Here is a 57,671-nt window from a genome sequence, read left to right as displayed (position 1 = left end):
ATAAACGCGGTCATGTTCATCGTCATTTTTTGGCTGGTGATGCCTCTGCACGTACCTATGAACTTCTAGATGATGGGCACCACAAAGAAGTTCTTATGGATGCACCAACTATGCAAATAGCACAAAACACAGATCTTCCTTACATAACAATGGCACGTCTTGCAAAAGATATTCATCAATTTGTTGGGATTAATCAGCTCATTTTAGACAATGGATTTTCTGCTCCTCATATTTTTGTTACAGACTTTGAAAAAGGTCTTGTCATTTTAGAAGATTTTGGACGTGAAGGACTTTTAGATCAAACGGGCAATCCTATTGAAGAGCGTTATATTGCCTGTAGTCAATTGCTGGCTGCTTTCCACCAAAAATCATGGTCTTCAGAGAAGCAATTTACAACTTTTTTGCTTAAAATTCCCTCCTATGATTGCCAGGCACTGCAAGCAGAACTTTCTTTGTTACTGGATTGGTATTTGCCTTTTCAAACACAAAAAAGCTTGGAGCAAGAACAACGTAAAGCCTTTTTTGCTTGTTGGCAGCCCTATCTTGATAGTCTCGTTCAAGGAGAAAATACCTTTGTTATGCGTGATTATCATTCTCCCAACATTCTTTGGCGAAAAGATAAAGAAGGAACAGAGCGCATTGGTCTTCTTGACTTTCAAGACGGTTTAAAAGGTCCTACAGCCTATGACCTTGTTTCCTTAGCACAAGATGCACGCTTATTTATCTCACCAAAACTTGAAGAAAAAATTCTCGATGCCTATTGCCATGCACGTCATAAAGCACCACGACCTTTTGATGAAGATGCGTTGCGTAAACTCTATGCATTTGCAGGCGCTCAACGGATTTCAAAAATTTTAGGGATTTTTGTAAGACTCTCTCAGCGTGATGGAAAATCATCTTACCTTAAACACCTCCCCCATCTGCAGGATTATCTTGCCCGTAATCTCGCACACCCTATTCTGGCACCTTTACGAAATTTTTATCAAGAAATAGGACTCCTTTAGGCGGCCTCGTTACCATGTTGTTTTTTGCTTTCTTGATGACATCGTGAAGTTCTGATTGTAACCAACGTGATAAGAGGAACCAATCTTTAAAGACTTTAGTACCGCCCTATCAGCAATGCCCCGCTGAAATGTTGCAACATATTAATTTATAATGATAATTCATTGTTATTCACCTTGAATCACAACCTCGAATACTGTTAAGATTCTTTCTAAAACTTACTTAGATTGAATTAATTTTGTTCTCTTGGCTTTACACTATCAGCGGAATTGGCATAAGGGTAAAATTAGTGAGGAAAGAAGGAAAAATGCCTCTCATGAACCGCCTTCATGCAAGGATTATCGCAACAGGATGAGCTCGTAAATATACCATAAGCTGGTAAAGTGAATGATGGCGCCGGCTTATACGGATTCCTTTCGATAGTTATTCCAGTGAAAACTTTCATAGTATTTATAGATGAATTCTTCATTTATAGCGAATTCTTGGAGCGATCCACTCTTTACATAATTTTTCTCGCTTAGTATGGACTGATTATTCTTTAATATACAAATGATCTGATCATATTAATCAACAAACTTCCGTGTTCAATACCCCTTTAAGACGTTACGAGGGCTGTATTCAATATAAATATAAAATATTCTCCTATCTAGTGACTTCTTTCACAAGATAGGGCGGTTTTCTTTTTCGCATTTTTAATGAACTACAATTTCAATTTGAAAAAATAGTCTGGAGATTTCTTTTGCTTCTTTTCTTGTACGAAAGGCAGTAAGCCGCCTTTGAGATGAATTAAAACAGAACAGGTTTCAGTTCTTATTTCCACTGCTCTTGTCCCCTTTTTTTGGCTGAACATATGATATGATTGATTTCCGGTTCTGTTATGACGAGTTTTCTCATAGCCATGAATATTATTCTTAGTTTGCTTGATTGGTTTCAAAGAGGAATGTGTAAAATTCATCGATTATGCTGATTTTTTCCTCTGTGATTGATTGAGAATGGATATTGGTTTTCTTTTCTGTATTACGGGTATTCCTAAAAGGTTTATCAGATAAAGGATCCTCTCCCTTTTCATAGTCACGGGAAACTTTAAGCTGTTCCTATCAACATTTCCTCAATGGTTACACTTCCACTTTTCAAAGCAGAAGACATACCACGAAGTGTTGCCATAGGATCAACCGTGAAATCTTCAAAGTCTTCAATAACGAGAGTTTGATCAATTTGTTCAGACTTCATGCCAAAAGCGGCGAGCACTTTATAAAGCCTTCTCACGATTTGCACTAAGTGTGCTTATATCACAAGTTATTGTGCTTGTACTCTTCCATAGGCTTTACACCAATATGTTTTAGGCACATTTGCAAGCATTGCATTTCTCTAGTAATGGAACAAGTCACATTGTCCGTTACAATGATCATATTATCCATTAAGATTTAACCCTTCTTAATTAGAAATTCAACGACACACGCAGGTGATTTAGACAGAACTTATTTTTAAATCACGAATCATTTTTATTCGCAAATAATATGATATGCAAAAAGTGTTTTCCAATACTATGCAGCGTATTGATTTATAATGAGTATTTATCGTTATGACCTTGAGTCATAACCCCGGATATCCGTAAGATTCTCTCATTTCAAACCACTTTATCTTGAATCAATTGTGTTCACTTGGCTTTACGCTATCAGCAGAATTTGTGTGAGAAATAAAAATTATAAAAAATGTCTCTCGTGAACCGCCTTTATGCAAGGGCTATCGCAACATCATGAGTTGGTCAACATACCACAAGCTGGTAAAGTGAGTGACGGCGCTAGCTTGTACCTTTATACTGGATAAACGACACGGTCAATGCTCTCTTTATTCTCTTTCATAAATTCTCATATGCTTTGTAAAGCTTAATAGTTTTTAGAATTTTCTCTCTTAACCTACTGAGATTAAAGAAGTGGTTGGATTAAATAATAAAGCATCGCTTTTGTCAAATTGTATCAGAAAATTGCTTTCTCTCTATGACATAATGACTCAAATCGTGTGATATCTTTCAATTTTCGTCTTAAGTGAAAAGACTTGTTTCGCAAATAAAACTTTTTCATTTTTTCCTGCATAAAATTATTTTTCCCTGTATAAAAATTGTATACAGTACAAACAATTCATATAATCAATAAAATAGAATATTTTCCATACACTTCAAATGAGATCATATGCTCCATAACCCACGTGTCTTTTCTATCTCTCCGGGAACTGCTTTTCTACCGTGTTTTGTTGACGCATTGTTCTCAGGTGATCTTATTCGTGACTTTGCGTCTGGTGAAGATATCCAAACAACCCTTGCGGATACTCTCATTTATGTGCCAACACGCCGTGCTGCGCGCGCTCTACGTACAGCCTTTGCTGAAAGAGGTAACAAAAAATCAACCTTCTTGCCCGTTATTCGCCCTTTAGGAGATGTTGATGAAGACAGTTTCTTTTTTTCTGAATACTCTACAAGCACTCTCAATCCACCACTTGGAACAAGTGAACGTCTTCTGCTTTTAACGCGTCTTATTCGTCCTTGGCGTGAAAATTTACCAGCGCATTTACGTGCCATGTTTGGGACAGAAGATATCATTATTCCTGCCCATACAGCTGATGCTATTTGGCTTGCTCAAGACTTAGCACAGTTGATGGATGAAATTGAAACAGAGGCTGCAGATTGGTCAAAACTTAAAGAAATTGCCCCCGATACAATCGCCGAATGGTGGCAAATCACACTTAGTTTTCTTACCATTGTCACACAAAGCTGGCCACAAATCTTACAAGAAAGACAAAGAAGCAATCCTGCGGAATGGCGCAATCAAGCACTCAAAATACACACTGAAATTTTACACCGCACACAACCCAATAAACCTATTATTGCAGCTGGTGTATCAGGTTCCATTCCCGCAGTTTCTCACCTCTTAAAGGTCATTGCGACCCTTCCCAAAGGCGCTGTTATCCTTCCAGGTCTTGATCTTCATATGGATGAAGAGCAATGGGAAGCATTAGACACAATAAAGCAAGAAAAAACGACTTATGATTCTTTCGATCATACCGCTAATGTTTTTAGTCATCCTCAATACCATTTAAAAAAGCTTCTTTCTCTCATGAAATGTCACCGCATGCATGTGCGTGAAATTGGCCAACAAAGTGCAACAAAGAAAAAACGGGCAGCTCTTTTATCAGAAGCACTCAGACCAGCGTCTACAACAGACAGGTGGACAGAAATTCTCCGTGATGATTATGAAAATCTTTGTGCAGATTGGTCATTCATTGAAGCTGTAAATGAGCGCGAAGAGGCTTTCACCATCGCTGTTGCTTTACGCAATGCTATTGAAGAACCTCAAAAAACTGCCGCTCTTATTACAAATGACCGTAATTTAGCACGCCGTGTTTGCGCTGAACTCCAACGTTTTGGAATTGAAGCAAATGATTCAGGCGGACTGCCCCTTGCACAAACACTTCCTGCAACCCTTTTACGGCTTATTCTAGAAAATATCTTGCAACCTCATGATCCAATAGCTTTTCTTTCCCTTCTCAAGCATCCCCTCACAACACTCAAACAAAGCCGTCATCATTTACGAAAAATGGCAGAAAATTTTGAGCTTTTTGTTCTCCGAGAAAACACGGGGCGTGTGAATCTTTGCGAATGTGACCAATTTCTTGAAAAATGGATGAAAACACGCGAACAAAATTCTGACAACAGTTCCTTTGATCAACAAAAGAGTGAAGAAGCACATCTGCTCTGTCAGCTTTTGGTAAAAGCTATTGAGCCTTTAACAGCTCTCATGAAACAAGAAAAAGAATGCACCATCAATGAAGCTGTGGCGGCAACAGTTGAAGTTTTTGAAAATTTTGGGCGTGATGAAAACAATTCTCTTGCCCATCTTTATCAAGATGAAGCAGGAAAAGCTCTCTTAACTTTTTTACGTGAATTGATGATTGATCAATCAGGACTTACATTTCATCTTCGCGAATGGCCTGCTATGTTTTTAGCTCTCATAGCAACCCGTTCCGTTTCCCCCCCGCCTGGAGGACATCCACGTTTATTCATTTGGGGGACTTTGGAATCTCGCCTGCAAACAGTTGATACCGTCGTTATTGGTGGTCTTAATGAAGGATCATGGCCTATTACAACACGCAATGATGCCTTTTTATCGCGACCAATGAAAATGATGCTCAAACTTGAGCCGCCTGAACAGCGTATTGGTCTTTCTGCCCATGATTTTCAATGGGCCATGGGAATGAATAAAGTGGTGATGAGTCGAGCACTGCGGGTTAATCACGTCCCTTCACTTCCTTCACGCTGGTTACTTCGTCTAGAGACAGTTATAGGAAAACAGGTTTGGAAACAAATCCGTACACGAGGTGAAGTATTCCTTCATTGGGCAAAAATGCTTGATAGTACAGATATGACTGCCCCTGCACCCCGCCCTTGCCCTGTTCCGCCTCTTAAAATGCGTCCACGTCATTTTTCAGTTACTGAAATAGCCACGTTGCGGCATGATCCTTATGCTATTTATGCAAAAAAAATCCTGCGTCTCAAACCGCTCAAGCCCCTCATTCGTGAGCCTAATACTGCTGAACGTGGAACACTGTACCATGCTATTCTTGCTGCTTTTTGTACACAAGTCAAAAATCCAAATGCTGCAAATGCATTAAATGTTCTCTTAAATCTTGGACGTCAAGAATTTGATAAATGCAATCTCCCTGCCGATATCGAAAAAATCTGGTGGAACAATTTTGAAAATTTTGCTCCATTTTTTATCCAATGGGAGCAAAGTTTAAGCTCTCGAGAACGATATCCAGAAGTTGTATCACAAAAAATACCTATAGGTACGACAGGCGTAACCCTTTCAGGGCGTGCTGATCGGATTGATGTGTTGCCAGAGAAAATGGTTGAAATTCTTGATTTTAAAACCAGTACGCCCCCCTCATCAAAACAAGTTCGTGAATTATTATTCCCACAATTGGCATTGGAGACAGCTTTGCTTATGCAAGGTGCCTTTACAGACTTTCAAGATCTCACGCCCTCAAATTTATTTTACATTGCTCTCAATGGAAAAGGCAAAATCTCTCCCCAATCCATTCTTTTAAAAAAAGGAGAAAAAGAGCACCAAAACGCAATGCATCTTGGTGAAAAAGCATGGAAACATCTTATTGCACTAATGGATCATTATCAAAACCCACAACAAGGCTATCTTTCACACGCCGTCCCTATGAAAAAAGAATATGAAGATGATTATGACCACCTAGCACGTGTGTGGGAGTGGTTCAATAATCTTCACAAAGCAGAACAATCATGACTATTTTTTCTATTCCTGAAGCCGCCCTTGAGGCACAAGCAACAGCAACACATCCAAAAACAAATGTGTGGGTTTCTGCAAATGCAGGATCTGGAAAAACGCATGTTTTAAGCGAACGTGTTATCCGTCTGCTTTTAAATGGTACTCCTCCAGCACGTATTTTATGCCTTACTTATACAAAGGCTGCCGCCGCGGTTATGCAATCGCGAATTTTTCGAACACTTTCCAGTTGGAATGAACTCGATGATGCACAACTTCAAAAAACCTTATCTCAGCTTGAAAAGAAGCCTGTCAATGCACAAAAATTAACCCATGCACGTCGACTCTTCGCTCGTGCTCTTGAAACGCCTGGAGGCTTAAAAATCCAAACTATTCACGCCTTTTGTGAATCTCTCTTGCATCAGTTTATGCTCGAGGCAAACATTGCAGGACATTTCGAACTGATTGATGATATCAGTCGAAAAAAATTACTGCAAGAATCCCGTCGCCAACTTTTGGAGCATAAAGATGCACAATCTGCATTGAAACAACTGTTTAAAGTGATTAGTGAGCACAGTTTTAACCAATTGCTGTATGAAGCCACCGAAAAACAGCATAAACTTTCTGGTTTTTTATCCTCTCTTCAAACAGAAAATGGAGAGCAACAACTGTGTACACTCTTTAATTTAGCACCAAGTGACACAAACCAAAAGCTGCTGGAAAAAATTCAACAAGCGGCTCTTCTTCCCCCTTACGCTTTGACACATTGTCAAATCTACAGCAATGCAAATCTTAAAGAGATGATTAAAAAATTTTCTCTATTAGAAAATACCACTGATGAAACAAAGATTATCAGCATTATTTCCGATATTTATTTCACAGCCAAAGGTGAACCTCGCCGTTTTTCACATCTCTCTCGTAAAAAGTCAGATGAAATTTGGCCTTTTATTCAACAAATGCTTGAAGAAAAACAAAGTCAACTTTCTCTTCTTTTCGAAAAATATCAGTGCTTAAAAATTGCCACACTCAATAAGGCTGCTTTTCAGCTTTGTTCTCTCTATCTTAAAATCTACGCAGATTTAAAAAAAGCAAACGGTCTTTTTGATTTTGATGACCTCATTGAGCGCACACTCCATTTATTACAGCGCCAAGGAGCAAGCCAATGGGTGCATTATAAACTTGATAATGGTCTTGACCATATTTTGCTTGATGAAGCGCAAGATACTAACCCTGAACAGTGGCAAATTATTCAACTTTTGGCACAAGAATTTTTCACCGGATACAGTCAACGTACAAACACACGCACGCTTTTTGCTGTCGGAGATGAAAAGCAGTCTATCTATTCTTTTCAAGGCGCTGCACCAGAAAATTTTGCCGCAAACGGGAAAATCATTCAAAAAAAAGCACAACAAACCAAACAGAAATTTGAAAAAGTACAACTGCATTATTCTTTTCGTTCTACAGCTGATATTCTTAAAAGTGTGGATCTTGTTTTTGAAACCCCAGAAAATTACAAAGGACTTTCAGCAGAAAATATAAAAACTGTCCATGAAGCTATTCGTGTTCATAGTCCAGGTGAGGTTATTGTATGGGATGCCATTTCTAAAGAAACTAATGAATTGCCCGATGACTGGCATGTCACCGTTGATCATTTAGACACACCTGAAACGCGTTTGGCAGAAAAAGTTGCTGAAACCATTGCTAACTGGTTACAGAAAGGAGAAAAACTTCCAGCAAAAGAACGCTTGATGCGTGCCAGTGATATTATGATCTTGGTTCGTAAGCGTGATCAATTTGTCTTTGCGCTTTCTCGTGCGCTTAAACAACGTCATATTCCTGTCGCTGGTGCCGACCGTTTACAGCTCATCAACCATATGAGCATCCGTGATCTCATGGCACTTGCACGTTTTATTTTGCAACCACAAGATGATCTTTCTCTTGCTTGTGTTTTAAAAAGTCCACTTTTCGCACTGACTGAAGAAGAACTTTACCAGCTTGCCGCCCACCGCACTGGCTCGCTTTGGCAAAGTCTTGCTATACATGCACCCTCAAATTCCTCTTTTAAACAAGCTTTTGACAGTTTGAATCATTATCGTGCTTTGGTCGATAAAATACCAGTTTTTGAATTTTATAGCTATATTCTAAATAACGATAAAGGGCGACACAAAATTATAGCGCGCTTAGGATCTGAAGCGAATGATGTGCTTGATGCTTTCATGGATTATACCATCGCTATTCAAAAAACTGGTCTCCCTGGACTCCAAGCCTTTTTGGAAATACTCAGTGCAAGCGAACCAGAAATTAAACGAGAATTCGATCAAAACCACGATGAAATCCGTATTATGACAGTTCATGCTGCTAAAGGATTGGAAGCTGCTGTTGTGTTCCTAGTTGACCCTGGAAGTGCTATTTGGCATTCTAAACATGCTCCACACCTTCTTAAAGTTCCTTTAAACAACACGGGATTGAGTGATCAGCAAGGCTTTATTTGGCATCCCAACGCAGAGTTCAATACAAAAACTTCTGAAAAAGCGCTTTCACACCTCAAAGAACGTGCTGAAGAAGAATACAAACGCCTTCTCTATGTTGGAATGACACGTGCTGAAGATCGATTGTTTATTTGTGGTTATAGCAGCGCGCGAACCTCCTCCCATACATGGTTACAATTGATAAAAAAAGCTCTTGAACCACATATGGTTACTATTCAAGGCCCCGCAGAAGATATTACAGCTTGGCGCTATTGCATCACACCCTCTTCTTCTGCACCAATAGAGCAAGAGATATCGTGTACTGAGCACCAAACACTTCCACCTTTACCGGAGTTTTTCTCCCATAAAGTACCAGCAGAACCAGTCTTACCAAATCCGTTAAGGCCCTCTGTTGCGAGCCTCTCTATTGAAGCTGATAATGAAATTTCCTCTCAAACAAAGCACCTTAGCATTTCGCCTGTTTTGGGAGAACCAAACACCAATAGAGCTTTTTATATCGAATATGGGCATATCGTTCACCGGTTACTACAATATCTCCCCAATTGTCCCCTTCAAAAACGTCGAGATTATGCGCGCCATTATCTTGATAGCAAAGCCTCTCACTGGAATGAAGATCAAAAAGAAAACGCCCTGCGTCATGTTTGGCAAATCTTAGAGCATTCCTACCTTAAACCTCTTTTCTCTGAACACGCCCGTGCTGAAGTCTCTTTGATGGGCATTGTCAAAATTCGTGGAAAAGAACAAGAAGTTTCTGGTCAAATTGACCGTCTCTACATCACACAAAATAGCGTTATTTTTGCTGATTTTAAAACGGGAACACCACCAGAAAAGGAAGAGGCTATTGCACCACGTTATTTGCTGCAAATGGCCCTTTATCGGAAACTGTTGCAAGCTATCCACCCCGACAAAGACATCCAGGCTCTTCTTGCTTACAGCAAAGAAGTCAAAATTTTCAAACTTTCTCCAGAAAAACTCGATACCCTCCTTGATGAAATTGCCTCACAAGCTTAGAAACTTTACGCATCAAAGTTTCTTTTATAATTTATCTTTGCAATGACTTGATATGACTTGCTACCGTACCAATCTATAAAAATGAATATAAAGGATAATTCAATGACATGTATAAAAGTTGATACAAGCAATTTTGAAAGTGAAGTTCTGACTTCTTCCACCCCTGTTATCGTAGATTTTTGGGCAGAATGGTGTGGTCCTTGCAAAATGATTGCTCCGATTTTGGATGAAATTTCAGCAGAAATGCAAAATCAAGTTAAAATTGCCAAAGTTAATATTGATGAAAATCCGGAACTTGCTACCCAATATGGAGTGCGCTCAATTCCTACCTTATTGATGTTTAAAGGTGGAAATGTGGCATCAAATATGGTTGGTGCTGCTTCTAAAGGGCGTATTTCCGACTGGATCAAAGAAGGAATTTGATGAATTTATTGAAAGTGTTTTTTGCTCTCAACGAGTATGATCATTATTTTATTCGTTTTTCTATGAGCCTCCTCTCGTATTCATACCGTTCACGAGAGGTAGGTTTCAACGTTGCAACATTGAGCGCTGGTAAAGTGAGTGAGGGTGCCAGTCTTATACTTTCATAAGCATAAAGATGGAGGTGCTCGATGGCTTTATCCCTATACAATTCACGGACGCCAGCGTAAAATGGGCTTAGGTGCTCTAAGAGATACTTTAAAACAAACCCATGAACATACCAACCCCGCTTATAGCATAAAGACAAGTGAACAAAGTTGACCCAACATAAAAAAGTTTGAAATGAGAAAAACATACAATTTTCGGGGTTGTGTTTCAAGGTGAATAATACTAATTTATCATTATAAATCAATATGCTGCATAATTCAGAAGAAGCGTATTTATGCCTTTCTTAAACAACCTGTACCCGTATGATCATTCCTCTGCAAGAGTGCTGAGAAAATGGTTTTTTGATTTTGGATATGCAGATCTAAAAGGAAAGAATCTTAACTACTTTTGAGATTCTCATTAAAATTTAAAAATGATGAATACTCTTTAGAATTAATATATTATAACAAAGGAGAGGTACTATCCCCTCCTTTTATTTGATTTCTTAAGCACAGTTTCTTGGATAAAAAAATCTGTTTATTCAGAACGTGTTTGATAATCCTTAAAAGCTGTAAATTTTATTTTTGGTGCCCGTTCTGCTTCATAATTCAATGAAAAATGGTTTTCTGCTAAAAAAACTGGGGCACCTTCTAAATCATGAGCAATGGCAGAACGATGATTGATAAGGAATTTTTGAAGCTCATCTTTGCTTTGTGCCGAAATCCAACGACATATATTAAAGCGTGCTGGTTCAAAATCCACCGGTAAGCCATATTCTATCTTTAGTCTTTCTTGGAGAACATCAATTTGCAAAGCACCAATAACACCAATGAGAGAAGGTGAACCATCATCAGGAATAAACAATTGTACAACCCCTTCTTCAGCCATTTGCTGCAAAGCTTCTTTCAATTTTTTAGCTTTCATCGGGTCGCCCAAACAAACACGACGCAAAATTTCCGGTGCAAAATTAGGCACACCCTTAAAAAGAATATCTTCTCCTTCCGTCAAGGTATCACCAATACGCAACGTTCCATGGTTAGGAATCCCTACGATATCACCCGCATAAGCGTGATCAGCAATTTGGCGTGAACGCGCAAAGAAAAATTGTGGTGCCGAAAGTGTCATTGGCTTTCCCGTTCGTACCAACTTTGTTTTCATGCCACGTTCAAGTGTTCCTGAACATACCCGAAAGAATGCAATACGATCACGGTGATTAGGATCCATATTCGCTTGAATTTTAAAAACAAACCCTGTCATTTTTGATTCTGTTGCCATGATATTGCGTTGATCTGTACTCTGATCACGAGGACTTTGACCAAAATCAATAAGTGCGTTAATCAAATCACGAACACCAAAATTTCGTAAGGCAGAACCAAAATAAACCGGTGTCATATGCCCTTCACGGAAAGATTGAAGATCAAAATTTTTGCAAGCACTTCGCGCAAGTTCTAGCCCTTCGATAAAAGATAAACGTTGGTTTTCAGGAAGCAAATTTGCAACCTCATAAGACCCAGAAACCGTCTGTTGCACAACCTCATCATCTTTTTGGCGAAAACGATTATTGTGAAAATCAAATGTTCCAACAAAATCTTTTCCTATACCAATTGGCCAAGTTATTGGTGCGATATCAAGAGCAAGTTTTTCTTCAATTTCATCTAAAAGTTCTATAGGATCGCGTGCCTCACGGTCCATTTTGTTGACAAAAGTCACAATAGGAATATCGCGCATCCGACACACTTCAAATAATTTCAGTGTTCTAGGCTCAATCCCACGTGCACCATCCAGCACCATGATAGCGCTATCAACAGCCGTGAGAGTACGATAGGTATCGTCAGCGAAATCTTCGTGTCCTGGAGTGTCTAACAAATTGAAGATATGATCTTCATATTCAAATGTCATCACCGATGTTACAACTGAAATACCGCGATCCCGCTCAATATTCATCCAGTCGGAACGAGTTTGAATACGATCTTTTTTTGCTTTTACTTCACCAGCAAGCTGAATAGCTCCACCAAAGAGTAGGAGCTTTTCTGTCAGCGTTGTTTTCCCCGCATCTGGGTGAGCGATAATTGCAAATGTGCGACGCCGTTTTACTTCCCTCTCTCTCTTTTCCATTATTCCCCCATAGGCCGCGCAAGCGCTTCAGCAATCAATGCACGCATTTCATTAATTCCATACAACGCAATAAATGATCCCCATCGTGGTCCTCGTTCTTGCCCCAAAAGCACTTCATACAACATTTGGAAAAAGACATTGGAAACACCCGGTCCCCCTTCAGGGCTCTTTTTGCTATGGTCTTGATAACGTTCTACCAAACGTGCCACATCAAGAAGTGCATTTTGAATCACATTTCCATCAACTGTTTCGGATAAACTGGCTAATGTTTCATCAATTTGCACGAGTGTTGTGCGTTCACTGTCATCAGGTGCTCTGAATTTTTTGTTGGGTTTGACAAAAATATCAAAATATTTAATAGCAAATTGCACCAACTGATCAAGTTCAGGGTAAGTTTGCGCATTAACTCCTTCGGCATAGCGAGAAATAAAACCCCAAAGAACCTCTTTATTCTCAGCATTTGAAGCACTTACCAAATTCAATAGAAGGGCAAAAGAGACAGGCAGGTTAACCTGTGGAGGACGACCATTATGGATATGCCATACAGGATTATTAAGCCGCTCTGACCATTTTTGACGACCATATGCTGAAAGATGCGCATAATATTCATCAACAGCTTTTGGAATAACATCGAAATAAAGCCGTTTTGCTGTTTTGGGTTTTGAAAACATATAAAGTCCAAGGCTCTCCGTGGGAGCATATGTTAACCACTCGTCAATGGTTAAACCATTTCCTTTAGACTTAGAAATTTTTTGTCCCTTCTCATCCAAAAAGAGCTCATAATTAAACCCTTCTGGCGGATTGCCCCCAAGAACTCTACAAATTTTAGAAGAAAGATTTGTGGAATCAATCAGATCTTTTCCTGCCATTTCATAATCAACACCAAGCGCTTTCCAACGCATCGCCCAATCTACCTTCCACTGGCATTTCACTTTTCCCCCCGTCACTTCCGTTTCAATGGTTTCTCCAGTTTCAGGCTCAATATAAGTAACGGTGCCCTTTTCAACATTCCGAGCAATCATCGGAACCTGTAATACTTTTCCAGAAAATGGAGAAATCGGTAAAAAAAGTGAATAAGTCGCCCGCCGTTCTTCCCCCAATGTTGGGAGAACGATTGCCATCACCTTATCATAACAGGCAAGAATTTTTAAAAGTGTTTCATTAAAATAACCCGAGCTATAATAATCCGTAGCGCTTGCAAATTCATAATCAAAATCAAAACGGTCAAGAAAACTACGCAGACGTGCATTATTCGCCGCTCCAAAAGAAGGATAAATATCGCCAAAAGGATCTGGTACTCGGCTTAACGGTTGACCAAGATAACTTTCCATTTTTTCGCGATCAGGTACATTATCGGGAACCTTGCGTAAACCATCCATATCATCAGAAAAACAAAGCAATTTTGTTTTAACTTTATTTTCAGTGAGAATATGGAAAGCATGACGCACCATAGTTGTACGTGCGACTTCTCCAAAAGTTCCAATATGCGGTAAACCAGAAGGTCCATAACCCGTTTCAAATATCACAGTCTCTGGATAACCTGTTTTTTCATATCGTTTAATAATTTTACGTGCTTCTTCAAAAGGCCAAATTTTTGATTGAACAGCCGCCTCTTTTAATTCAGACGAAAGGCTAAAAGCATCATACTGATCACGCATCATTATCTTTATCCTAAAAAATTAAACTCTTTAAGTGTATGGTGTATGGTTCTTGAATTTATTCGTCAATAATAGCAAATGAAAAGTACATCAAAAATCTTCTCATCATGCTCTTGCAGTGGCTCATGTTTGCTCTATCCTTTTCTTTGTATTTTGATATCAACGAAGCATCAGTATCATGAACCGTCATTTACTCATTTTGATTATTGCTATTCTCATTGCTCTTATTTTAGGTTTTTCTTACTACACTTATTACACCTATCAGCAAGAGAAAAAATCCATTCGTATCGTACTCAAAGTCTGACAAATAACTTAATTTACCGATAATAAGTTAGAAAAAGTGCAAAACTAAACACTCTTTTATTATGCTGTAAGGGTGGATCGTGTAGAATTATTTATTCGCATTTTGATAAACGTGCTGCTTGTATGTGCAAATGAAGAGCATTTTAATTTAATAAAGCCAGCGGCATCTTTTTGATTATAAACACCTTCATCGTCCTCCAACATTTTGTACTCAGGTTAACATCAAAAGCCATAATAAATAAGTTCTGCATAACGTGGTATTCATTTCTCTTTTAAATGCGCAACCCTTCTATCCAATATAAAAGATTCCATCGTCTTATGAATGATCAAAAGAATGGTTTCTCCTAGTGTTTTATAAATGTCGCATGATTTCATACCGACAAAACCACTTTCCACCAAATCTAACCAAAGCCGATATCGTTATCTTGTCCATAACTATTCAATTGCGAACGTCAATTTTCAGAAAATAAACTCTTCCATTGATTGAAAAGGCGTCACCTTTTTTAAAACCAAGAGTGATTCTGGTTTCTTGATATAAAGCAGATTAAAATACGCATATATATATTTAGAAGCAGAAAATGCGGGATCTTCCAGAATTTTCTCCTCTGATGATGAACACAATAAATTCGCAATCAATAAAAAAAGCCCCTCGTCTTGCTTATCCTTCTCCAGCGAATTTGGTGTTTATGCGCAAAATTTTTCAAATTTGCCCGACGTAAAAAAAACAATCACGCCATGGAAAAATAACTTTAATATCTGGATTAGTGCATAAGTAGAAAACGCAAAACATCCTTGATCATTGCCTTTCCTGTTTCTCTCTAAGCAATTGCCACCTGTCCCTATTTCATTGGCAGTTTCAATAAAGTGCTTTGAAATCAATGAATAGGCAATTAAAATTTCCAAAAGATAGGTCATATCATAGTCAATACATTGATTTATAATAATTATTTGTTTTTCCCTAGCTTAAACCATACCCCGAATACCCGCAAGATTCTCTCATCTCAAACCTCTTTATATTGAATCAATTTTGTTCTCTTGGCTTGTACATCATAAGCGGGATTGACATAGTGGTAAAACGAGAGAAGAAAAGAGGAAAATGCCTTTCATGAACAGCCTTCATGAAAAAGCGTTGCACTCTCATGAGTTGGTAAGTATACTATGAGCTAGTAAATAGAGTAATGATGCCGGCTTATACCTTCATAAACTGCATTCGTTTGAAATATCGGAAGAACAAAATCACACACAAATTCTTCGCATAAATCCTTAATATAGATTTTTAACATCAAACATTTCCGCTTTACCACGCGCAAGTGTTCATTCTTTCCTCTTATCCCAATAAGCCATAAAAGTTATAACTGCTGCACCGAATTCATCTTATAATCATTTAAGAATAATTAATGTATCTAGTCTCCCTGAATAAATCAAAATCATTTTTTAATATTTTGCCACTTTTGCATTTTAGAATTCTACGGAGTTTGTTTTCTTTTAAATTGAGAAAATATGCAAAACTATACAAATAAACTCCTTTTTATCCGCATTTTAGAGACGCAAAAAAAAATGAGAATGGGTAAAGAAGTGTTTTTATGTAAGAGGCATAAAGTGGGACCTCTTTGTACAATAAAAAATTTTAGAAAATTAAAGAGGTTGAAATATCGTTTCTTCCAGAATGGTCTATTTTGATACAATTTTCTACCGCAGCACTCATTTTAGCACTTATTCCAGGACCAGATATCATGTTATCTGTGGGGACTACCATTACACAAGGGAAAAAAGCTGGAATTGTATGTGCTCTGGGAAGTGCAACGGGCTTTGCTCTTCAAGTCACGGCTGTAGCCCTTGGTTTATCCGCACTTATTTTTACCTCACCACGCATTTTTTTTCTTCTCAAAATTGTGGGAGCTTTTTATCTTTTATGGCTCTCTTTGCAAGTTGTGCTTAGACAATCAAAATTTTATCTCAAACAAAACTCTAAACAACTCCAAAACCTTAGACGTAATTACCTCGCTGGTATTGGAATCAACCTTCTCAACCCTAAAGTTATTCTTTTTAATGTTACTTTCTTACCGCAGTTTATTCATGCTCATGATCCTATGGCTACACAAAAACTGCTTATTTTGGGGCTTTCTTATATTCCTATTTCTTTGCCCATTACAGTCTCCACGATCTTTATGGCACATAAACTTACTCAGAGTTTTAAACAAAACCCTTCTTATCTCCGCTTTCTGGATTGGCTTATGGCAAGCATCTTTACAAGTTTTGCTTTACGCCTTCTCATTGCTCAAGATTAAAGTTATTTGTCGCTAGCCCCATGTTCAAGCTGAAAACGTTCAGGTTTTCTCAAACGCTCTGAAGCTGATTTGAGCTGGCCGCATGCAGCTAAAATATCACGCCCACGTGGCATCCGAATAGGTGAAGCATATCCTGCTTGATTAATAACATCAGCAAAACGTTCAATTTGCTCCCAATCAGAACATTGATAATTACTCCCCGGCCATGAATTAAAAGGAATTAAGTTGATCTTGGCCGGTATGCCTTTTAATAACTGAATTAAGCGCTTAGCATCATCCAAACTATCATTTATCTCTCTTAGCATAACATATTCAAATGTAATGCGCCTAGCATTAGAAAGACCAGGATAATTACGACAAGCATCCATTAAACAAGCAAGCGGATATTTTTTATTGATTGGAACCAGCATGTCTCGAAGTGGATCATGTACCGCATGAAGTGAAATTGCCAACATAACACCAATTTCTTCTCCAGTTCGGATAATTCCAGGAACAACCCCACTGGTTGAAAGCGTAATTCGACGTTTTGATACAGAAAGCCCCTCTCCATCAGACGCAATTAATAAAGCCTTTTTCACTGCCTCAAAATTATAAAGCGGTTCTCCCATACCCATCATCACGATATTCGTAACTTTACGCCCTTCAACTGGAACAATGGCCCCATCAGGGGTATTTTTATCAGGAAAATCACCCAAACAATCACGTGCCACTAATAACTGCGCGAGAATTTCCTCTGCTGTAAGATTACGAACAAGGACCTGCGTTCCCGTATGGCAAAAAGAACAGGTTAATGTACACCCTACCTGCGATGAAAGACATAAAGTCCCACGCCCTTCTTCAGGGATATAAACCGTTTCAATTTCAACAGGCCTTCCAGCCCCACGTGCCGGAAAGCGCAAAAGCCATTTACGCGTACCATCTTTTGACATTTGCGCCCCTATAATTTCCGGACGAGCAATAGAAAAATGGCTTTTAAACATTTCTTGCATTGGTTTAGAAATATTTAGCATTTCATCAAAATTTGAAACACCACGAACATAAAGCCAATGCCAAAGCTGACGCACACGCATATGCGTCTGTCGTTCTGGTACACCAACGCTCTTTAAAGCTTGCGCCATTTCATCTTGCGACAAACCAATTAAAGAGAGCTTAGCGCTCTCCTTTGTAACAATTTCCTGTGCTAGACATGAATTAACAGGTCTAAGATCATATGAAAGGGCCATTATTTTCCAATTTACATCGCTATTTTAAAGTTACAGAAACTTTAATGACATTCCTGAGCCGCATTCAACGCAGCCGTTATCCCTCTCAAGGAATAAGTATAGGTCGTATGGGTTCCCCGTTTTGAAATAGCCTTCACTGTCATATCTAGTCCAGAACGCATAGCAGAAACAAACTGCTTTTCTAGCGCTGCTGATGCCAACCAAGCGGACGAATCCTTCGTAAAAAAATCAAAATCCCGACCTCCAATGGTCACAGTAACTCTTGAACCTTCTTTAAATGTATATCCAGCCATAAACTGTGGTTCAAAAGAAATTGGCGAATTAGAACGTTTGGTAACCAAAAAGAAATTATCCCCATGCTTAACTGTGATTGGAAGTGCCTCCAAGGGTACAGAGAGCACATAGCAAATTGTATTTTGGGGCGACTTGTAAGAGTAGGCTCCCCAAGCTTCAAATTGACTTAAACGGCTCGGCGCTTGCGCACACACTGCTCCGACAGTAACCAGAATCATTACAAATGCAGCAATAAAAGTCTTTTTAGATATCTTCATTGAACTCACTTCTTTAATCTCTAACAAGATGTTTTCATTGTAAAAACTCAACAAAAACACGTCAATTTATGAATTGTAGTTGTTGCAATCCCTTTAAAAAGCAAAATATTTTTGCACAAGTCAAAGCAGATTTTTACGTTTAATTATTACTAAAACATGAACTTTTTATTCAATAATCAGATTAAAAAATAACATTTTAATTTTGTGTGACCAATTGTGTTTTTGTGCCAATTCATCTCTCATAAGATTCAAAAACAAATTACCAACATACGACCATTTTGCTAAGAAATAAACGAAGACTTTTACCGCCAGAAAATTCTTGCAAAATCGTGAAAACACATTCCAAAGGGACATTTCACACCCCTTCGAATATTATTTATAAATTAACCCGTTTAACGCCTCTTGCATTCATAAAAACCATAAAATATCCTACCTTTTCTCAATTATAGTGTGTTAAGGTTTCGTATTCAACACTATCTCAACACACTCTTTCCACAATCTTAAAGTCTTCTGCAGAAAATTATAAAATACTACCGTCAGATTATTTACCATAAAATACAGAATGTACAAATCTTACCCTCATCGCTGTATGTAAATTCGCAAACTTTTATACCGTATATTCTTATCATAAATCTGCCACTTTAAATCGCCAATTTTTGCAGTGCTTTCAAAAATTGAAACCAGCTCTTAACCTTATTTGCTTCATGAGCTTGATAATATTCACTCTCTCTCTTCACCAAAAACCTTTGAAGAATTCAATTTATCAAAATATCAAATGGCTTGCTTTCCACAACAGTTTCTAAGCCTTCTTCTCTCCGATGTTTTCAGAAGAACTCTCCATTGATTCAATCGTGATTGAACAATCTTGTACATGTATAAAAACCCTTTTGCTCAAAACCTAAAAACCGCAACTTCCATTTTGTGCCGTCCAAAATTGTTCTTTAAAATGAACCCTACGCAACAGCTGAAATTTAAACAAAGGGTATTTTTAAACTGTTAACCTTTTTCACCAACTTACATAAAAGAGATGATACCCTTTACCTTTAAATCTTCAAAGCACCTTAACTTACGAAAAACTTAGTTTATGGATAAGCAATCTAAAATAATGGAAAATTCACACAAAAAAGTAACAAAAACGAGAAGCTGTTTCTTTCCCCTCTTCTTTGAAGCAAAGCTTTCTTAAAAAAGCTTCATTCAAAGCCACATAAAGAAATCACTCATTCTCAATTCATGAAATGTAGATTATACTATTTTCCAACCGATTGTATACTCTTCACGAACAGCACCTCACGCAATCTTTTTAAGCTGCATTTGATTCTGAATTTTGAATCAATAAAACGTAAAGTGCATGAGCATCATACGTATTGCGTAATTTTTGAACAACATCAGCATGACGCAAAACACGCGCAATTTGTGACAAAGCTTTTAAGTGATCTGCGCCAGCATTTTCAGGTGCTAAAAGAAGAAAAACAAGATCTATCGGCTCATCATCAAGAGCTTCAAAATCAACAGGGTTTTCAAGACGTGCAAATATACCAACGATCCGGTTAATATCTGGCAGCTTTCCATGAGGAATCGCAATGCCACCACCCAAACCAGTTGAACCTAGTTTTTCACGCTGCAAAACAATATCAAAAATGACCTCCTCATTAAGACCTGTTAATTTGGCTGCCTTCTCAGCCAAAACTTGTAAAACCTGTTTTTTCGAATTCGCCTTAAGAGCCGGAATAATTGTTTCCGGTGCAATTAACTCACTCAAGTTCATACTTCAATTTTCCTTTTGCACGCTCTAATGCCCACAAACAAACCCGTAAATCATATGGATGCCTAAAAAAGCCCATTGTTTTCTCGCATCATAGCATGTGACTTTACTTTTCAATTTACAAAATCTAATAGCTTGGCTCACCCAATATTACTATCAGCGCAACAATACATAGTACTCAGCTCCTAATTAGCAGTATGAGAAAATAAGGAAATGTCGCTATACATAAAATTAATTTTCCTCGTGATACAAGCAAAGACCATTACTCATAAATTTATTGATCTTTTCATCGCAAAAATGAGCATACAATTCTTCATCAGCCCCACCTCTTCCTTTTTTGAAAACTCACTTTTATAAAATATAAAGTAAAATGGCATTTTATTTTGGCAATTATTGTGCAACTTGAGCGCTGCTCTATTTACAACGATCTCAAAGACTCTTAAATCATTTAATGATATTCTAAAAAGATTTGCAGATCTGATTTGATATCTGTAGCTATGTTCCTAAATGCGCAATGCAAATCAACACGACACTACAAATTATTTGACAACTGTACACATATACCCCATGGTGCTAGCATAAAAACATTTAAAAAAGCATCATCAACATATTTTTTTATCCAACAGAGAAAAGTATTTTTACTACATATATATCTTACAACAATGCACGTGTTTATCCACGGCTCTTCATTTATCATTCATTATAAAGTTAATCCAGTGATATCTTTTCACGATACAATTAAAAATAAACTAAACAGACAAAACTGTAGAATCAGTGCATCTTGATGAGGACTTTTTTCCACCACTCATAAAGAATTGAGTTTAAGAATACCGTTAGAAAAGAAATGAGAAATCTCTCAATAATAACACGCTAAACACAACCGCTCGAGAAAGTCTTCCTAAATAACTCACGGTAAAAACATACCTCCCTCTTTTCCCCAAGCAGTCCTACATTTCCCTCCTTATTTTACACGATCTAACAACATCATGATAGTTTTATCATCTCATAGGATAACTATTGTGCCTTATTATGTCGTAAAAATGCTTATAAGATAATAGCTTAAAGTTTTACCCATCCGTATTTGACTGTCTAAATCTGTAGAAAGAGCCTTTGTACTCACCATATTGATCTCTTGAAACTGAAATGAGAATTCACAGACGTTTTAAAGTCAAAGAGAAAATTGATTTCCCAGATAAATTCTGCGCACATCAGCATTATTGATAATATCATTGGGTCCACCATGAACTAACACTTGCCCAGCATGAATAATGTAGGCACGGTCAACAAGACCCAACGTCTCACGCACATTATGATCTGTTATCAACACACCTATTCCACGCCTGGTTAAATGACGAATAAGCTGTTGAATGTCAAAAATAGCAATAGGATCAATTCCTGCAAATGGTTCATCAAGTAACATAAAATGGGGGCGAGAAGCTAAAGCACGTGCAATTTCAAGGCGTCGGCGCTCTCCTCCAGACAAGGAAAGAGCAGACATTTTTCGTAAATGATCAATTTTAAATTCATGTAAAAGAGCATTTAATTCTTCACGCCGCTTAACATGATCTTTTTCAACCACTTCTAACACAGCTTTAATATTATCTTCTACGGAAAGACCACGAAAAATAGAAGTTTCTTGGGGGAGATACCCAATACCTAAACGCGCACGTCGATACATCGGAAGATGCGTGATATCAAACCCATCAATTTTAATGGATCCTCCATCGGATTTTATAAGACCCGTAACCATATAAAAACAAGTTGTTTTACCCGCACCATTGGGACCTAAAATGCCAACAGCCTCTCCAGTACGAATACCAAAAGAAACATCTTTAACAACTTGTCTTCCACGATAGATCTTAACCAAATGGCTCGCAATTAAAGTTCCCTTTAAGCGCTCCCTTAAAGATTCCATTGCAAGATCATGTTTGTTCGTCTGCTTTTTTCTTTTGATTCCAAACATGAAATCTTAATTGCCACTCTTTTGACTTTGGTTAAAAATAATAGAAACACGCCCCTTTTTTTCAGGTGTTTTACAACCTTCTAGAAAAGCATTTCCACTCTTCATATCTGCCGTCAATTTGCACCCTGTTGCCACATTATCACCATCAGTTAAAACCACATTTTTCCCCGTCAAATGCATTATTTTTGACTTTCCATCAAAAACACCCTTATCACCCGTAGCGGTTTGTGTGAAAAATTTTATATAAACTTTTCCTAAAGCTTCCATTCTCTTAAAACCTGCAGAGCCAAACAAAGCCGAGGATTGTATCTTCACATCTTTCTGACTCTTATCAGATACTTTATGCGTCTTATCATAATAAACAACTAACTTTGCCGTTCGCAAAAGACGTTCACCTTGAATCACTGAAACATCACCATTAAAGAGTGCTATCCCTTCTTTGTCACGTATTTCTAAAGAGTTTGCATAAAATTCAACTGGTTTTTTATCATTTGAGAGATTAATCCCAAAGTGAGCAACTTCAGCATATCCAGAAACTGTTACAACCTCCAGCATTACCATACTCAAAGCTAAAGCAATACTCACCCATTTTTTGTATAACTCTCTCAGCTTCATCTTATCACTCTCAATTCTTCTGTTTACATAATACACATGCTTCTCTTCATAAATGTCTCTCAAAATTTGTATTGATATGCTCTCATTTTTTATCAAAAATTAAATGCACACCACCATGAAAGTACATATTTTGCCCTTTTTCTCGAATTTGCAAAGCATTTGCTGAAAGACGCAAACCTGCACGCTGAATGTTGACACGTTGATTTGTATCTAACTGCCCTTCAGATAAATTAATATTTGCTGCTATAAATTGTACAATCGTTCCATCATTTATGGTAATCGTGAATGGCTCGTTCAACTGCAAACAACTACTCATATTATCGTAAATTCCTTCTTGTGCATCAAGAAAAACTCGTTTTCGTTTGCCTATAAATGCCTCGGCTGTAATGTTTTGCAACCCAATCACTCCAGAACGTATATGATCCTGAAATGCCTTTTCTGCTTTAAACCAATAGGGCTCATGAGAACGCGTATAACCTTCTAATTTTGGATTGAGCATCGTCAATTTCATGATCTCCCTCTCTTCATTTTCACTCAATGTTGTAGGGTTAGAAGCAGTGGGAACAAAGAAAAATGTAAACCAGCAAAAAACAAGCGCTATCACCAGTGCTACAAGAGGCAAAAAGAACTTTAATACACTAATGTAACGTGAATGACGGGAGGCTTTTTTAAAAATATCACCAAAAGATGATTTTACTGAAAAAAGTTCATAACGATTATGTATGACCATGCTATCCTAATCTCTTAAATATGCAGCATTTTTTCTTTGTATAACCCTTATAAAAAATATTTTCAAATTTTGTTTCTTGCAATTTATCTTTTCTTGGTTTGATTTTACTCTTATATTTATATATGTAATATGCAATACGTAATGTACACAGAGAGAATTTTTTTGTGTGAAAGTGAGGTTATTTTGGTTAAATCAGAGCTTGTACAAATTATTGCTCGTCATAACCCACATCTTATTCAACGCGATGTGGAAAATATTGTGAATGCTATTTTTGAAGAAATCTCAACAGCGCTTGCTAACGGTAATCGTGTTGAATTGCGTGGTTTTGGAGCTTTTTCTGTTAAAAGCCGCTCAGCCCGTAATGGTCGCAACCCACGAACAGGTGAAGCAGTTGCCATTGAAGAAAAATGGATTCCTTTTTTCAAAACGGGCAAAGATCTGCGTGATAGGCTTAATCAGTGAGTACCGACATTATGGTAATAAAACATGTCCTTTTAGTGATTATTGCGATAATTCTTACAGTATTTTTGGTTGTTTTTATCATAGCTAACCATCAAATGGTTACATTAACGCTCAATCCCTTTGGGATAAGCTCTAAAAATTTTACTTATAATGCTCCTTTTTTTATATGGCTCTTCATTTTTTTAGGTTTTGGGGTTTTATTAGGAAACTTAACCAATTGGTTTGCGTATTATAAGTGCAAAAAAACTCTAAAAAAAAGCAAAGATGAACTCGAAAAATTAAAAATGTCGATTACAAATATGGTTGAGTAATGTTCTAAAGCTTTTTTCTCGTGGCACTCATGGCAAAACCAAAAGTACCCTTTCTCTTTTTTTCTATACATGCTTTAATTGACTTTAAATCTTTGCACTTTTACGAGAAACTCAAAAAACTTGACGTCCATTTTTAAAGTACCTGTATCGTGAAAAGAAACATGCCTGCACAATACTTTCAACCTCATCATAATGATAGATATCCGCAGGAGCAGGTGCCTCTTATTTTGGAAACAGGTGCCAGCGCGAATTATGCTCTCATTGATTCTGGTAATGGAAAAAAACTAGAACGTTATGGTGCTTACCGCATTATCCGTCCTGAAGGTCAAGCATTATGGAAGCCAACTCTCTCAAAAAAACAATGGACTGATGTTGACGCTATTTTCACCGGCAACCTTGATGAAGAAGGTGTTGGTCGCTGGTATTTTCCCAAAAAACCACTTCATGAAACATGGCCACTTTCTTGGAATGGATTGTCTTTTCTAGGACGTTTTACTTCCTTTCGTCATGTGGGTGTTTTTCCTGAACAAGATGCCCATTGGCGTTTTATGGAAGAACAAATTGTTAAAGCTGCACAACCAGTCAAATTGCTCAATCTTTTTGGCTATACAGGCATTGCTTCTTTGATTGGTGCACGTGCCGGCGCAAATGTGACACATGTTGATGCTTCTAAAAAAGCTATCGCTTGGGCAAAAACCAATCAAGAAAGAGCAAGACTACCAAACCACTCTATTCGCTGGATTTGCGATGATGCTGTAAAATTTGTTGAGCGTGAACTTCGTCGTAACAAAAAATATGATATAATTCTTCTTGATCCTCCTGCCTATGGACGTGGACCTCATGGTGAAGTTTGGCAATTATTCGATCACTTACCAGCTATAATCACAAACTGTCGCAAACTTCTCTCTGATAAACCTCTTTCCATTGTACTTACAGCCTATTCTATTCGCGCTTCCTTCTACGCACTTCACGCCTTAATGCATGATGAATTAGTTAATCTTGGTGGCACTATTGAATCAGGAGAACTGATCTTGCGTGAAGAAGCTGCTGGACGTGCCCTTTCTACTTCGCTTTTTAGCCGTTGGACTGCTTGAATATGTGTATAACTAAAATCGGTAGAGTTAAAGAAATCACCTCTCTTAGTAATCCCATTATAAAAGATCTGAGAGCACTTAGCCAAAAGAAAAACCGCAATAGAGAAGGTATCTTTATGGCAGAAGGACTGAAATTGGTGATCGATGCTCTTAATCTCGGATGGACAATACAAACACTTATCTTTTCCAAAAGCCAAATTGGTAACACCACGATTGAAAATACTGCTGCACGCACTGTAGCCAATGGCGGTTTTGTCATTAAAGCTTCGCAAAAGGTCATGGAAGCCATTACCCGCCGTGATAATCCACAAACAGTTGTTGGTATTTTTAAACAACAATGGCAATCACTTGAAACAATACAAGGGCAGGTCGAAGATGTTTATATCGCACTTGACCGAGTGCGTGATCCTGGAAATCTTGGTACCATTATTCGCACTGCTGATGCCGTGGGCGCCAAGGGCGTGATTTTGATCGGTGAGACAACAGACCCTTTCTCACCTGAAACAGTACGTGCAACAATGGGATCAATTTTTTCTATCCCTCTTTACCACTGTGATGAAAGTGCCTTTTTAAACTGGTCTGCAAACTTTAAAAGCATGATCGTTGGTACACATCTCAAAGGATCTACCGATTATCGTACAATTGATTTCAAAAATGGTCCTATTGTGCTTTTAATGGGTAGTGAAAAGCACGGTTTACCAGATATTCTTGCAAATCATTGTGATCACCTCGCACGTATTCCACAAAGTGGACGCGCTGATTCGCTGAATCTGGCAATTGCAACAGCTCTTATGCTTTACGAAATTCGACGCCCTTATTTAACACTTTAAATCACACAAGGATAGAATATGATACGGAAATCGTTGCCTTTTTTTCTTTTTGGTTTGATTTTTACGGTAGGAATTGACCAAGCAGTAAAATACTGGGTTGTACATAGTATCCCCTTGGGAACAGAAAGCCCGTTTCTTCCTTTTCTTTCTCTCTATCATGTGCGCAATTCGGGTATTGCATTTTCGTTTTTTTCTTCCTTTTCTCATTGGGGGCTCATTGCCATTACATTTGTTACTATTGTTTTTCTCTTATGGCTTTGGAAGAGTGTTGAATATAATAGGTTTTTAACGCGCTTTGGTCTCACTCTTATCATTGGCGGAGCAATCGGTAATCTTATTGATCGTATCCGCCTTCATCACGTCACTGATTATATACTCTTTCATATCGATGATATTTTTTACTTTGCTATTTTTAATCTTGCAGATAGTTTTATTACACTTGGTGTTATTGCTATCCTTATTGAAGAATTGCGTCTTTGGATAAAAGGAAAACGTTCCTCCAATCGTACACTCTCTAAATGAGAACCTGTGTACTGCCTGAGATTATTACATTTTATGCGAATTTCTGTAAGGTTAAATAAGCTTTCTATTAAGGTGTATGTATCTTTATAATTTAATATTTGGAGGGGCTTTATCTTACTTTTTGAATAATCACTTTATGAAAAATCCTCTTTTTCATTATTTTCAGCTTTTAAAGCATTAAACCTAGCTCATCTATTTAACAAACGATTTTTTTCACTTTCTTATTTTTTCATTATTGCTTTTTTAACGGCTGCAGTCGTTGTGATAAAATACCTGTGGGCTCTTTATTTATGATTTCACTTTTATAATTTCTTTTTTGTATATTTTTCCTATATGATATTAATATATTGATTTTAAAGACAAAAATTATTTTTTCAGATATACCAGATATTACCGTGTTCTGTTGTGTTTTTTCTTCTTATAGTGAGGCCGTAAAAAACCGTTCAATAACAAATTAAAAGATGAATTAGCGTAGATCTTGAAATTGCTATTTTGAAGTTCAATATCCATACAATACATTGATTTATAATTATAATTTGTCGTCATCGCGCTCGAATCATAACTCCCAATACCCATAAGATTCTCTCATTTTAATCCTCTTTATGTCGAATCAATTTCATTCACTTTGCTTGTACGCCATAAGTGTGATTGGTATGTGGATAAAAATTATAAAAAATACCTCTCATGAACTGCCGTCATGCAAAGGATATCCGTAACACCATGAATTGGTAAATACACCATGAACTAGTAAATAGAGTGATGATGACGGCTTGTACCCTTAGAAGCGTGAAGATGGTAATGCTCAATGGATTTATCGGCATACAATTCACAGACGACGCCGCGAAATGGGCCAAGAACCTCCAAAAGATGTCTCTTTTTAAAATAAACACACAAACAGGCAATGTTCCTTTCATGAATCGTGCATAACGATAGAACTTGGGACTATAATAGTCTGTTCTAACTTACTGTTTCATAAATATAAAAAGTGATTGTTATCAACAGATTTTAATCATTTCCGAAAAACACAAAAAACTTATATTCTCATTTTTGACTTCCCTTGCAAAAAATATCACCCAAAAAACTTCAACATTTTTAATAAAAATAAGCTCTTTTTTACAAATTTCTTACAAATTTGTAAGGTTCCTTCCTCGTAGAACTCTCTTGTAATTTTAAAATAAATCTCCATAATAGAGGGAGGTATGCTGGAATTCCACAAGCAGCGCCTGGGGTTATGTGTATCTCCTGCGTTAAGAGCTTATGCAAGCCGACAAGCGTGACAGGAGAGTTTCTTTTTAACCCTGACATCTGGTGGAACATATGCTAAAGGACTTTATATTATGGCTGATTTCAAAAATTTACGTTCGGCGTCTGTTTCCCATGCCGATGCATCAATTGATCAAGGATTGCGCAGCTATATGCTGGGTGTCTATAATACAATGGCCATTGGTTTGCTTATTACAGCCGTTGCTGCTTACGTAATTTCGTCACTAGCAACGACGACAGATATGAGCCAGGCTGCCGCTCAAATCAATAGCAGTACTTACTTAACTTCATTCGGAGTAACATTTTATACATCGCCGCTTTCATATATTATTATGTTTGCACCACTTGTGGCAGTGCTTTTCCTGAGTTTCAAAATTAGCACATTGAGTACAAGTGCAGCACGGAGCCTCTTTTTTGTTTATGCTGCTCTCGTTGGATTGTCACTCTCTTCAATCGTTTTGCGTTATACGACAGAAAGTGTTGTGCAAACTTTTGTTATTACAGCAGCTTCTTTTGGTGCTCTTTCACTTTATGGTTACACAACAAATCGCGATCTCACAGGGCTAAAATCATTCCTTTTTATCGGTTTGATTGGCTTGTTACTCTCCATGATTGTTAATATCTTTCTTGGATCAAGTGCTCTGCAATTTGCAATCTCTATTATTGGCGTTTTCATATTTGCTGGTTTAACAGCTTATGATACCCAAAATATCAAATTAATGTATTATGAAGGAGATGGTGTTGATACCCAAGGTCGTAAAATTATTATGGGTGCTCTGAATCTTTATCTTGATTTCATTAATATGTTTGTTTTCTTACTGCAATTTCTTGGTTCTAACCGTGATTGATTGCAACATTCATAACTAAATCAAAGAACCTTGTTTTTCGCAAGAAACAAGGTTCTTTTGTTTTGAGTGCCAATATTCCTTATTTATCTTTCTGGCGTATCCACTTCACATAATGACAAAGAACCCTCAAGGATTTCCTCGATTCACTGCATTTATGCAGAAAAGGTTGCATCATCCACTTTTAAAGGCAATTCGCAACCCCTCTTATCATCAATCAGATACCATAAACCATAATCATCATTATGATCTTACTGCTGCTTCTTACAATGTTCATAAATGCGTAGGCGTTGATAAAGCTTTTAATCCTGAGCGGATTATACGTGTTATTACTGAACTGCAAGTTGATATTCTAGCACTTCAAGAAGCAGATAAACGTTTTGGTGAACGTGTTGGCTTGATTGATCTTCAAATGTTACAAAATGAGACAGGTCTGACTCCTATCCCTTTAAATACCATGTCACCTCATGGTCATGGTTGGCATGGAAATGCTCTTTTTTTACGAAAAGGACATATACGCGATACCTTACAAATCACTCTTCCTGGTATTGAACCGCGTGGTGCTGTGATTGTAGAGTTAGAAATGGAAGCAGGTCTTATTCGTGTTATTGCTGCGCATTTTGGTTTATTACGTCATTCTCGTAATAAGCAAACAAAAATGCTCCTTTCACTTTTGCAAACACGTCCCCTTATGCCCACACTTCTTATTGGCGACTTTAATGAATGGCGCGTAGGAAAAGGTTCATCCTTAAACCATTTTTCTTCCTATTTTGATAACACACTTGAGGTCATGCCAAGTTTCCCTTCTCGCTTTCCCTTTCTCGCTCTTGATAGAGTGTTTGCTTTTCCTCATCAATTGGTAACGCGTATCGAAACACATCATTCACCACTTGCGCGCATTGCCTCAGATCACTTGCCTATCAAAGCTTATCTTGATCTTGCCAATTCTACGACCTTTCTTAAAAACAAGATAAACAAAAAAAGCTAATGTGCTTCATCCCAATTTTGAGCAGCCATAACTTTTACTTCAAGCGGTACAGACAAAGAAAGAACAGGCATTGTAGCATTTTCCATCACCTTTTTGACAAGAGCCATCGTTTTTTCACTTTCATCTTTTGGGACCTCGAAAATCAACTCATCATGCACTTGCAACAACATTTTTGCTGATAGTTTTTCTTTTTCCAAAGCGCTTTCCATTTGGATCATGGCACGACGAATAATATCTGCCGCTGACCCTTGAATCGGTGCGTTGATAGCCGCCCGTTCATTAAAGGCACGGACTTGTGGGTTAGAGGTTTTTATTTCTGGATAATGGACACGACGCCCAAAAATAGTTTCTACATAGCCATGTTTGCGCGCAAATGCCTTCGTTGTTTCCATATAATCTTTAATCCCTGGAAACCTTTCAAAATAAAGCTGAATGTAACGCCCTGCCTCTTGCCGTGAAAGACCTAATTGATTGGCTAATCCAAAAGCTGAAATACCATAAATAATACCAAAATTAATCGCTTTTGCACGCCGTCGTATATCTGAATCCATTCCCTCTATAGCAACCCCAAACATTTGCGAAGCTGTCATTGCGTGAATATCCTGTCCCCTAGCAAAAGCTTCTTTTAACGCTGTAATGTCAGCAACATGTGCAAGTATGCGCAATTCAATTTGGCTGTAATCAGCCGAAAGTAAGACATGTCCTTCTGGAGCAATAAAAGCTGTTCGAATTTTACGCCCCTCAGCAGTTCGAACAGGAATATTTTGCAAATTGGGTTCTGAGGATGATAACCGCCCTGTTGAGGTTATTGCTAAAGAATAATTCGTATGAACACGCCCTGTTTTTGATAAAATGTAAGTGGGCAAAGCATCTGTATACGTAGATTTTAGCTTTGCAAGTTGGCGCCAATCAATAATTTTACGTGGTAAAACATGACCTTCAGCAGCCAATTCTTCTAGAGTCTGTGCAGAAGTTGACCACTGCCCACCCTTGGTTTTAGCACCTCCAAGCAAACCGATTTTATCAAAGAGGATCTCACCTAATTGCTTTGGAGAAGCAAGATTAAACTTTTCACCAGCTAACCGATAAATTTCTTCTTCTAGAATAAAAGCAGCCTGTGCTAATTCTCCTGAAAGCCGTAACAAAATCTGCCTATCAACGAGAATTCCACGCTCTTCCATTCTTGCAAGAACTTCTATGAGTGGTCGATCAAAACGTTCATAAATTTTTGTCATTTTCTGAGCAACAAGCTGTGGCTTTAAAACCTGCCACAATCGAAGTGTTACATCAGCATCCTCGGCAGCATAATGGGTTGCTTGTTGTAAATCCACTTGTGCAAAAGAAGAAATTTTTTTTCCATTATGCGTTAACTCTTTGTAAGCAATCGGTTTATGACCAAGCCAACGCTGAGATAAATCATCCATATTATGGGTTAAAGTTCCAGCGTTTAGCGCATAAGATAAAAGCATTGTATCATCAAAAGAACGCATCACAATGCCATTTTGCTTCATGACCAACCAATCATATTTAATATTCTGACCAATTTTTAATACCGATTCATTTTCTAATATTGGTTTTAAAAGTGCTAAAGCTTTTTGTGTTTCAATCTGCCCAATAATGCGTTCATTCCCTAAAAGATCATCTTTCCCTTCAATATGTTCAAGTGGAATATAGGCTGCTTTTCCTGGCTGCAATGCAAGTGAAAAACCCACAAGTTTTGCTTGCAGAGGGTCAAGAGAGGATGTTTCCGTATCAAAAGCGAAAAAACCCTGCTCTTGTGCTTCTAATAACCACTCTTTCAAAACGTCTTCATCAAGAACAGTAATATAAGCATTTCTTGTAACTTTTTGATTTATAGCTTGATTTTTACGTTTTTGTGCCAAAACTTGTGGAGAATTTTCAAAAGAATCATCAGAAATTATTTTCTCACCTTTCTTAGCCTCAGAATCAAATTTTTGTATAGAAGCATTCCACTCAATATCGATATCAAACGAATCAACCATTGCTGCATCACATTCCGTTGCTTCTGCAACACGACGTGTTAATGTCGAAAACTCCATCGCTTTCAGAAAAGCAATTAAGCGTGGACCATTTTGGGGTTCTAAAATAAAATCATCTAAATCATTGTCTATAGGCACATCTGTTTTTAGCCGAACGAGTTCACGAGAAATTTTTGCCTGTTCACTATAAGTTTGAATGTTTTCACGCCGTTTTGCTTGCTTCACTTCTGTCACACGCTGCAACAACATATCGAGAGAGCCAAATTGCTTTAACAACTGCGCTGCAGTTTTGGGGCCAATGCCTGGAATGCCTGGTACGTTATCCGTCGAATCTCCCGTTAAAGCTTGCAAATCAACCATTTTTTCAGGTTTAACACCCCATTTTTCTACAACTTCAGAAATACCTATATGTTTGTCTTTCATTCCATCATACAAAGATACATGCGTATTCACCAATTGCATCAAATCTTTATCCGAAGAGATAATGGTTGTTTTTGCACCAACCTTTGTTGCCAATCGCGCATAGGTAGCAATTAAATCATCTGCCTCAAATCCTTCCTTTTCAATACAAGGCAAATTAAAGGCCTTTGTTGCCTGGCGTATGAGAGAAAATTGAGGAATAAGATCTTCAGGAGGTGTTACTCTATTGGCTTTATATTGTGGATAAATTTGTTTTCTAAATGTATCAGATGAATAATCAAAAATGACGGCAAAATGCGTGGGAACAACGCCGGTCGCTGTATTACGTGCATCACAGAGAAGTTTCCACAACATGTTACAAAAACCAGCGACAGCTCCTACAGGAAGTCCATCCTTTTTTCGCTTTAAAGCCGGTAGAGCATAATAAGCGCGAAAAACATAACCTGATCCATCAACTAAAAAAAGGTGATCTGTCGCTTTCATGACAATTTCATTTCTCCATTTCAGCAAAAAAAACAACTCATTTTTATATATTTTTTCATTTTTTTTTAAATTTATCGAATTGCCTCTAAAAAGCCATTTTTTCTTTTCATAAGATATCACGTCGTTATGATTTATAGTGAGTACCTAGAGCTTTTCTTTGCTGTTACAGGATATAATAGCTTTCATTTTGCTCCTCCTATGATAGCTAGGGTACGAAGTAGCGACAAGGTCGTTGTGGTGTTCCCCTCCCCACAACGACCGTTTTTTTGGGCGATATATTTTTATAGATCTTACCATCCTTAAGCATTTCAATGATTTTTTCATGAAAAAAGATTATTGAAAAGGTTTGAAATGATTCCACAACGCTTTTTCACCCATTCTTTTGATAAAATCAGCATGCATAGTTTTTTCTTGCACATTTAACCTTGAAGGGAGGGGTTGTGGTCGAGATTTAATAGTGTATAGGACATTCTTATCATTTTGGGTGCTTTCATCAGCGCTTGTGCTCTTGTCAAAACCTAAGACACCCTGCTTTCCGCCAATGAGTTCAATATAAACATCAGCGAGAATCTCTGCATCAAGTAAAGCACCATGAAGAACACGATGACTATTATCAATTCCAAAACGTTTGCATAAAACATCAAGAGAATTCGGACCCATGGGAAATTTACGCCGTGCCATAGCTAATGTATCAAGAATATTATCAACACTGATCAGTGGCTTATTTACGCGTCCTAATTCTGCATTAATAAAACCAATATCAAAACTAGCATTATGCGCAATCATTGTCGCACCATTGATAAATTCTAAAAATTCATCAACAATATCACTAAAGCTTTTTTCATTTTTTAAACGTTCATTGGTCAAACCATGAATTGCGACAACTTCATCAGGGATGATAACACCTTGTGGATTTAAATAAACATGAAATTGGCGTCCTGTAAGATAACGATCAATCATCTCTACACAACCAATTTCGATTATGCGGTCTTTATTTTTATCCAAACCTGTTGTTTCTGTATCAAAAATAATCTCACGCATGGCTTCCATTCTTTAGCAAACTTTGTATCACACTCAAAACCTGTTGACGTGTATTCTCTAAATCTTTTCCTGTATCAATAACAAAATGAGCCCGTTCTCGTTTTTTTTCATCAGGCATTTGTTTAGCATGAATAAAAGCAAATTTTTCTTCACTCATATTCGGTCGAATCATTGCACGTTCTTTTTGTATTGTGGGTGGTGCAGAAACAACAACCACAAAATCTACACGTCTTTCACTCTTTGTTTCAAAAAGAAGTGGAATATCAAGAACAACTAATTTTTTTCCCTTTTTACGCGCTGTATCAATAAATTCTTTTTCTTTTTTTCGAACCAAAGGATGAATTATTTTTTCTAATGTTTGTAATTTTTTATGATCATTTATCAAAATCTTAGAAAGTTTTTGCCGATTAATTTTGCCATTTTCAACAACATCAGGAAAAGTATTTTCTATGAGTGATAATGTTGGCTGGCTATCGTAGAGTTGGTGTACTATCTCATCAGCACTAAAAACGGAAAGACCTGCCTGCTTAAAAAAATCAGCAACTGTTGACTTCCCCATAGCAATTGATCCAGTTAGTCCTATGATTTTCATCCTCTTTTTTCACCCATATCTTCTAAGATTGTATTCCTTAATGCTTTTGTGACTTCTGGTCTTATTCCAAACCATCGTTCAAAACCAGGAACAGCTTGATGTAAAAGCATACCAAGTCCATCAACTGTCTTTAAACCGTGCGCTTTTGCTTGTTGTAAAAAAGGCGTTATTAATGGTGTATAAACAATATCTGTCACCAATACTGTTGCCTTTGTCTTACGAAAATCACAAAGAAAAAAATCACTCTTTCTTGTCGGTAGATTTGCCATGCCTACAGAAGTCGTATTGACAATCAAATCAGCTTGATAAAGTATTTCATTTATCTTATGCCAATCGTGGACTTCAACAAGTTTTCCAAAATGCTCCGCTAAATTTTCTGCATGTTGCTTTGTACGATTGATTAAGTAAATACGTTTAAATCCACGCTTTTTTAAAGCATAGAGAATAGCACGCGCAGCACCTCCTGCACCAAAAACAAGCGCCGTTTCCCCTCCCCAACCAGGAGCAAAATCATCAAGATTAGCACTAAAACCATAAGCATCACTATTTGTGGCACAGAGTTTGTCTTCTTCATACCAAAGCGTATTAACTGCGCCTATCATTGTTGCTATATCATCTTTATATTTCACAAAATGAAAGGCTTCTTGCTTATAAGGCAGAGTGACATTACCTCCACAAAAACCTCTTTTTTGTATTGATGTGAGAAAATCTTCAAATTCTTCAGGTACTATTTCCTGTGCCAGATATTCACCTTGTAAATTATATTGTTTGAGCCAGAAATTATGAATTTTAGGCGATTTTGAATGGTGAATAGGCGTACCAACAACAAAAGCACGTGGAAAAATTACTTTCTTGTCCTTTGATATCAAATCAACCATCAATAACCCCTAAATGACGCAGTTTTGTTAATAAAGGCAGTAAAGGTAAACCAATAATAGTAAAAAAATCTCCATCGATTTTTTCAAAAAGGTGGATTCCTTCTCCTTCAATTTGGTAGACACCCACACTGTTAAAAACATCTGTCCCTACACGTGTTAAATAACGTTCAATAAAATCTGATGAAAGAGGACGTACTGACATAGAAGCACTAAATGCTTCCACCCAAATCTCTTGGCCATTTTGAAATAAAGCGATCGCACTGTGAAGAGAATGAGTTTTTCCTGATAAATCACGTAAACGTTGTTGTGCTTCTCTCTTGCTTGTGACTTTATGAAAAACCTCTCCTTCCAAATCAAGCACTTGATCACAACCTATGACTAAAGCATTAGGAAAACGATCAGAAACATCTTTTGCCTTTGCGCTTGCAAGAAAACAGCTTAGATCTTTAGAATTTTTTGTTCTTTCACTTTTTTCTACCTCTCTTTCATCAAAAGAAGCTCCTTCAATGCAAAAATTTAAACCTGCTTTTTTCAATAATTGTGCACGATAAAAACTAAGAGAGGCTAATATTAATGTCTCTGCTGTCATAAGATTTCTTTCATTTTCCTTCACGAAATCGCGATAAAAGTTCTAATATAGCTGCAGCCGTTTCTTCGATAGAGCGTCTTGTGACATCAATAATAGGCCAATAAAAACGTTCGAAAATGCGTTTTGCATAAGTTAATTCTTCAGCTATGTTGATACGATTGGTGTAGCTTTCAATGGCGAAACTACTTCCTAAATCGCGATTTTGACGAATATGTGAGATTCTTTCCGCTGAAGCAATTAAACCGATGATCAAAGCGTTTTTTGCTTCAAAAAGGGATTCTGGTAGCTCAATTCCTGGAATAAGGGGCACATTGGCAGTTTTTACCCCGCGATTCGCTAAATAGATACTTGTAGGCGTTTTAGAAGTTCTTGAAATTCCTACAAGGATCACATCTGCATCCGGCAAACCACCGGGAGATTGTCCATCATCATGTTCTATAGTAAAATCTAATGCCTCAATACGGCGAAAGTAATCTGCATTAAGATCGTGCTGTGCACTCACTCGTAAATTTGTTGGTGTTCCAAGATAAGACTGAAAAGCATTCAAAACAGGATGTAATATATCAACACAGGGAACTTTTATTTTTTCACATTTTTTTTTAAGAAGCAGTTTTATTTTTTTATCAATGATTGTGTAAAGAACAATACCTGGTTCTTGTTGTATTTCATCAAGAGCTCTTTGTAGTTGCGTTTCATTACGAATCATCGGGTATATATGCTCTGTTACCTGGTTCATCGTGTATTGCGATGCAACAGCTCTTCCAAGTGAAAAGAGCGTCTCTCCTGTTGCATCAGAAAGCATGTGCAAATGAAAGGATTTTTTTTCTATTGTCACAAAAATTTTAACTCCTTGTTAACAGGTGTGTATATATCCTCTGACTATTTTATAAAACTAAAATCTATGAAAAAAATTTCATAATTATGCACAAACCAAACAGTTGTGACTTTTAAGTCCTTATTTATTTAAAATAACAAGGATAATATCTCTAAAAGAATGTTTTGTTTGCCTTTTTTCACTTTATTTATGTGGATAAAGTTGAGGATAAATGAAGTATAATAAACTGTTCACATTAAACACAGACTTAAATAAAAAAAATTCTCTCTTAAAAATCTATATAAAGAAAGTTTCTTTGGAAAATCTTTTATCTTTTAAAGAAATTATAAAAATAAATCAAATACTTATATAAATTTAAAAGCGTTTTTATCTCATATCTTATGAAGGAAAAGAGGTACTTAAACATTCTTTAAAGTGTTTTATTTTGTAGAAATATCTTATAAAAGTTTGAAAGTTATATAATTAACCTTTTATCCTAGTTACTTAAATTTATACGGAAATCATTTATATAAATGGTTCTTGCGGATTTTAAAAATTAAGTGTACAATAGCTTTTTCTATAAATAATTCTTTGATCCTCAAATTTTCCGTAAATTATCCAAGAGCAATTTCTCGTCTACTTAAAGAGCATATTTCTCATGCAAGAAATGAAATTACAAGAACTTAAAAGTAAAAACCCTGTTGAACTTGTTTCTTTTGCTGAAACATTAGAAGTTGAAAATGCTTCTTTGATGCGCAAACAAGAGTTAATGTTTGCTATTTTGAAAAAACTTGCTCTGCAAGATGTGGAAATTATTGGAGAGGGAGTCGTTGAAGTTTTACAAGACGGTTTTGGCTTTTTACGCTCTGCCGATGCCAATTATCTCCCAGGTCCTGATGATATTTATCTCTCACCTTCGCAAATTCAGTCTTTTTCTTTGAAAACGGGTGATACTATTGAGGGGCCTATCCGTAGTCCAAAAGAAGGAGAACGTTATTTTGCTCTTCTTAAAATTAATACAATTAATTTTGAAGATCCTGAAAAAATTCGCTATAAAATTCACTTTGATAATCTTACTCCTCTTTATTCAAATGAACGTTTTCAAATGGAAATACAGGATCCTACAGAAAAGGATATGTCATCACGCGTGATTGATCTCATATCCCCTTTGGGAAAAGGGCAACGTGGATTAATTGTAGCACCTCCTCGAACCGGAAAAACTGTTCTTCTTCAAAATATTGCGCATTCTATTACAACCAATCACCCTGAATGTTATCTTATTGTTCTTTTGATTGATGAACGACCAGAAGAAGTGACTGATATGCAACGTTCTGTAAAAGGAGAAGTCGTTTCTTCTACTTTTGATGAACCAGCAATACGTCATGTACAAGTTGCTGAGATGGTTATTGAAAAAGCAAAACGGCTTGTTGAATATGGGCGTGATGTTGTTATCCTTCTCGATTCTATTACACGTCTTGGGCGTGCATATAATACGGTTGTTCCTTCATCAGGTAAGGTTTTAACAGGTGGTGTGGATGCAAATGCGCTTCAGCGTCCTAAGCGTTTTTTTGGTGCAGCACGTAATATTGAAGAAGGTGGGTCTTTAACCATTATTGCGACGGCTTTGATTGATACAGGTAGCCGTATGGATGAGGTTATTTTCGAAGAGTTTAAAGGGACGGGTAATTCTGAAATCGTTCTTGATCGTAAGGTTGCTGATAAACGTATTTTCCCCGCTATGGATATTTTAAAGTCAGGAACGCGTAAGGAAGAACTTTTGGTGGCACGGCAAGATTTACATAAGATTTTTGTACTTCGCCGTATTTTGGCACCTATGAATGTAACAGATGCTATTGAGTTTTTAATTGATAAATTAAAACAAACAAAAAATAATAGTGAATTCTTTGATTCAATGAATACGTAAAAATATTCGTTTTTTCTGATTAGGATACATCCTGTGGATACAATCTTTGCTGTTTCGAGTGGATTGTTGCCTTCGGGGGTTGCAGTTATTCGGCTTTCTGGTCCCCATGTGGTGGAAATAGTTAAGACGCTTTGTGGGCGTTTACCTAAAGCGCGTTTTATGTATTATGGCAACCTTACTGCTCGTGATGGGAGCTTTTTAGATTCTGCTTTAACGGTTTTTTTTCCTGCTCCTCATAGTTTTACAGGAGAGGATTGTGCAGAATTTCATTTACATGGAGGAAAAGCGGTTGTTAACCGTTTTCTTGATGAATTATCGACATTTTCTGGATGTCGTATTGCTGAAGCAGGTGAATTTTCACGTCGTGCATTTATAGAGGGAAAATTAGATCTTGTTCAAGCAGAAGGTCTTGCCGATTTAATAGCGGCAGAAACGGAGAGTCAGCGGCGTTTAGCGGTTATGGGGACAAGTGGGCGTCTAACAACGCTTTATCGCGATTGGCGCCATAAACTCATAAAAGCACGTGCTTTCATTGAAGCAGAGCTTGATTTTGTTGATGAGGCTGATATTCCTGATTCAATTTCTGATAAAATTTGGGAAAATGTAGAAGATCTTTGTATTTCACTTCGTAAACATATTGATGAAGGAGAACGTGCGAGTATTTTGCATGATGGGTTAAAGATTGTCATTGCTGGTGCTCCAAATTCTGGAAAATCAAGCATTATGAACCGGTTGGCTGGAAAATCTGTTTCTATTGTGACAGAAGAAGAAGGTACAACCCGTGATGCTTTAGAAATGAGACTTGTTCTTGGTGGTTTACCTATTTTTTTAACAGATACTGCTGGTTTTAGAGAGACAGAAAATAAAATTGAGCAGCTAGGAATAGAAATTGCAAGGCAGCATGTTAAAGATGCTGATTTGGTTATTTTAGTTTATGATATGGGAGATCCTAAAGAGGTTATTTTACCAGAAACATCAGCTGAAATATGGCATGTTGGTAATAAGCTTGATCTTTATGATAAAAATGAATTTCGTTGGTCTCTACGATTTTCCGCATTAACGGGTTTAAATTTTGATCCGTTTATTCATGAACTTGAAACATTTTGTTTGTGTCGTGCTGCTGAAGTTGGAAATCTTGTTCCTGCAAGAAAAAGGCAACTTCAGTTATTAAAAGAAGCTGTTAAAGAGATAGAATCTTCTATAAATTCTCAATTTCTTGATTTAAGTTTACGTGCAGAACATCTTCGTCGTGCAAGTGATTTTCTTGGAAAAATTACGGGAGATATAGATGTTGAGGATTTGCTTGATATTATTTTTTCAGAATTTTGTATTGGAAAATAATGATTCACGTGAAACATTGATTATTTCATAGACAGATTAAAAAGATCATGTATTTTATATATTCTGTTTCACGTGAAATTTTTGAATGATTTTCTATGGGATAAATCCTCATGCAATTATATGATGTTATTGTTGTTGGAGGTGGTCACGCTGGTTGTGAAGCTGCTTTCGCTTCAGCGCGTGTTGGAGCACGGACAGCTCTTGTTACACATAAAATATCAGCATTGGGAACAATGTCGTGTAATCCTGCTATTGGTGGGCTTGGAAAAGGACATCTTGTTCGTGAAATAGATGCGTTAGATGGTCTTATGGGGAGAGCAGCTGATGCTGCTGGAATTCAATTTAGACTTCTTAATAGACGTAAAGGACCAGCTGTAAGAGGACCACGGACACAAGCTGATAGAGAACTTTATAAAGAAGCAGTTCAAGAATTCTTAAAAGAACAAGAAAATCTTACGCTCCTTGAGGATGAAGTTATTGATTTGATCGTTAAAGAAAATTGTACTTCAGGTGTTATTTTAAAAAATAAAGGTATCATTTGTTCTGGCGCTGTTGTTTTAACAACAGGAACATTTTTAAATGGTTTTGTTCATATTGGTGATAAAACTTGGGCTGCTGGACGTATGGGAGACCAATCAAGTGTGCAGCTTGCTGAACGCTTAAAAAGTTATGATATCAATCTTGGTCGATTAAAAACAGGAACGCCTGCACGTCTTAGTAAAAAAACAATTCATTGGGATATATTAGAAAAACAGCGAGCTGATGAAGATCCAGTTCCTTTTTCTCTTTTAACAGAAAAAATAAAACAGCCTCAAATTGAATGTGCTATAACGCGTACAAATGCACAGACACATAAAATTATCTATGAAAACATTCATCGATCTGCTTTATATTCTGGAAATATTGAAGGATTAGGTCCCCGTTATTGTCCTTCTATTGAAGATAAAATTGTTAGATTTGGAGAACGCGATGGGCATCAGATTTTTCTGGAACCAGAAGGATTAAATGATGACACTATTTATCCGAATGGTCTTTCTACCTCACTTCCTGAAGATGCACAAATTTCTTTATTAAAAACCATTGAAGGACTGGAGAATGTTACAGTTCTACAACCTGGTTATGCCATTGAGTATGATTTTGTTAATCCACAACAATTGACGAAGACTTTAGAATTACGCTCTTTACCTGGGTTGTTTTTAGCAGGACAAATTAATGGTACAACAGGATATGAAGAAGCTGCAGCACAAGGTCTTTTGGCTGGATTAAATGCAGCACGTAAAGTCGGTAAACTTGATGAGATTATTATAAGTCGTTCTACAGCTTATATTGGTGTTATGGTTGATGATTTGATCTCACGCGGAGTTTGTGAACCTTATAGAATGTTTACGTCACGTGCTGAATTTCGTTTGTCTCTAAGATCTGATAATGCTGATGCACGTTTAACACCTTTAGCACAGCAATGGGGAATTGTGAGTCAAATACGTTGGGGTTGTTATCAGAAAAAACAGAAACGTCTTGATCAAGCACGATCAATATGTCAAAAACTTTTTCTAACTCCTAATGAAGCTTCTGCACATGGACTACAAGTAAATCGTGATGGGGTGAGACGTTCGGCTTATGATTTTCTTGCTTATCCTCATATGACTATAGAACGTCTTTCTCGTATTTGGCCACAATTACAATCAATTGACGCTAAAACTGTGGAAACATTAGAAATTGAAGCGCAATATGCTGTTTATTTAGAAAAACAAGCACAAGATATTGTTGCTCTTCAGCGTGACGAGCGTCTAGAAATTCCTTCTTCTCTTGATATTCAATCAATTTCTGGTCTTTCCAATGAATTGAAAACAAAAATTCAAAAAATATCGCCGCGTTCAATCGCAGATGCTCAAAAAATTGACGGTATGACGCCAGCGGCATTATCACTTATTATCACCTATATTCAACGTCAGCGGCGTGAAAAGGTTAAATCAGCTTGATGGATCTTTCTAAAGAAAAAAAATACCAAGTATTGTTAGAGATTGTTCCTTCTGTTTCACGTGAAACGATGGAGGATTTAATACAATTTGAATCTCTTATTGTTCAGTGGAATATGCATATTAATTTAATATCCGCTGCAACAATACCAGTTCTGTGGACACGTCATATTTTGGATTCAGTACAACTTTATCCCTTATACAACCATTTGTCGCATTGGTGTGATCTTGGGTCAGGTGGAGGATTTCCTGCAATTGTTCTTGCTATTTTGATGAAGGAGAAAAAAACAGGCCATATTGATCTTGTTGAAAGCAATGGAAAAAAAGTAGCTTTTTTACGAACAGTTATTGCTCAACTGAATCTTTCAGCAACAGTCTATCATTGTAGAATTGAGGATGTATATAAAAAAATAGCTAAACCAGAAATTATAACAGCACGGGGATTAGCTTCACTTGATGATCTTTTACGACTTATTTTTCCTTTATTAACAGAAAAAACAAAAGCTCTTTTGCAAAAAGGTCGGGATTACGCGACAGAAATAAAAAATGCATCTGCCAATTGGCACTTTGATCTGCTAAAACATAAAAGTAAAATTGATGAAAATTCTGTTATTTTAGAAATTTCTCATGTTCGATCATGTGAGGGTAGAGCAAAATGAGCGACACACGGATTATCGCTATTGCAAACCAAAAAGGCGGAGTAGGTAAAACAACTACAGCTATTAATCTTGCTACAGCTTTAGCTGCTATTGGTGAAAATGTTCTTATTATGGATGTTGATCCACAAGGAAACGCAAGTACAGGATTAGGAATTGATCGTAATAGCCGCCCTTTATCATCTTATGATGTTTTGGTTTCTGGAGTTTCAGTTACAAAAGCAGCTCTAAAAACAGCTGTCCCCAATCTTCATATTGTTCCTTCTACGCTTGATCTTTTAGGTGTAGAAATGGAAATAGCTTCATCACAAGATCGTATTCAACGATTACGTAAGGCCCTTTGTGATGATCCAAAGATGAAAAAAAAATTCAGTTATATTTTAATTGATTGTCCCCCATCGCTTAATCTTTTAACACTCAATGCTATGGGAGCCGCGGATTCAGTTTTGGTTCCTATGCAATGCGAATTTTTAGCTCTTGAAGGATTAAGTCAATTGCTTGAAACAGTAAAACAAGTCCAATCTGCTCTTAATCCATCCTTAGAAATTCAAGGGATTGTTCTAACTATGTATGATGTCCGTAATAATCTTTCTAACCAGGTTGTTGAGGATGTGCGTTCTTTTATGGGAGATAAAGTTTACCGTACGGTTATTCCACGAAATGTTAGGGTATCAGAAGCTCCTTCTTTTGGTAAACCAGTGTTGCTTTATGACCTTAAATGTGCTGGTAGCCAGGCCTACTTACGTTTAGCATCAGAAGTGATACAACGTGAAAAACAAGCATGTGCTGCTGCTTGAAAATGTAAGAAAAGTAATTTTTGTTAAATAGATTTGAAGAGCAAAGTTATGAATGATGATCAATCAAAAAAAAGACTTGGACGTGGATTAGCGGCATTAATTGGAGATATTAATTTAAACAACAATTTTACACGTTCATCCGATACTGATAAATTGACTGAATCTCATTCAGCTCATAATTTTTCTGAAAAATTTGTTCCTCTTGAATCTATTTCATGTAATCCACATAATCCGCGGCGCCATTTTACCGAGTCAGAACTTGATAATTTAGTACATTCAATTCGCCAACACGGTGTTGTTCAGCCTGTTATTGTTAGACCTTTACGTGATCACCCTCATCGGTTTGAATTAATCGCTGGTGAACGGCGTTGGCGTGCTGCACAACGTGCTAACTTACATCAATTGCCGGTTATTATTCGCGATGTAGATGATAAAACGGCTTTGGAATTAGCAATTATTGAAAATGTTCAGCGTGCTGATCTTAATCCTATTGAAGAAGCAATGGGCTATGAAATGTTGCTAAATGAACATGGTTATACACAAGTAGACTTAGCACAAGTAATTGGAAAAAGTCGAAGTCATGTTGCAAATACACTTCGTTTGTTAAAATTGCCACCAAAAGTGCAACAGTTTTTAACCGATGGAAAACTCTCTGCTGGTCATGCTCGTTGTCTTGTAACCGTCGATAATCCGCAAGAGTTGGCAGAAAAAATTATTTGTGAAGGTCTCTCTGTACGACAAACAGAAATACTTGTATATGAGCAGGCAAATCCTAAAGTCAAAAAACGAACGCCTGTGGAAAAAGATGCAGAAACAAAATCTCTAGAAAAATTACTTGCGGATGTGATCGGGATGAAAGTTATCATTAGACATGGCAAAAAAGGTGGAGATTTAAAAATACATTATTCTTCGTTAGAACAATTAGATGAAATTTGCCGGCGTTTACAAAGTTAAAAAATTGTTCTAAGAAGGATTTTCTTCACAACAATTTCTCAAAATTTTGATTATTCTATACATATGATTTTTAGCAAATTCTATATTGCTTGAGGATATAGCATTTTTTTCATAAGTAGAATTCTCTTCATGTGTCAGCACAATTAAGGTTTCCCGAAGTGCTTGGAGAGCAATAATAAAATCTTTTGGTGTGATATCATTTTCTCTTAAAATATTTACGAGTCCTTGTTTACTAGAAATATAGGCAATGTTATTTTCAATATTATCATTATCAGTGGGGTGATAGATTTTTGTACGTGTTTTTTCTGAGTTTTGAGATAAATTTTTATATTCTTTTTCAATTTTTTCTAACTTTAAAAGAAGATTTTCTGTTAAGAGATAATTTGCAATAAGGGATGATGCAAAAGAAGGTTTATCTGTCTCTTGTTTTTTTTCTTGAGCGTATGAAACAAAAGGGAAAAGGAAGAGGAGACACAGTGCAATTTTAAACATAACTAAAAGTTATCCTTTCTTTTGCGAATTTTAATAAAAAATTTTCTACCTGTTGCTCTTTGTTTTTATAAAAATCATTTGTAAATATAATAGGGATTAAAGTAATTATTAAGAATGGTGAAAATAGGATGATTTTTTGATAGAGTCATACCTCTAACGAAGAATAGAACACCATTGGATTGCTAATTTACACCTTTGTTTTTAAAATACATCTTCTAATACTTCTATTTCAAAATGATATTCGTCATAATAGTACAACTAAGGCTCTATGAACATATAAAATTACAGAGCAGAGCTCCTCTATCTTTATGGCTTATAAAAAAGCAGACCACATTATCATACATTCTGCCCGTTCTCAATGTGCTACAAAGTCCTTGGTACTTAACTATTTATGAAAGATATTTTAATTATAAAATTTCACTCTACACAACTTTCCTCACTTGTAACGTGTAAGTGGATGTTTTTTATTGGTTCAACATATAAAATAGAAAATTATAATTATAAATCAATATATTGACTTATTACAGCAATGGAATGATATTTTTCAACGTTTCATAATTGATTAGTTTATCAAAATGAGACTTTTACAGTTTGAAATATTCACTGCTTTGTAAAAGTGTTTTTTAACAAATTCAAGATTTTTTAAAAATATAATATTTTTCTCAGATGAATATTCTTTTTCGTGTGCAAATGTAAGAATCATTGATATTTCTTCAAATATTAAGGTTCCAGCAGCAAAATCTTTTGGTGTGAGGTTATTTTCTTTTAAAATATTCATGAATTTTGGTTTACTAGAAATATAGGCAGTGTATTTTTCAATATTAGAGAAAACATTAGAATTGTAAGTATAAGAATTATTTTCTGTTTCTGAAAGCAAGTTTTTACATTCTTTTTCAATTTTTTCTAATTTTACAAGAAGATCTTCTGTTAAGAGATAATTTTTAGTAATTGGTGATACAATAGGATGCTTATCCGTTTCTTGTTTTTTTTCTTGGGCATATGAAACAAAAGGGAAAAGGAAGAGGAGGCACAATGCAAGTTTAAACATGACTAAAAATTATCCTTTCTTTTGCGAATTTCAGCAAAAACTTCTTCATCTGTAACATTTTTCATTGAAAGTTTTTTTCTTATTGTGTAATTATCCCAACGAAGAAAGGGGTTTGTTTCTTTTTCTTGCACTAAAGTGACAGGGAGAGTCATGGCATTTTTTGCGCGCAATAAAAAAACATCTTCTGTTCTTTGGTGGAGTTTTTTATTATGTGGATCAATTGTGAGCGCGAAAAGAGCATTATTTTTTGTGTACTCATGTCCACAATAGAGGAGTGTTTCATCGGGAAATTGACGAATCTTTTTTAAAGAATTTAACATTTGTGCTGCTGTTCCTTCAAAAAGGCGTCCACATCCGAGTGAAAAAAGAGTGTCTCCCGCAAAGAGTAAATTTTCTTCCGGAAGGTAATAAGACAATGCTCCTAGCGTATGACCAGGTGTTGAAAGAGCTAAGACTGTCTGTGTACCAAAGAGAAAACTTTCATCAGATTTAAGCATTTTATCAAGATGATGAATCTTTGTTTTTTCTGCTTCTGGTCCTATAATGATAGGTTTATAAATTTTCTTTAACTCTGCCAATCCTTCTGTATGATCATGATGATGATGTGTTACAAAAATAGCTTGAAGTGTCCAATTACGACGTTTCAAGGCATCATGAACTGCTTTACTTTCAGGTGCATCAATTGCGGCTGTATAGCCGCTTCTTTCATCATGAATGAGAACACCAAAATTATCTTCTCTGCAGATAAACTGCTCAACTAACACGTGTTTTCTCCCTAAACAGGGTACAGTAATAAATATCTTTAATAATTAAAGCTAAATATGTTATTTTAAAGAATCCGATTTATCCTTTTCTGGAAAAAGTCCTTGTGAATGTTTAACAATAAGGGGAATTTGTGTGAGCGTAAAAAGAATGGTGATAGGCATAACACCAAATACTTTAAAATTTGTCCAAAAATTATCGCTAAAGTTTCGCCAAATTCCTTCATTCAAAAAAGCAAGAAAAATGAAAAAAAATGCCCAACGATATGTGAGTTTCTTCCATCCTAAATCATCGATTTTTAAAGCAGAATCAAGGGCATAACGCAAAAGTGGTTTTTTAAAAAACATGCCACCAAAAAGAATAAGAGCAAAGAGGCAATTAATAATTGTTGGTTTCATTTTTATAAAAGTATCATCGTGAAGCCAAAGAGTCAAAAATCCAAAGACAATAACAAATGTTCCTGAAATAAGAGGCATGATGGGAATTGTGCGTGCAAAAAACCATGATAAGCTTAGAGCAATGATAATTGCTATCATAAAAATGGCTGTTGCAGGAAAAATAGGTTTATCAAAATTTTTAAAAAGCTCAATATTGTTTATCAACCACTCGCCTTTGTAATTAGCAAGAAAAAAGACGATCAATGGTCCCATTTCTAAGAAAAACTTAAATGTTGGTGAAAGAGGTGTTTTTTGATTATTATTCATTTTACGCAAATCAGAATTGTTATGTGAGTGAAACTGTAAGGGGATTTTTTTCATGTGCGTTTTCCTGCGATAGTTTCAGCAAAGTCAGAAGCAGAAAAAGGTTGAAGATCTTCGATATTTTCTCCTACACCTATAAAATAAACGGGTAGTTTGTATTTTGAGGCGATAGCAACAAGAATTCCTCCCCGTGCGCTACCATCGAGTTTTGTCATGACTAAACCATTAACGCCGGCAACATCACGAAAAATATCCACTTGGTTAAGTGCGTTTTGTCCCGTGGTTGCATCAAGTGTTTGAAGAACTGTATGGGGAGCTTTTGGGGTGTGTTTGCCCAAGACACGAATAATCTTTGCTAATTCATCCATAAGTTCAGTTTTATTTTGTAAGCGTCCAGCTGTATCAATAATTAATACATCACTGTTTTCTTTTTTTGCTTTTTCATAAGCATCAAATGCTAAGCTTGCAGCATCTGCACCTAGTTTTGTTGAAACAACCGGAGATCTTGTACGTTCACCCCAAACATGTAATTGCTCAATGGCGGCCGCGCGAAATGTATCCCCAGCTGCCAACATAACTTTTAATCCACCTGCGGTGAGTTTTGCTGCAAGTTTTCCAATAGTTGTTGTTTTTCCTGTACCATTGACACCGACAAGTAAAATAACGTGAGGTTTATGATTGAGATCAAGTTCTAATGGTATTGCAACAGGTTCTAAAACTTTTCTTATTTCATCAGAGACAATGGCGTGAATATGATCTGGAGATAAATTCTTCTCATAGCGACCAGACGCTAAGGTATCAGTGATGCGTGTCGCTGTTTCCACACCAAGATCAGCTTGAATAAGAATATCTTCTAATTCTTGTAATGTGTCTTCATTAAGTTTTCCTTTAACAAAGAGATCTCCAATTGATTCACTTAAACGTTGTGAAGAAAGGGATAAACCTTCTTTAAGACGTCCAAACCATGCTGTCTTTTTTTGTTCAACAGACGAGGTGGGTAAGAATTCTTCAATCTTTTTTTCACGAACTGTATCTGCAACAATGACTTTGCCAGAGTGTGTCTCAAAAGGTGGATTTTTCTCATCATATTTTGTAGGTGTTATATTTTGATTTTTTTCTCTCTCTATAGAAACCTGATTATTGTTTGTATCTTGGCTTTTTTTTTCGTTTTCTTTTACTCTATCGATTTCAGAAAAAGTGGAAGTTTGTTCCCTTTCCTGTTCTTTAGATCTGTTAAAGGAAAATATTTTTTTTATAAAAGATTTTGTCATAAGAGCTTCCTGCTCAAGCTGCGTTTAATTCTGGGAGGACAGCAATTAATTTATCGCCATCATGGCCAACAACAAGCCCTTGAACAATTGTTCCAGCTTTTGCACCTTTGATTTGTACAAGCGTATAATCTTCTGTTCGTCCAATTTCATCTTTTTCAACGAGAATTGTTTGTTGACTATTTTGTAAATGGGCAAGATGTTTCTGATAAGCTACATCTCCTGCTTTACGTAAGCTTTCTGCACGCATTTTAACTATTCTACGATTGATTTGTGGCATCCGTGCGGCAGGTGTTCCTTCTCTTGGGCTAAAAGGAAAGACATGAAGATGTGTTAAATGACAATCGTTGATTAAAGAGAGACTATTTTGGAACATTTCTTCTGTTTCAGTCGGAAAGCCAGCAATTAAATCAGCACCGTAAACCATTGTAGGGCGTTTCGCACGCAAATCTTGGCAAAATTGAATTGCATGTTCGCGTAAATGCCGACGTTTCATTCTTTTTAGAATCATATTATCGCCAGCTTGTAAAGATAAATGCAAATGTGGCATGATTCTTTTTTCATAGGCTAAAAGACTGATGAGTTCTTCGTCTGCTTCAATAGAGTCGATTGATGAAAGACGTAATCGAGGAAGGTCAGGAACATGCTGTAAAATGGTGGAGGTTAATTTTCCTAAGGTCGCTTTTCCAGGAAGATCGTGCCCATAGCTTGTAAGGTCGACACCGGTTAGAACAACTTCTTTAATACCATTATCTATGATCTTTTTAATTTGTTCAACGACAGCACCCATAGGAACTGAGCGTGATGGTCCCCGTCCGTAGGGAATAATGCAAAATGTACAGCGATGATCGCATCCGTTTTGTACTTGTACAAAAGCTCGTGTGCGTTCTTCCATTGCACTGACCATATGTGGAGCAATTGTTTGTACTTCCATAATGTCATTGATACGCAACTTTTCAGAATGATTGATGTTAAAATCTGGAAGTTGACGATAAGAGTGCGCATAAAGTTTGTCTTCATTTCCTAAAATAAGATCGACCTCTGCCATGGAGGCAATACTTTGTGATTCTATTTGTGCTGCACACCCTGTTACAATAATGCGGGCATTTGGATTTTCACGTCTTGCTTTGCGAATAGCTTGTTTTGCTTGTCGCACAGCTTCGGCAGTGACTGCGCAGGTATTAAAAATAATCGCACCATCTTTAAGTTGATCAAGTCCAGAAGACGTGCTTTCTTTGCGTATGATTTCTGATTCATAGCTATTTAGCCGACAACCAAATGTTACAACTTCTACTGCCATCAAAAGTGATCCTTTTTGTAACTTCCTGTCAAAGGGTTTAAAAAACCACTAAATTCGTATTGGGCTGGACCCGTCATGATAATATGGTTGTCTTCTCTATAAAAAATATTCAATATTCCTCCTGGTAAATTCACATCGACATGGCGTTCTGTCAGACCACGTCGATAGGCCGCTACTGCACTCGCACAAGCCGCACTTCCACATGCTTGTGTTAATCCAGCGCCCCGCTCCCATGTGCGTAAATTTAGGCTTTTCTTTGACGTTACGCAAGCAATAGAAATATTACACCGTTCTGGAAAAAGAGGATCATGTTCGAGTTTTGGTCCGTATTTTTCTAATGGAATATGTTGAATATTACTCTCAACAAAAAAAATAGCGTGGAGATTACCAACGGATATAAGGCAAGCATCCTTTAAGGGACCAGCAGTAATTTCTACGTGATTGGTATCAACTATTTCATGTGAAACAGGCATATCCTTTGCATTGAAATTTGGGCATCCCATGTTAACAGAGATGAGGCTATCAGTTTTGCGTTTCCCTTCGATTATTCCAGCGGGCGTTTCCAATCGAAAGACTTCACCAAGATTATTGCAAAGGTTATTATCTGTGAGCCATGCAATGACACAGCGGGTTCCGTTGCCGCAAGCGTTGGCCATTGAGCCGTCAGCATTCCATATTTCAAGACGAAAGTCAGCTTTATCATGAAGTGGTGGATGAATAGCCATAATTTGATCAAACTGTGTTTGAGGATCGGTTGCTAAGGCAAAAATTGCTTGCGGTGTAAGCGCATATGTGTTTTCACGCATATCAGCAACAATAATTTTATTTCCAAGACCGTTCATTTTGTTGAATGGCGTTTTCATGAAGTTTCTCTATTTTTTCGTGATTGTTCACCATTGCTCACAAAAGAATATATGGCTGAAAATCTTATAAATTTCTAGTGTTTAATAGAATAAAATGCGTAGAAGAAATTATATCGCTTAAAAGAGATACATTTCATCCTGTTTTTCTTATTTGTTAATTTATCTTTGTAAAATACCCTATAATAAAATGTTTAAAACTTAAACTTTAAGAAAACCTATTGATTGTCGTGGGAGAGAGTATAGATATGTCATTTTCAAAAACTTCATTTTTCGTAGTAATATCAACTGCAACATTTTTAACGGGATGTTTAGCTCCGCGGAATGACAACAACATGGGCGTTTTTTATCCCGTTCAACAAATGTCAACATTTGAAGTCACGTCAAATCCTTCTTCTTCAACATATGAAGAAGCAAAATATGAAGAAGCAAATGATTCAATGTATGAGCAAGGAGATGCTCGAAGTGATGGACAAATGGCTCATCTTGAGATATCAGCCAACGCTATTGATTTATTTCCTGCAAGTATCGCTGGGGTTTGGAATCTTTCTATAGGGGGTAAATCTTGCCGAATTGCAACACCGCAAACAAAATTTGGTCAAGGGTATCGGGCTGGTCCTTTACATTGTCCAGGAATCATTTCTCAGGTAAATTCGTGGGCTATTAGAGGAAAAAGATTGTATTTTTATAATAATTCAGGACGTGTTATCGTTGCCTTTTATTCTTCCAGTGTTGATCGCTTTGAGGGGCGTACACTTGATGGTGCCCCCGTTGTTTTAAGCCGTTAGATTGTTTATAAAATATGTATAGGTCTGTGAAAAAACGTGTTTTTTCATTAGAAACCGTTTGAAAAAAGGTTATCTGTATGACTTTGGTTTCAACGCGTTATAAAGAGCTGGTGTCCAAAAAAGAAATAAGTTTGGATCCGGCTCAATTGGATTTAACAGAGCATTTTGATCATTTATTACAAAAAATTACGGAACAAAATGTTTCTCATTCTTGGGCATTTTTGCATTTCTTTAAAAGAAAAAAACAACTTTTTTCTCGTGAGCAAGGTGATGGAGAGAATTTTTTTCGGGGATTGTATATTTACGGTGAAGTAGGGCGAGGCAAAACCATGCTGATGGATTTGTTTTTTTCTTGTTTGCCACAAAAGCGTAAGAGACGCGCTCATTTTAATGATTTTATGGCTGATGTCCATGAGCGTATTAATGTTTATCGTCAAGCAGCAAAACACACAAAATCTGCACCAAATAATCCTATTTTAGCTGTTGCTGAAGACCTCGCACGAGAAACCCAGGTGCTTTGTTTTGATGAATTTAGTGTAACAGATATTGCTGATGCTATGGTGCTTGGTCGCCTTGTTTCAGCTTTATTTGATAAAGGCGTTTTTTTTGTTGCAACTTCAAATGTTGCGCCTAATAATCTTTATTACAATGGGTTAAATAGAGAGCTTTTTTTGCCTTTTATTAAGGATTTGAAAGCACATGTTTGTGTTGTTAATCTTGATGCAAAAACAGATTATCGTCTTGAAAAGTCAAATTTACAACATGTGTATATAACGCCGTTAGGATTGAAAGCAAAGAAGTTTATGGATCAAGCATGGACGATGGTATTGCAAGGAAAAAGGGAAACATCTGATGAACTTCCTATAAGAGGACGCTTTCTTCATATTCCACGTACTGGAGCAGGTTGTGCGCGCTTTGATTATCAAGATTTATGTGCCAAGCCCTTGGCTGCGGCTGAGTATTTAGTTTTAGGAGAGCGTTATCATACGATTTTTATTGATAATGTACCGGTGATGGATGATACAAGCCGCAATGAAACAAAACGGTTTATTTTACTTATTGATATTCTTTATGAACGTCATATAAGATTATTTATGTCGGCAGCAGTAAAACTTGAAGATTTGTATAAGGGGTATGCGCAAACATCCGAAACATTTGAATTTAAAAGAACACAATCGCGCCTTTTCGAAATGCAAAGTCAAGATTATTTAAAACTTTGGGAAGAACATTTTACTTTGAAAGACAAAAAATAAGTGCAATTCTATCTTATATCCACTGTAAAAGTAATGAAAAGAAGTATAATAATTCTATTGTATTTTTAAAAAATTCACTTTATCGATAGAGTATAATAATTTTCTGATAGTATGTTTCAGGGGAACATTGTGGCTTCTATGATGAAGTCAAGATGTTTTAATGAATCTCATCTTTATCTTTTTTGAAAATATCATTAAAAATATGGCTAAGGTCCAAAAAAACATTTAACATACAAGCGCTGGTAAGTGTATTCTAAATTCTAATGTTAGGAAAAATAAAATGGCACGAAAAAAAATAGCTCTCATTGGTTCAGGTATGATTGGTGGTACTTTAGCACATATTATTGGGCTTAAAGAACTTGGTGATGTTATCTTATTTGATATTGCGGAAGGTATACCACAGGGTAAGGCTTTAGATATTGCCGCCTCTTCACCCGTTGATGGTTTTGATATCAGCTTGAAAGGTACGGATACTTATGAGGCAATTGAAGGTGCTGATGTTGTCATTGTCACAGCAGGTGTTGCGAGAAAACCTGGTATGAGCCGTGATGACCTTTTGGGCATTAATTTAAAAGTGATGGAACAGGTTGGTGCTGGAATAAAAAAATATGCGTCTTCAGCATTTGTTATTTGTATTACCAACCCCCTTGATGCAATGGTATGGGCATTGCAGAAATTTTCAGATCTTCCTACACATAAAGTGGTTGGTATGGCTGGAATCCTTGATTCAGCACGTTTTCGTTATTTCTTGTCTGAGGAGTTTAAGGTCTCTGTTAAAGATGTGACAGCGTTTGTTTTAGGAGGGCACGGTGATTCAATGGTGCCTTTGGTGCGTTATTCAACAGTTGGTGGTATTTCTTTGCCTGATCTTGTAAAAATGGGCTGGACTACACAGGAAAGAATTGATCAAATCATCCAGCGTACCCGTGATGGTGGTGCAGAGATTGTTAGCTTGTTAAAAACAGGCTCTGCTTTTTATGCCCCTGCAGCTTCTGCTGTTTCTATGGCTGAAGCCTATTTGAAGGATATGAAACGTGTTGTTCCTGTTGCAGCTTATCTTTCAGGTGAATACGGTGTTAAGGATACTTATGTTGGTGTTCCTGTCGTCCTTGGTGCTGGTGGTGTTGAGCGAGTCATTGAGATTGATCTTGATAAAGAAGAAAGAGATGCTTTTGAGCATTCAGTAAATGCAGTCAAGAAGCTTTGTGAGGCTTGTGTCTCTCTTGTTCCTGCTCTCAAATAAATTAGGCAATATTTTATTCACTAAAACAGAGTATTTACAATATTAAGATTTAAAGATTAATAAAGTAATCCGTAAAAGAAAAGGATAGATCCATGAATATCCATGAATATCAGGCCAAACGTCTGCTTCATGAATATGGTGCACCAATTGCAAATGGTGTTGCTATTTATTCCGTAGAGCAAGCTGAAAAATGGGCAAAGAGATTGCCTGGTCCACTCTATGTTGTTAAAAGTCAAATACATGCTGGTGGGCGCGGTAAGGGTAAGTTTAAAGAACTTGGTCCTGATGCAAAAGGTGGTGTTCGTCTTGCACAATCTGTTGAAGAAGTTGTTGCAAATGTGCAAGAAATGCTTGGTAAAACTTTGGTAACCAAACAAACCGGTCCAGAAGGTAAGCAAGTTAATCGCCTTTATATTGAGGATGGTGCTGATATTGAGAGAGAGCTTTATCTTTCATTGCTTGTTGATCGTACAGTTGGTCAGGCAGCTTTCGTTGTTTCAACAGAAGGGGGAATGGATATTGAAGCGGTTGCTGAAGAAACACCAGAAAAAATCTTAACTCTTCCCATTGATGTCACGCAGGGTGTTACTTCTGCTGATTGTACAAAACTTTGTGATGCATTAGAGTTACGTGATAGTGCACGAGAAGATGGTGAAAAACTTTTTCCGATTCTCTACAAGGCATTTTGTGAAAAAGATATGAGTCTACTTGAAATCAATCCGCTTATAGTGATGAAAGATGGTCATTTGCGTGTTCTTGATGCGAAAGTTTCTTTTGACAATAATGCCTTGTTCCGTCATCCAGATATTGGGGAACTGCGTGATGCTTCAGAAGAAGATCCAAAAGAGATAGAAGCCTCAAAACATGATCTTGCCTATGTTGCTCTTGAGGGTACAATTGGTTGCATGGTCAATGGTGCAGGTCTTGCTATGGCGACAATGGATATTATTAAGCTTTATGGAGCTGAGCCTGCAAACTTTCTTGATGTTGGTGGTGGTGCTTCAAAAGAGAAGGTAACCGCTGCTTTTAAAATTATTACGGCTGATCCAAATGTTAAAGGCATTTTGGTTAATATTTTTGGTGGCATTATGCGTTGTGATGTCATTGCTGAAGGTGTGGTTGCTGCTGTTCGGGAAGTGGGTTTAAAAGTTCCTTTGGTTGTGCGTCTTGAAGGCACGAATGTCGAGCAGGGTAAAGCCATTATCAGTGAAAGTGGTTTGAATGTTATTTCCGCTGATGATTTAGATGATGCTGCTCAAAAGATTGTTGCAGTCGTGAAGGGAGCTTAAGTTATGTCGATTCTTGTGAATAAAGATACAAAAGTTCTGGTTCAAGGGCTTACAGGAAAAACAGGAACGTTTCATACAGAACAAGCGCTTGCTTATCATGGCACACAAATGGTTGGTGGCGTCAATCCTAAAAAAGGTGGCGAGACATGGAAGAGTTCAAAAGGAGAAACTCTTCCTATTTTTGCCAGTGTTGCGGAAGGAAAAGAAAAGACAGGTGCAGATGCTTCTGTTATCTATGTTCCTCCTGCGGGGGCTGCGGCCGCTATTATAGAAGCTATTGAGGCTGAGGTTGGTTTGATTATCTGTATTACGGAAGGTGTTCCCGTTATGGATATGGTGAGGGTGAAGGCAAAATTAGAAAAATCAAAATCACGCCTTATTGGTCCTAATTGTCCTGGTATTCTTACACCAGATGAATGTAAGATCGGTATTATGCCCGGTTCTATTTTTAGAAAAGGTTCTGTTGGCGTTGTCTCACGTTCGGGGACCTTAACTTATGAGGCTGTCTTTCAAACAAGTAATGAAGGTTTGGGACAAACAACAGCTATTGGTATTGGTGGTGACCCTGTTAAGGGCACCGAATTTATTGATGTGTTGGAAATGTTTTTAGCCGATGATGAAACAAAATCTATTGTTATGATTGGTGAGATTGGTGGTTCTGCTGAAGAAGATGCAGCACAGTTTCTTCAAGATGAAGCAAAAAAAGGTCGTAAAAAACCTGTGGTTGGTTTTATTGCTGGCCGTACAGCGCCTCCGGGGCGTACAATGGGCCATGCTGGCGCTGTTATTTCTGGTGGTAAAGGTGGGGCAGAAGATAAAATTGCTGCAATGGAATCCGCTGGAATTCGGGTTTCTCCTTCACCATCACAGATAGGGAAGACTTTGATGATGGTTTTAAAGGGGTAAAAGAAATCTCACCTCAATAAAGAGATGTTCTTATTGAGATGAGCTATTGAATAAAAATAAAGTTTTTGAATTTTCTGATCTTTGTTTGCTTTGCAAGCGTTTGAGGGTTAAAAAATGTAAGGAGACGGAATAAGAGTTCCGGAGAGGTATATGGCAAGGCAAGACGAAATAAATAGTCTTTTTGCACAAACATCGTTTCTGTATGGTGGAAATGCGGATTATATAGATCAGCTTTATGCTGAATATGAAAAAGATCCCACAAGTGTCGATTCACAATGGCGTACTTTTTTTGAAAATCTTCATGATAAAAAAGAAGATGTTCTAAAGAATGCTAAAGGGGCAACATGGCAATGCGACCATTGGCCATTAAAAGCAAATGGTGAGCTCGTTTCTGCTCTCGATGGCGATTGGTCTGGTCTTGAGAAGCATATTGGTGATAAATTAAAAGAAAAGTCCGTAGCAGAATTTGCACAAAAAGGGACAACTTCTAGCGAACAGGATATTATTCGAGCAACACGTGATTCTATTCATGCTCTCATGATGATTCGTGCTTTTCGCGTACGTGGGCATCTTCATGCACGGCTTGATCCTCTTCAATTGTCGGAAAAACCTGAAGGTTACAAAGAACTTTCTCCAGAAGCTTATGGTTTTACGCCTGCTGATTATGAGCGTCCAATTTTTATTGATAATGTTTTGGGTCTCGAATACGCAACTATTCCGCAAATGCTTGAGATTCTCAATCGTACCTATTGTTCAACGATTGGTGTGGAATATATGCATATTTCTGATCCTGTTCAGAAAGCATGGATTCAAGAACGTATTGAAGGGCCAGACAAGCGTATTGCCTTTGCTAAAGAATGCAAAAAAGATATTCTTAATAAGCTTGTTGAGGCAGAGGGGTTTGAACAGTTTTTAGATGTAAAATATAAAGGAACAAAACGTTTTGGTCTTGATGGTGGTGAAGCGCTGATCCCTGCTCTTGCACAAATTATTAAATGTGGTAGTGCTTTGGGTGTGCAGGAAGTTGTTCTAGGAATGGCGCATCGTGGTCGTTTAAATGTTCTTTCACAAGTTCTCTCAAAGCCGCATAGGGCTATTTTTCATGAATTTAAAGGGGGGTCTTATAAGCCTGATGATGTAGAGGGATCAGGTGATGTCAAGTATCATTTGGGAACTTCAGCTGATCTTGAGTTTGAGGGTAGAAGAGTTCATTTATCGCTTTTAGCCAATCCATCTCATCTGGAGATTGTTGATCCAGTTGTTGTTGGGAAGGCACGTGCTAAACAAGATCAACTTGTAGGGCTTATGCATAGTGATAGCATTTCATTGAGTGAACGCTCGAAAGTTTTGCCATTGCTGATTCATGGTGATGCTGCTTTTGCAGGACAAGGTGTTATTCAGGAAACTTTTGGTCTT

The 57,671-nt window shown here is 37.1% G+C and carries 49 protein-coding genes (2 of these 49 cut by a window edge); 26 read left to right on the top strand and 23 right to left on the bottom strand.

The annotated features are described in order from the left end of the window. On the top strand, positions 1–1,004 hold the 3' portion of the coding sequence (gene tsaE / locus BN67_RS05205; protein WP_026088183.1) for a tRNA (adenosine(37)-N6)-threonylcarbamoyltransferase complex ATPase subunit type 1 TsaE. 478 nt of this gene lie to the left of the window's left edge; only the last 1,004 of its 1,482 coding nucleotides appear in the window; its start codon lies off the left edge, out of view; it ends in the stop codon at positions 1,002–1,004. 1,081 nt (positions 1,005–2,085) lie between these two features. Here tsaE and BN67_RS14170 read toward each other — a convergent pair. Then, positions 2,086–2,250, bottom strand: coding sequence for a hypothetical protein (locus tag BN67_RS14170; RefSeq protein WP_019223085.1), 165 nt, complete (start codon positions 2,248–2,250; stop codon positions 2,086–2,088). A 941-nt stretch (positions 2,251–3,191) separates the two neighbouring features. Between BN67_RS14170 and addB the strand changes: the two genes are divergently transcribed. The 4 genes from addB to BN67_RS13585 all read left to right on the top strand — a co-directional run bounded on the left by addB (position 3,192) and on the right by BN67_RS13585 (position 10,531). Further along, positions 3,192–6,311, top strand: a complete 3,120-nt coding sequence (addB, locus tag BN67_RS05190; protein ID WP_019223084.1) for a double-strand break repair protein AddB — start codon at positions 3,192–3,194, stop codon at positions 6,309–6,311. After that, positions 6,308–9,790 (top strand): double-strand break repair helicase AddA, encoded by a 3,483-nt coding sequence (addA, locus tag BN67_RS05185; RefSeq protein ID WP_019223083.1) that lies wholly within the window; start codon positions 6,308–6,310, stop codon positions 9,788–9,790. The genes addB and addA overlap by 4 nt, the downstream gene beginning before the upstream one ends. A gap of 102 nt (positions 9,791–9,892) precedes the next feature. Next, positions 9,893–10,213, top strand: coding sequence for a thioredoxin (gene trxA / locus BN67_RS05180; RefSeq protein ID WP_019223082.1), 321 nt, complete (start codon positions 9,893–9,895; stop codon positions 10,211–10,213). A 144-nt stretch (positions 10,214–10,357) separates the two neighbouring features. Continuing rightward, positions 10,358–10,531 (top strand): hypothetical protein, encoded by a 174-nt coding sequence (locus tag BN67_RS13585; protein ID WP_244427034.1) that lies wholly within the window; start codon positions 10,358–10,360, stop codon positions 10,529–10,531. A 363-nt stretch (positions 10,532–10,894) separates the two neighbouring features. Here BN67_RS13585 and BN67_RS05170 read toward each other — a convergent pair whose 3' ends face one another. Both BN67_RS05170 and BN67_RS05165 read right to left on the bottom strand, forming a co-directional pair. Next, positions 10,895–12,472, bottom strand: a complete 1,578-nt coding sequence (locus BN67_RS05170) for a peptide chain release factor 3 (RefSeq protein WP_019223080.1) — start codon at positions 12,470–12,472, stop codon at positions 10,895–10,897. Then, positions 12,472–14,133: a lysine--tRNA ligase gene (locus tag BN67_RS05165; RefSeq protein WP_019223079.1), complete on the bottom strand. Its 1,662-nt coding sequence runs from the start codon at positions 14,131–14,133 to the stop codon at positions 12,472–12,474. The genes BN67_RS05170 and BN67_RS05165 overlap by 1 nt, the downstream gene beginning before the upstream one ends. Positions 14,134–14,308: 175 nt before the next feature. Between BN67_RS05165 and BN67_RS15210 the strand changes: the two genes are divergently transcribed. Next, positions 14,309–14,434 (top strand): hypothetical protein, encoded by a 126-nt coding sequence (locus BN67_RS15210; RefSeq protein ID WP_280101213.1) that lies wholly within the window; start codon positions 14,309–14,311, stop codon positions 14,432–14,434. A 260-nt stretch (positions 14,435–14,694) separates the two neighbouring features. On the opposite strand, the gene BN67_RS15410 is transcribed toward BN67_RS15210, so the two are convergent. Continuing rightward, a complete protein-coding gene (locus tag BN67_RS15410) occupies positions 14,695–14,808 on the bottom strand; it encodes a hypothetical protein (RefSeq protein WP_202802734.1) in 114 nt (37 codons plus the stop codon). 1,274 nt (positions 14,809–16,082) lie between these two features. Between BN67_RS15410 and BN67_RS05150 the strand changes: the two genes are divergently transcribed. Beyond that, positions 16,083–16,721: a LysE family translocator gene (locus tag BN67_RS05150; protein WP_026088182.1), complete on the top strand. Its 639-nt coding sequence runs from the start codon at positions 16,083–16,085 to the stop codon at positions 16,719–16,721. Positions 16,722–16,723: 2 nt separating this feature from the next. On the opposite strand, the gene rlmN is transcribed toward BN67_RS05150, so the two are convergent. The 6 genes from rlmN to lptC all read right to left on the bottom strand — a co-directional run bounded on the left by rlmN (position 16,724) and on the right by lptC (position 23,565). Further along, positions 16,724–17,944, bottom strand: coding sequence for a dual-specificity RNA methyltransferase RlmN (gene rlmN / locus BN67_RS05145; RefSeq protein ID WP_019223075.1), 1,221 nt, complete (start codon positions 17,942–17,944; stop codon positions 16,724–16,726). A 41-nt stretch (positions 17,945–17,985) separates the two neighbouring features. Then, positions 17,986–18,495: an invasion associated locus B family protein gene (locus BN67_RS05140; protein ID WP_019223074.1), complete on the bottom strand. Its 510-nt coding sequence runs from the start codon at positions 18,493–18,495 to the stop codon at positions 17,986–17,988. A 1,300-nt stretch (positions 18,496–19,795) separates the two neighbouring features. Continuing rightward, a complete protein-coding gene (ptsN, locus tag BN67_RS05125) occupies positions 19,796–20,260 on the bottom strand; it encodes a PTS IIA-like nitrogen regulatory protein PtsN (RefSeq protein WP_019223071.1) in 465 nt (154 codons plus the stop codon). Positions 20,261–21,425: 1,165 nt separating this feature from the next. Further along, positions 21,426–22,220 carry an LPS export ABC transporter ATP-binding protein gene (lptB, locus tag BN67_RS05120; protein WP_019223070.1) on the bottom strand — a complete coding sequence of 265 codons (795 nt, stop codon included), beginning with the start codon at positions 22,218–22,220 and terminating at the stop codon, positions 21,426–21,428. Positions 22,221–22,226: 6 nt separating this feature from the next. Then, positions 22,227–22,835 carry an LptA/OstA family protein gene (locus BN67_RS05115; RefSeq protein ID WP_019223069.1) on the bottom strand — a complete coding sequence of 203 codons (609 nt, stop codon included), beginning with the start codon at positions 22,833–22,835 and terminating at the stop codon, positions 22,227–22,229. A gap of 82 nt (positions 22,836–22,917) precedes the next feature. Beyond that, positions 22,918–23,565 (bottom strand): LPS export ABC transporter periplasmic protein LptC, encoded by a 648-nt coding sequence (gene lptC / locus BN67_RS05110; protein WP_019223068.1) that lies wholly within the window; start codon positions 23,563–23,565, stop codon positions 22,918–22,920. A 183-nt stretch (positions 23,566–23,748) separates the two neighbouring features. Here lptC and ihfB point away from each other — a divergent pair, with 183 nt between their 5' ends. The 7 genes from ihfB (at position 23,749) to BN67_RS05070 (ending at position 29,880) form a co-directional block, all read left to right on the top strand. Further along, complete coding sequence (ihfB, locus tag BN67_RS05105; protein ID WP_026088181.1) at positions 23,749–24,027, top strand: integration host factor subunit beta; 279 nt, start codon at positions 23,749–23,751, stop codon at positions 24,025–24,027. A gap of 11 nt (positions 24,028–24,038) precedes the next feature. Then, positions 24,039–24,338 (top strand): lipopolysaccharide assembly protein LapA domain-containing protein, encoded by a 300-nt coding sequence (locus BN67_RS05100; RefSeq protein WP_026088180.1) that lies wholly within the window; start codon positions 24,039–24,041, stop codon positions 24,336–24,338. 161 nt (positions 24,339–24,499) lie between these two features. After that, positions 24,500–25,432: a class I SAM-dependent methyltransferase gene (locus BN67_RS05095; protein ID WP_019223065.1), complete on the top strand. Its 933-nt coding sequence runs from the start codon at positions 24,500–24,502 to the stop codon at positions 25,430–25,432. A gap of 2 nt (positions 25,433–25,434) precedes the next feature. Continuing rightward, positions 25,435–26,262 carry a TrmH family RNA methyltransferase gene (locus tag BN67_RS12700; RefSeq protein ID WP_026088179.1) on the top strand — a complete coding sequence of 276 codons (828 nt, stop codon included), beginning with the start codon at positions 25,435–25,437 and terminating at the stop codon, positions 26,260–26,262. An 18-nt stretch (positions 26,263–26,280) separates the two neighbouring features. After that, the gene (gene lspA / locus BN67_RS05085) at positions 26,281–26,784 is read left to right on the top strand and encodes a signal peptidase II (protein ID WP_019223063.1); all 504 of its coding nucleotides are present in this window, start codon (positions 26,281–26,283) and stop codon (positions 26,782–26,784) included. Between the two features lie 1,337 nt (positions 26,785–28,121). Then, positions 28,122–28,895: a Bax inhibitor-1/YccA family protein gene (locus tag BN67_RS05075; RefSeq protein ID WP_019223061.1), complete on the top strand. Its 774-nt coding sequence runs from the start codon at positions 28,122–28,124 to the stop codon at positions 28,893–28,895. A gap of 112 nt (positions 28,896–29,007) precedes the next feature. Further along, positions 29,008–29,880 carry an endonuclease/exonuclease/phosphatase family protein gene (locus BN67_RS05070; RefSeq protein WP_026088178.1) on the top strand — a complete coding sequence of 291 codons (873 nt, stop codon included), beginning with the start codon at positions 29,008–29,010 and terminating at the stop codon, positions 29,878–29,880. Here BN67_RS05070 and polA read toward each other — a convergent pair. The 6 genes from polA to BN67_RS05040 form a co-directional block, all read right to left on the bottom strand. Next, complete coding sequence (gene polA, locus BN67_RS05065; RefSeq protein ID WP_026088177.1) at positions 29,877–32,783, bottom strand: DNA polymerase I; 2,907 nt, start codon at positions 32,781–32,783, stop codon at positions 29,877–29,879. The two genes, BN67_RS05070 and polA, sit on opposite strands and share 4 nt — an antisense overlap. A 333-nt stretch (positions 32,784–33,116) precedes the next feature. Continuing rightward, positions 33,117–33,824, bottom strand: coding sequence for a DNA polymerase III subunit epsilon (gene dnaQ, locus BN67_RS05060; RefSeq protein ID WP_019223058.1), 708 nt, complete (start codon positions 33,822–33,824; stop codon positions 33,117–33,119). Continuing rightward, entirely contained in the window at positions 33,817–34,416 is a 600-nt protein-coding gene (gene coaE, locus BN67_RS05055; RefSeq protein WP_019223057.1) for a dephospho-CoA kinase, read from the bottom strand. Before coaE ends, dnaQ begins: the two co-directional genes overlap by 8 nt. Next, on the bottom strand, positions 34,413–35,294 hold the full coding sequence (locus BN67_RS05050; protein WP_019223056.1) for a shikimate dehydrogenase: 882 nt from the start codon (positions 35,292–35,294) through the stop codon (positions 34,413–34,415). The genes coaE and BN67_RS05050 overlap by 4 nt, the downstream gene beginning before the upstream one ends. Further along, a complete protein-coding gene (locus BN67_RS05045; protein ID WP_019223055.1) occupies positions 35,287–35,883 on the bottom strand; it encodes a Maf family nucleotide pyrophosphatase in 597 nt (198 codons plus the stop codon). The genes BN67_RS05050 and BN67_RS05045 overlap by 8 nt, the downstream gene beginning before the upstream one ends. Before the next feature lie 10 nt (positions 35,884–35,893). Continuing rightward, positions 35,894–36,718, bottom strand: coding sequence for a pyruvate, water dikinase regulatory protein (locus BN67_RS05040; RefSeq protein ID WP_019223054.1), 825 nt, complete (start codon positions 36,716–36,718; stop codon positions 35,894–35,896). Between the two features lie 637 nt (positions 36,719–37,355). Here BN67_RS05040 and rho point away from each other — a divergent pair. The 6 genes from rho to BN67_RS05010 all read left to right on the top strand — a co-directional run bounded on the left by rho (position 37,356) and on the right by BN67_RS05010 (position 44,345). Continuing rightward, on the top strand, positions 37,356–38,621 hold the full coding sequence (rho, locus tag BN67_RS05035; RefSeq protein WP_019223053.1) for a transcription termination factor Rho: 1,266 nt from the start codon (positions 37,356–37,358) through the stop codon (positions 38,619–38,621). Between the two features lie 33 nt (positions 38,622–38,654). Continuing rightward, on the top strand, positions 38,655–39,962 hold the full coding sequence (gene mnmE / locus BN67_RS05030) for a tRNA uridine-5-carboxymethylaminomethyl(34) synthesis GTPase MnmE (protein WP_019223052.1): 1,308 nt from the start codon (positions 38,655–38,657) through the stop codon (positions 39,960–39,962). A 110-nt stretch (positions 39,963–40,072) separates the two neighbouring features. Then, positions 40,073–41,941 (top strand): tRNA uridine-5-carboxymethylaminomethyl(34) synthesis enzyme MnmG, encoded by a 1,869-nt coding sequence (gene mnmG, locus BN67_RS05025; protein ID WP_019223051.1) that lies wholly within the window; start codon positions 40,073–40,075, stop codon positions 41,939–41,941. Further along, on the top strand, positions 41,941–42,597 hold the full coding sequence (gene rsmG, locus BN67_RS05020; RefSeq protein WP_019223050.1) for a 16S rRNA (guanine(527)-N(7))-methyltransferase RsmG: 657 nt from the start codon (positions 41,941–41,943) through the stop codon (positions 42,595–42,597). Before mnmG ends, rsmG begins: the two co-directional genes overlap by 1 nt. Then, complete coding sequence (locus BN67_RS05015; protein WP_019223049.1) at positions 42,594–43,391, top strand: ParA family protein; 798 nt, start codon at positions 42,594–42,596, stop codon at positions 43,389–43,391. Before rsmG ends, BN67_RS05015 begins: the two co-directional genes overlap by 4 nt. 48 nt (positions 43,392–43,439) lie before the next feature. Then, on the top strand, positions 43,440–44,345 hold the full coding sequence (locus tag BN67_RS05010) for a ParB/RepB/Spo0J family partition protein (protein WP_019223048.1): 906 nt from the start codon (positions 43,440–43,442) through the stop codon (positions 44,343–44,345). 9 nt (positions 44,346–44,354) lie between these two features. Here the strand turns inward: BN67_RS05010 and BN67_RS05005 are convergent, their stop codons facing one another. From BN67_RS05005 to dapF, 7 genes are all read right to left on the bottom strand, one after another. Then, the gene (locus BN67_RS05005) at positions 44,355–44,837 is read right to left on the bottom strand and encodes a hypothetical protein (protein WP_019223047.1); all 483 of its coding nucleotides are present in this window, start codon (positions 44,835–44,837) and stop codon (positions 44,355–44,357) included. Positions 44,838–45,399: 562 nt separating this feature from the next. Then, positions 45,400–45,885: a hypothetical protein gene (locus tag BN67_RS05000; RefSeq protein ID WP_019223046.1), complete on the bottom strand. Its 486-nt coding sequence runs from the start codon at positions 45,883–45,885 to the stop codon at positions 45,400–45,402. A gap of 2 nt (positions 45,886–45,887) precedes the next feature. Beyond that, a complete protein-coding gene (gene gloB, locus BN67_RS04995) occupies positions 45,888–46,649 on the bottom strand; it encodes a hydroxyacylglutathione hydrolase (protein WP_019223045.1) in 762 nt (253 codons plus the stop codon). Between the two features lie 60 nt (positions 46,650–46,709). Then, positions 46,710–47,405: a septation protein A gene (locus tag BN67_RS04990; RefSeq protein ID WP_019223044.1), complete on the bottom strand. Its 696-nt coding sequence runs from the start codon at positions 47,403–47,405 to the stop codon at positions 46,710–46,712. Continuing rightward, positions 47,402–48,619 (bottom strand): signal recognition particle-docking protein FtsY, encoded by a 1,218-nt coding sequence (ftsY, locus tag BN67_RS04985; RefSeq protein ID WP_019223043.1) that lies wholly within the window; start codon positions 48,617–48,619, stop codon positions 47,402–47,404. Before ftsY ends, BN67_RS04990 begins: the two co-directional genes overlap by 4 nt. 13 nt (positions 48,620–48,632) lie before the next feature. Then, positions 48,633–49,916 carry a tRNA (N(6)-L-threonylcarbamoyladenosine(37)-C(2))-methylthiotransferase MtaB gene (mtaB, locus tag BN67_RS04980; RefSeq protein WP_019223042.1) on the bottom strand — a complete coding sequence of 428 codons (1,284 nt, stop codon included), beginning with the start codon at positions 49,914–49,916 and terminating at the stop codon, positions 48,633–48,635. Next, a complete protein-coding gene (dapF, locus tag BN67_RS04975; RefSeq protein ID WP_019223041.1) occupies positions 49,916–50,779 on the bottom strand; it encodes a diaminopimelate epimerase in 864 nt (287 codons plus the stop codon). The genes mtaB and dapF overlap by 1 nt, the downstream gene beginning before the upstream one ends. 245 nt (positions 50,780–51,024) lie before the next feature. On the opposite strand from dapF, the gene BN67_RS04970 reads away from it, so the two are divergent. The 6 genes from BN67_RS04970 to BN67_RS04945 all read left to right on the top strand — a co-directional run. Then, positions 51,025–51,564: an AprI/Inh family metalloprotease inhibitor gene (locus BN67_RS04970; RefSeq protein WP_026088176.1), complete on the top strand. Its 540-nt coding sequence runs from the start codon at positions 51,025–51,027 to the stop codon at positions 51,562–51,564. 77 nt (positions 51,565–51,641) lie between these two features. Next, positions 51,642–52,817, top strand: coding sequence for a cell division protein ZapE (zapE, locus tag BN67_RS04965; RefSeq protein ID WP_019223039.1), 1,176 nt, complete (start codon positions 51,642–51,644; stop codon positions 52,815–52,817). Positions 52,818–53,097: 280 nt separating this feature from the next. Continuing rightward, entirely contained in the window at positions 53,098–54,060 is a 963-nt protein-coding gene (gene mdh / locus BN67_RS04960) for a malate dehydrogenase (protein WP_019223038.1), read from the top strand. Between the two features lie 92 nt (positions 54,061–54,152). Continuing rightward, positions 54,153–55,349, top strand: coding sequence for an ADP-forming succinate--CoA ligase subunit beta (gene sucC / locus BN67_RS04955; RefSeq protein ID WP_019223037.1), 1,197 nt, complete (start codon positions 54,153–54,155; stop codon positions 55,347–55,349). Positions 55,350–55,352: 3 nt separating this feature from the next. Then, positions 55,353–56,255: a succinate--CoA ligase subunit alpha gene (sucD, locus tag BN67_RS04950; RefSeq protein WP_019223036.1), complete on the top strand. Its 903-nt coding sequence runs from the start codon at positions 55,353–55,355 to the stop codon at positions 56,253–56,255. Between the two features lie 150 nt (positions 56,256–56,405). Continuing rightward, positions 56,406–57,671 carry the 5' portion of a 2-oxoglutarate dehydrogenase E1 component gene (locus tag BN67_RS04945; protein ID WP_019223035.1) on the top strand. The gene runs 1,734 nt beyond the window's last position, so 1,266 of the gene's 3,000 nt are visible here — the first part of the coding sequence; the start codon lies at positions 56,406–56,408; the stop codon falls past the right edge of the window.

The sequence above is a fragment of the Bartonella rattaustraliani AUST/NH4 genome, from assembly GCF_000312565.1.
Taxonomy (GTDB): Bacteria; Pseudomonadota; Alphaproteobacteria; order Rhizobiales; family Rhizobiaceae; genus Bartonella; species Bartonella rattaustraliani.
This window is presented reverse-complemented; position numbering and strand designations above follow the sequence as displayed.

What these genes read in the sequence shown, in the direction of transcription:
- addB (WP_019223084.1), top strand. Translation starts at nt 3,192, where the DNA reads ATGCTCCATAACCCACGTGTCTTTTCTATCTCTCCGGGAACTGCTTTT.
- addA (WP_019223083.1), top strand. Translation starts at nt 6,308, where the DNA reads ATGACTATTTTTTCTATTCCTGAAGCCGCCCTTGAGGCACAAGCAACA.
- trxA (WP_019223082.1), top strand. Translation starts at nt 9,893, where the DNA reads ATGACATGTATAAAAGTTGATACAAGCAATTTTGAAAGTGAAGTTCTG.
- BN67_RS05170 (WP_019223080.1), bottom strand. Translation starts at nt 12,472, where the DNA reads ATGGAAAAGAGAGAGAGGGAAGTAAAACGGCGTCGCACATTTGCAATT.
- BN67_RS05165 (WP_019223079.1), bottom strand. Translation starts at nt 14,133, where the DNA reads ATGATGCGTGATCAGTATGATGCTTTTAGCCTTTCGTCTGAATTAAAA.
- BN67_RS15210 (WP_280101213.1), top strand. Translation starts at nt 14,309, where the DNA reads ATGAACCGTCATTTACTCATTTTGATTATTGCTATTCTCATTGCTCTT.
- BN67_RS15410 (WP_202802734.1), bottom strand. Translation starts at nt 14,808, where the DNA reads ATGAAATCATGCGACATTTATAAAACACTAGGAGAAACCATTCTTTTG.
- rlmN (WP_019223075.1), bottom strand. Translation starts at nt 17,944, where the DNA reads ATGGCCCTTTCATATGATCTTAGACCTGTTAATTCATGTCTAGCACAG.
- BN67_RS05140 (WP_019223074.1), bottom strand. Translation starts at nt 18,495, where the DNA reads ATGAAGATATCTAAAAAGACTTTTATTGCTGCATTTGTAATGATTCTG.
- ptsN (WP_019223071.1), bottom strand. Translation starts at nt 20,260, where the DNA reads ATGAACTTGAGTGAGTTAATTGCACCGGAAACAATTATTCCGGCTCTT.
- lptB (WP_019223070.1), bottom strand. Translation starts at nt 22,220, where the DNA reads ATGTTTGGAATCAAAAGAAAAAAGCAGACGAACAAACATGATCTTGCA.
- BN67_RS05115 (WP_019223069.1), bottom strand. Translation starts at nt 22,835, where the DNA reads ATGAAGCTGAGAGAGTTATACAAAAAATGGGTGAGTATTGCTTTAGCT.
- lptC (WP_019223068.1), bottom strand. Translation starts at nt 23,565, where the DNA reads ATGGTCATACATAATCGTTATGAACTTTTTTCAGTAAAATCATCTTTT.
- BN67_RS05100 (WP_026088180.1), top strand. Translation starts at nt 24,039, where the DNA reads ATGGTAATAAAACATGTCCTTTTAGTGATTATTGCGATAATTCTTACA.
- BN67_RS05095 (WP_019223065.1), top strand. Translation starts at nt 24,500, where the DNA reads ATGCCTGCACAATACTTTCAACCTCATCATAATGATAGATATCCGCAG.
- BN67_RS12700 (WP_026088179.1), top strand. Translation starts at nt 25,435, where the DNA reads ATGTGTATAACTAAAATCGGTAGAGTTAAAGAAATCACCTCTCTTAGT.
- lspA (WP_019223063.1), top strand. Translation starts at nt 26,281, where the DNA reads ATGATACGGAAATCGTTGCCTTTTTTTCTTTTTGGTTTGATTTTTACG.
- BN67_RS05075 (WP_019223061.1), top strand. Translation starts at nt 28,122, where the DNA reads ATGGCTGATTTCAAAAATTTACGTTCGGCGTCTGTTTCCCATGCCGAT.
- BN67_RS05070 (WP_026088178.1), top strand. Translation starts at nt 29,008, where the DNA reads ATGACAAAGAACCCTCAAGGATTTCCTCGATTCACTGCATTTATGCAG.
- polA (WP_026088177.1), bottom strand. Translation starts at nt 32,783, where the DNA reads ATGAAAGCGACAGATCACCTTTTTTTAGTTGATGGATCAGGTTATGTT.
- dnaQ (WP_019223058.1), bottom strand. Translation starts at nt 33,824, where the DNA reads ATGCGTGAGATTATTTTTGATACAGAAACAACAGGTTTGGATAAAAAT.
- coaE (WP_019223057.1), bottom strand. Translation starts at nt 34,416, where the DNA reads ATGAAAATCATAGGACTAACTGGATCAATTGCTATGGGGAAGTCAACA.
- BN67_RS05050 (WP_019223056.1), bottom strand. Translation starts at nt 35,294, where the DNA reads ATGGTTGATTTGATATCAAAGGACAAGAAAGTAATTTTTCCACGTGCT.
- BN67_RS05045 (WP_019223055.1), bottom strand. Translation starts at nt 35,883, where the DNA reads ATGACAGCAGAGACATTAATATTAGCCTCTCTTAGTTTTTATCGTGCA.
- rho (WP_019223053.1), top strand. Translation starts at nt 37,356, where the DNA reads ATGCAAGAAATGAAATTACAAGAACTTAAAAGTAAAAACCCTGTTGAA.
- mnmG (WP_019223051.1), top strand. Translation starts at nt 40,073, where the DNA reads ATGCAATTATATGATGTTATTGTTGTTGGAGGTGGTCACGCTGGTTGT.
- rsmG (WP_019223050.1), top strand. Translation starts at nt 41,941, where the DNA reads ATGGATCTTTCTAAAGAAAAAAAATACCAAGTATTGTTAGAGATTGTT.
- BN67_RS05015 (WP_019223049.1), top strand. Translation starts at nt 42,594, where the DNA reads ATGAGCGACACACGGATTATCGCTATTGCAAACCAAAAAGGCGGAGTA.
- BN67_RS05010 (WP_019223048.1), top strand. Translation starts at nt 43,440, where the DNA reads ATGAATGATGATCAATCAAAAAAAAGACTTGGACGTGGATTAGCGGCA.
- BN67_RS05005 (WP_019223047.1), bottom strand. Translation starts at nt 44,837, where the DNA reads ATGTTTAAAATTGCACTGTGTCTCCTCTTCCTTTTCCCTTTTGTTTCA.
- BN67_RS05000 (WP_019223046.1), bottom strand. Translation starts at nt 45,885, where the DNA reads ATGTTTAAACTTGCATTGTGCCTCCTCTTCCTTTTCCCTTTTGTTTCA.
- BN67_RS04990 (WP_019223044.1), bottom strand. Translation starts at nt 47,405, where the DNA reads ATGAAAAAAATCCCCTTACAGTTTCACTCACATAACAATTCTGATTTG.
- ftsY (WP_019223043.1), bottom strand. Translation starts at nt 48,619, where the DNA reads ATGACAAAATCTTTTATAAAAAAAATATTTTCCTTTAACAGATCTAAA.
- mtaB (WP_019223042.1), bottom strand. Translation starts at nt 49,916, where the DNA reads ATGGCAGTAGAAGTTGTAACATTTGGTTGTCGGCTAAATAGCTATGAA.
- dapF (WP_019223041.1), bottom strand. Translation starts at nt 50,779, where the DNA reads ATGAAAACGCCATTCAACAAAATGAACGGTCTTGGAAATAAAATTATT.
- BN67_RS04970 (WP_026088176.1), top strand. Translation starts at nt 51,025, where the DNA reads ATGTCATTTTCAAAAACTTCATTTTTCGTAGTAATATCAACTGCAACA.
- zapE (WP_019223039.1), top strand. Translation starts at nt 51,642, where the DNA reads ATGACTTTGGTTTCAACGCGTTATAAAGAGCTGGTGTCCAAAAAAGAA.
- mdh (WP_019223038.1), top strand. Translation starts at nt 53,098, where the DNA reads ATGGCACGAAAAAAAATAGCTCTCATTGGTTCAGGTATGATTGGTGGT.
- sucC (WP_019223037.1), top strand. Translation starts at nt 54,153, where the DNA reads ATGAATATCCATGAATATCAGGCCAAACGTCTGCTTCATGAATATGGT.
- sucD (WP_019223036.1), top strand. Translation starts at nt 55,353, where the DNA reads ATGTCGATTCTTGTGAATAAAGATACAAAAGTTCTGGTTCAAGGGCTT.